Origin of the sequence: Sarcina ventriculi (assembly GCF_900456775.1) — a bacterium.
GTDB classification, from domain to species: domain Bacteria; phylum Bacillota; class Clostridia; order Clostridiales; family Clostridiaceae; genus Sarcina; species Sarcina ventriculi.
In genome coordinates this window covers 461,373-508,520 of the sequence record NZ_UAUL01000007.1, presented here as the reverse complement: position 1 = coordinate 508,520, position 47,148 = coordinate 461,373, and the positions used below count along the sequence as shown (strand labels likewise).

Below are 47,148 nucleotides of genomic sequence, written 5' to 3'. Positions count from 1 at the left end.
AAATTATTTCACTCATTAATTATATTAACTAACAAAACTATACACAGTGTAAAAGAAACATTATCCAATAAAAGACTTAATTAATTTGATTATAACTTTATATTATATAATTTTTAACACTTATTTTCATAAATATTTTTTTATAATATTAAAAGCATTACAATTTAAAACAAAGCATTATATAAGTTTAAACATTTAATTATAAAATAAATTAAAAATGAGCCTAATAATATATAAATTATTAAACTCATACTAAGAATTATATTTTATTTCTATACATAACTAATAACTAATTAATATTATCAGCTTCCAATAAAATTTTTAATAATATATTATTATTAAAGTTTTATCATTAATATTTTTATGATGATTTTCTATTGCATTTAAAAACTCATCATTATACAAATTGCTTGATAAATTTTTTTTTTGCTCCTTAGTAATATATTTTTCCCTTTTAATCCATGATTGTAATATACATCTACACTTTTGAAATTAGAAAAATTTTAAGAGCTCCTTTAGTAATCTTGTTTAAAATTACAATATTGATTTTTCAATTAAATTTAATCCATAATCAATTTACCTATATCATGTAATAAGCTAATTTAGCTAAAACTACTTCATCTATATTTAACTTATTTTTCAGAGTTTATTCTTAAACAATCATAACAAACCCTTATACAATGATATTTCTCAGAACGTTTTAACTTATTAAAAGTATAATTTCATTTTTATCTAAATATTTATTAATATAAGTATAATCAATTTCTTTAAAATTAGAACTTATTGCCCATATAGCTTGCTTAATTCTATATATCATTATTAACTCCTAAAATAAATATTGAATATAACTATTATTTTTATATAAAAAAGAACTACTTAAAGTAGTTCTTTTGGTGGAGGTAAAGAGATTCGAACTCTTGACCCCCTGCGTGCAAGGCAGGTGCTCTCCCAACTGAGCTATACCCCCCAAATATGGTGGACCTTCAGGGACTCGAACCCCCGGACCTACCGGTTATGAGCCGGTTGCTCTAACCAACTGAGCTAAAGATCCATGTAAACCTGGCAACCACTTACTCTCCCACACAGTCTCCCATGCAGTACCATCAGCCTCTAAAAGCTTAACCTTCGTGTTCGGAATGGAAACGGGTGTTACCTTAAAGAGCATTATCACCAGATAATCATGTTATTTATCTGAAAGATATATTCTCTCAAAATTACACTAAGTATTAACATAAAGTTAATTAGGTCAAGCCCTCGACCTATTAGTATCAGTCAGCTAAATATGTTACCATACTTGCACCTCTGACCTATCAACCTTGTGTTCTTCAAGGGGTCTTACTAGCTTATGCTATGGGAAATCTCATCTTGAGGTGGGCTTCACGCTTAGATGCTTTCAGCGTTTATCCCTTCCCGACTTAGCTACCCAGCTGTGCTCCTGGCGGAACAACTGGTACACCAGAGGTCAGTCCATCCCGGTCCTCTCGTACTAAGGACAGCTCCTCTCAAATTTCCTACGCCCGCGACGGATAGGGACCGAACTGTCTCACGACGTTCTGAACCCAGCTCGCGTGCCGCTTTAATGGCGAACAGCCCAACCCTTGGGACCTACTTCAGCCCCAGGATGCGACGAGCCGACATCGAGGTGCCAAACCTCCCCGTCGATGTGGACTCTTGGGGGAGATCAGCCTGTTATCCCCGAGGTAGCTTTTATCCGTTGAGCGATGGCCCTCCCACGAGGTACCACCGGATCACTAAGCCCGACTTTCGTCCCTGCTCCACTTGTGGGTGTCGCAGTCAGGCTCCCTTCTGCCTTTGCACTCTTCGAACGATTTCCGACCGTTCTGAGGGAACCTTTGGGCGCCTCCGTTACTTTTTAGGAGGCGACCGCCCCAGTCAAACTGCCCACCTAACAATGTCCTGTGACCAGATTCATGGCCGCCAGTTAGAACTTCAGTACTATCAGGGTGGTATCCCAACGTCGACTCCACTAAGGCTGACGCCCTAGTCTCTCAGTCTCCCACCTATCCTGTACAGACAATACCGAAATTCAATGCTAAGCTACAGTAAAGCTCTACGGGGTCTTTCCGTCCAATCGCGGGTAACCAGCATCTTCACTGGTACTACAACTTCGCCGGATTTGCAGTTGAGACAGTGCTCAAGTCATTACGCCATTCGTGCGGGTCAGAACTTACCTGACAAGGAATTTCGCTACCTTAGGACCGTTATAGTTACGGCCGCCGTTTACTGGGGCTTAAGTTCACACCTTCGCTTACGCTAAGTGTTCCCCTTAACCTTCCAGCACCGGGCAGGCGTCAGCCCCTATACATCAGCTTACGCTTTAGCAGAGACCTGTGTTTTTGCTAAACAGTTGCTTGAGCCTATTCTCTGCGGCCTACTCTCATAGGCATCCCTTATTGCTAACTTACGGGATCAATTTGCCGAGTTCCTTAACTGCAATTCTTCCGCCGGCCTTAGGATTCTCTCCTCACCTACCTGTGTCGGTTTGCGGTACGGGCACTACTTCTCTCTCTAGACGCTTTTCTTGGCAGCGTGGAATCATGTACTTCGGTTCCGTAGAACCTTCCCCATAACATCTCATCATTATTACAACGGATTTGCCTATTGTAACTGACTAAATGCTTAGACTAGCATCCAATAGCTAGCACACACTATCCTCCTGCGTCACGCCATCGATAATAACGATGGTAGTGGTACTGGAATATCAACCAGTTGTCCATCACCTACGCCTTTCGGCCTCGGCTTAGGTCCCGACTAACCCTCAGCGGACGAGCCTTCCTGAGGAAACCTTAGGTATTCGGCCTGTAGGATTCTCACCTACATCTCGCTACTAATGCCAACATTCTCACTCGTAATCAGTCCACCACTCCTTACGGTATGACTTCAGCCCGATTACGACGCTCCTCTACCGCTTGAATAAATTCAAGCCCGTAGCTTCGGTGGTAAGTTTTAGCCCCGAACATCTTCGGCGCAGGATCTCTCGACTAGTGAGCTATTACGCACTCTTTTAATGAGTGGCTGCTTCTAAGCCAACATCCTAGTTGTCTTAGAAATCCCACATCCTTTTCCACTTAACTTACACTTTGGGACCTTAGCTGACGATCTGGGCTGTTTCCCTTTTGACCACGGATCTTATCATTCGTAGTCTGACTGCCGAACTTATAGTATATGGCATTCGGAGTTTGATAAGGTTCGGTAAGCGCTATGCCCCCTAGCCCATTCAGTGCTCTACCTCCATTACTCATATTCGACGCTAGCCCTAAAGCTATTTCGAGGAGAACCAGCTATCTCCGAGTTCGATTGGAATTTCTCCGCTATCCACAGCTCATCCCATGCTTTTTCAACAGCAACGTGGTTCGGTCCTCCACGAGGTTTTACCCTCGCTTCAACCTGGCCATGGATAGGTCACCCGGTTTCGGGTCTACGACATGCAACTAGTTGCCCTATTAAGACTTGGTTTCCCTTCGGCTCCGTACCTTAAGTACTTAACCTTGCTACATATCGTAACTCGTTGGCTCGTTCTACAAAAAGCACATCATCGCACACATAAGGTGCTTTGATCGGTTGTAGACATATGGTTTCAGGTTCTATTTCACTCCCCTCCCGGGGTTCTTTTCACCTTTCCCTCACGGTACTGCTTCACTATCGGTCATCAGGTAGTATTTAGCCTTGGGAGGTGGTCCTCCCTGCTTCCCACAAGGTTTCACGTGTCTCGTGGTACTCTGGATTAGAACTTGATTACTCTAACTTTCATTTACAGGACTATTACCTTCTACGGTAGAGCTTTCCAACTCTCTTCAATTAGTTATAGTTTCTCGTTATGTTCTATCCACAACCCCGGAAACAAGTTTCCGGTTTGGGCTCTTTCCCTTTCGCTCGCCGCTACTTAGAAAATCGATTTTTCTTTCTCTTCCTCTAGGTACTTAGATGTTTCAGTTCCCTAGGTTTACCCTCGTTAACCTATTTATTCAGTTAACGATACATGGGGTTTCCCATGTGAGTTTCCTCATTCGGAAATCTTTGGATCTCAGACTATGTGCGTCTACCCAAAGCTTATCGCAGCTTATCACGTCCTTCGTCGGCTCCTGATGCCAAGGCATTCACCATACGCCCTTTGTAGCTTGACCTTTGTTTCTATCTTTTAGATAGTTGCAATCAATTTTACAAAGAATAGTAAATTTAATTGGCTTTACTCTATTTATTAATACTTATGTGTAATTTTCAAAGAACATAATTTTGAAAGAACTTAGTCTTTCAAAATTAAACAGATATTTAAGAAGCATTCTTTATTATCATCTTAGTTTTCCTAAGATGTTCTTCCTTAGAAAGGAGGTGATCCAGCCGCAGGTTCTCCTACGGCTACCTTGTTACGACTTCACCCCAATCGCTGACCCTACCTTCGGCCGCTGCCTCCTTACGGTTAGCTTACGGACTTCGGGTATTGCCAACTCTCATGGTGTGACGGGCGGTGTGTACAAGACCCGGGAACGTATTCACCGCGACATTCTGATTCGCGATTACTAGCAACTCCAGCTTCATGTAGGCGAGTTTCAGCCTACAATCCGAACTGAGACAAGTTTTTGAGTTTTGCTCCACTTCACAGTATTGCTTCTCTTTGTACTTGCCATTGTAGCACGTGTGTAGCCCTAGACATAAGGGGCATGATGATTTGACGTCATCCCCACCTTCCTCCCGGTTAACCCGGGCAGTCTCGCTAGAGTGGTCAACTTAATGGTACCAACTAACAATAAGGGTTGCGCTCGTTGCGGGACTTAACCCAACATCTCACGACACGAGCTGACGACAACCATGCACCACCTGTGTTCCTGTTCCCGAAGGAACTTCCCACATTACTGGTAATTCAGGACATGTCAAATCTAGGTAAGGTTCTTCGCGTTGCTTCGAATTAAACCACATGCTCCGCTGCTTGTGCGGGTCCCCGTCAATTCCTTTGAGTTTTAATCTTGCGACCGTACTCCCCAGGCGGAATACTTAATGCGTTAGCGGCGGCACAGAGGCTTGGGGCCCCTACACCTAGTATTCATCGTTTACGGCGTGGACTACCAGGGTATCTAATCCTGTTTGCTCCCCACGCTTTCGAGCCTCAGCGTCAGTTACAGTCCAGAGAATCGCCTTCGCCACTGGTGTTCTTCCTAATCTCTACGCATTTCACCGCTACACTAGGAATTCCATTCTCCTCTCCTGCACTCTAGATATCCAGTTTGGAATGCAGCTCCCAAGTTAAGCTCGGGTATTTCACATCCCACTTAAATATCCGCCTACGCTCCCTTTACGCCCAGTAAATCCGGATAACGCTTGCCACCTACGTATTACCGCGGCTGCTGGCACGTAGTTAGCCGTGGCTTCCTCCTTAGGTACCGTCATTATCGTCCCTAAAGACAGAGCTTTACAATCCGAAGACCTTCATCACTCACGCGGCGTTGCTGCATCAGGGTTTCCCCCATTGTGCAATATTCCCCACTGCTGCCTCCCGTAGGAGTCTGGACCGTGTCTCAGTTCCAATGTGGCCGATCACCCTCTCAGGTCGGCTACGCATCGTCGCCTTGGTGAGCCGTTACCTCACCAACTAGCTAATGCGCCGCGGGCCCATCTCATAGCGGATTGCTCCTTTGATTGTTAAAAGATGCCTTTCAACAATGTTATGCGGTATTAATCTTCCTTTCGGAAGGCTATTCCCCTCTATGAGGCAGGTTGCCCACGTGTTACTCACCCGTCCGCCGCTAGAAAAGCTCCGAAGAACTTTTCTCGCTCGACTTGCATGTGTTAAGCACGCCGCCAGCGTTCATCCTGAGCCAGGATCAAACTCTCAAATTAAAATATACTAATTTCTTAGTTATTATTTGAGTTTAATCTACTCATATTACTTATAAAAGGATTGCTGGTTTACTTAAATTATCTGTTTAATTTTCAAAGACCATTGTTTTTCTTTTTTCTTTGTCGCCCTCAAGCGACTTCTTTATCTTATCACTTTACTTAATCTTTGTCAACAACTTTTTTTATTTTTATTTTTACGTTGTTTAACTTATTTTATTAAAGCGATATATTATCACATTAAGATTCTCACTAATACACTTATTTTTTACTAAATAAATTATTATATCTCTCTGCGACGAAACTTATGATAACATAATTTTTGTTTTATTAATAATATTTATATATCGTATTTTATTCAATTAACTTTTATTTTCTTATTTTTCCTCATTTTTTCTATTGTTTTTATAATATGATACACTTGGTTATGTTTATATTATATTTATATAAATTTCAAAAACTCTATTTTAAAAAAATAAAAAACCTTGCTAAATGCAAGGTTTTTTATTTACTCACTAGCCACTTCATTATTACTTAATGTAGTTTCATTTTCAACATCTTTATCTGCACCAGATATTTTGGCTATTGCAACAACTGACTCGTTTTCTAATGTTCTCATAACTTTAACTCCCATCGTTGCTCTACTTGTTATAGATATATCGGCTACATTAACCCTTATAGCAACTCCATTGCTATTTATAAGCATAATTTCATCATCATCCTTACATATAGTAGCTCCTACAACTTTTCCAGTCTTTTCTGTTAATTTATAAGTTATTAATCCCATACCGCCTCTATTTTGAAGCTTATATTCCTCTATATTGGTTCTCTTACCATATCCATTTTCACTAATTACAAGAACCTTCTCACCCTTTACAACTATATCCATACAAACCGCTATATCATTCTCTCTTAAAGTTATAGCCTTAACACCAGCTGCATTTCTACCCATTGCTCTAACGTCTTTTTCGTTAAATCTTATAGAATAACCTTTTTCAGTTACTATCATAATATCAGCATCACCATAAGTTACCTTAACTTTTAAAAGTTCATCACCATCTTTTAAACTAAGAGCAATTAGACCTTTTCTTCTTAAATTCTTAAATTCACTTAAACATGTTTTCTTAACAATTCCTTGTTTTGTACACATAAATAAATAACCATCTTGTTCTAACTCTTTTAAAGCAAGCACTGCTTGAATAACTTCATCAGTTTCTAATGGTAATAAATTTATTAAATTCATTCCTTTAGCTGTTCTACCTGCATCAGGTATTTCATATGCTTTAAGCTTATAAGCCTTACCTTTGTTAGTAAAGAATAATAAATTAGCATGGGTTGACGTTATAAAGATATTTTCAACAAAGTCATCTTCTTTGGTTGTCATAGCTTGAATTCCCTTACCCCCTCTTTTTTGAGCTGAGTAAACATCAGCAGATATTCTTTTTATATATCCTGCATGACTAAGAGTTATAACAACATCTTCTTCTTGTATTAAATCTTCTATATCTATTTCATTTTCTTGTTTTTCTATTCTAGTTCTTCTAACATCTGCATATTTTTCTTTTATCTCTAAAAGCTCTTCTTTTATAACTTCTAAAAGCTTATTCTCATCTTCTAATATTCCAGTTAAATATTCCATTAATTCACTAAGAACCTTTAACTCTTCTTCAATTTTATCTCTTTCTAAGCCAGTAAGTCTTCTAAGCTTCATTTCTAATATTGCAGATGATTGTTTATCACTTAAAGCAAATTTTTCTATAAGAATATTTTTAGCTATTTCTGAAGTTGCAGAATTTCTTATAATTCGTATAACTTCATCTATGTTATCTAAAGCTATTTTAAGCCCTTCTAGTATATGAGCTCTATCTTTTGCTTTATTTAATTCAAATATACTTCTTCTTGTTATAACATTCTTTTGAAAATCTATATAATTAACTAATATATCTTTTAAATTAAGTACTTGAGGCTGATTATCAACAAGTGCAAGCATTATAACTCCAAACGTATCTTGCATTTTTGTATGCTTATATAAAAGATTTAACGTTACATTTGGATTAGCATCTCTTCTTAATTCTATAACTATTCTCATACCTTCTCTATCTGACTCATCTCTTAAATCTGATATTCCTGGTATCTTTTTTTCCTTAACAAGATCTGCAATGTTTTCTATAAGTCTTGCTTTGTTAACTTGATAAGGTAATTCTGTAACTATTATTCTATGTTTATTGTTTTCTTCCTCAATTTCAGCCTTAGCTCTAATTACAATTCTACCTCTTCCTGTTTCATAAGCAGCTCTAATTCCTGATTGCCCCATTATTGTTCCTGCTGTTGGAAAATCAGGCCCCTTTATATAAGTCATTAAATCTAATACAGTAGCTTCAGGATTTTCAATAAGCATTACTGTTCCATCTATAATTTCCCCTAAGTTATGTGGTGGGATATTAGTCGCCATACCTACAGCTATACCAGAAGATCCATTAACAAGTAAGTTCGGATATCTAGATGGAAGTACACTTGGTTCTTGCTCTTCTCCATCAAAATTTGGAACAAAATCTACGGTATTTTTATTTATATCCCTAAGCATTTCAATCGAAATTTTATTCATCTTTGCTTCTGTATATCTCATAGCAGCCGCGCTATCTCCATCAACAGAACCAAAATTTCCATGACCATCAACAAGCATATATCTCATTGAAAAATCTTGGGCCATTCTAACTAATGCATCGTAAACTGAAGTATCTCCATGCGGATGATATTTACCTAAAACTTCTCCGACTATTCTCGCACATTTTCTATAGCCCTTATCAGGAGTGATTCCTAGTTCTTGCATAGAATACAGTATTCTTCTATGAACTGGTTTTAATCCATCACGCACATCAGGTAAAGCTCTTCCAACTATAACACTCATAGCATAATCTATATAGCATTTTTTCATTTCATTGTTTATATCAATGGGTATAATCTTTCCCTCATTAAAACTCATGTATTTCACCTCATATTTAGCATTATATATCTAAATTACTAACCTTTTTAGCATTTTTTTGTATAAATTCTCTTCTAGGCTCTACTTTATCACCCATAAGAATAGTAAATACCTCGTCTGCTAAAATGGCATCTTCGATATCTGCTCTTAATAAAATTCTAGTTTCTGGATCCATTGTTGTATCCCATAACTGAGTTGCATTCATTTCTCCAAGACCTTTATATCTTTGTATATTAACGCTACTATCTTTTCCACCAAATTCTTCCAAAATAATCTCTGATTCTTTATCTGAATAAGCATATTGTTCTTTTTTACCTTTGCTTATTTTATACAATGGTGGCTGTGCTATATAAACATGCCCCTTTTCAACCAATTCTCTCATATATCTATAGAAAAATGTTAATAAAAGAGTTCTTATATGAGCTCCATCAACATCAGCATCTGTCATTATTATAATTCTGTTATATCTTATTTTTTCTATATCAAATTCAGGTCCTATTCCAGCTCCTATCGCAGTTACCAAAGATCTTATTGTATCTGAACCTAAAATTTTATCTAATCTTTGTTTTTCAACATTCATTATCTTACCTCTTAAAGGCAAAATTGCTTGGAATCTTCTATCCCTACCTTGCTTAGCTGATCCACCTGCACTATCTCCCTCAACAATATATATTTCACATTCTTTTGGATCTTTAGATGAACAATCTGCAAGTTTTCCAGGCAATGAATTTCTTTCAAGAACAGATTTTCTTGTAAGTTCTCTAGCTTTTCTTGCAGCATCTCTTGCTCTAGATGCTAATAAAGCTTTTTCAACTATTATTTTACCTACTGCTGGATTTTCCTCTAAAAATATAGCTATCCCTTCTCCAGCTATTGATTCTACAACGCCTCTAACCTCAGTATTTCCAAGTTTAGTTTTAGTTTGTCCTTCGAACTGTGGTTCTGATATTTTCACTGATACAACAGCAGTCAAGCCTTCTCTTATATCATCACCAGATAAATTTTTATCACTTTCTTTTAAATGACCAAACTTTTTAGCATAATCATTTATTACCCTAGTTAAAGCTGTTTTAAATCCTACTAAATGAGTTCCACCCTCAACAGTATCTATGTTATTAGCGAAGGTAAATATATTTTCATTGTATCCATCATGATATTGAAGGGCTACCTCTACTGATATTCCATCTTTAATACCTTCTACATAAACAGGTTCTTCATGTAAAGACTCTTTATTCCTGTTAAGGTAAGATACAAAAGACTTTATTCCCCCTTCATAGTGATAACTTTCACTAACATCATTTCTTTCATCAACTAAAGTTATATTTATACCTTTATTCAAAAATGCAAGTTCTCTAAGCCTTTGAGAAAGCGTGTCAAAATCATAAACTGTATCCTCGAATATTGTGGCATCTGGTTTAAAGTGAACTGTAGTTCCACTCTCATTATTTGTTCCTATTTTTACAAGTTCACTAGTTACATTTCCTCTTGAATAAGTTTGTCTCCATACTTCTCCATCTCTAGTTACAGTAACGTCACATTCTTCTGATAATGCATTAACAACTGATGCACCAACTCCATGTAGTCCGCCAGATACTTTATATCCTCCTCCACCAAATTTTCCACCTGCATGTAATACAGTCATTATTACTTCAACTGTTGATTTTTTCATCTTTGGATGAATACCAACTGGCATTCCTCTACCGTCATCTTTTACAGTTATTGAATTGTCTTTATGGATATAAATCTTTATATTTTTACAATATCCCGCTAAGGCTTCATCTATACTATTATCAACTATTTCATAAACTAAATGATGAAGACCTCTTAAACTAGTACTTCCAATGTACATTCCAGGTCTTTTTCTTACAGCCTCAAGCCCTTCAAGAACTTGAATTTGATTTTCATCATAAGTTATCTTGTTTTCTTCTAACATAAAATTTCCTCCATATTTCTTGATGTAATCCTATGTCTAAAAAAGATTAATCATTTTTTAAGGATTATAATTAACATCCGTACGTTTTGTTAATGTTGATGATGAGATTGGTGAATAATATATCTTACTCATTTTATTAACCTCTGCAATGACGAAAGATTTTGGTTCCTCGTCTGTTACTCTTTCAACAAATCCATCATCCTCCGCCATTCTTAAAAATTGCATTGTATCTGCACTATATCTAGCAACATCAATATCAAAAATTCCAATTACGTCTTTAACTGGAACAACTATATTTTCACCTAAATGTAAAAACACAAACATTCCTCCTTTTATTCTTTAACAATTCCATCTTTTACTATAAATATTTTAGAATGCTCGTCTAGATATCTTGTTAAATCCTCTATCCCTGTACAAGTTATTATAGTTTGTATGCTATTAATAGATTTTAAAATATAACTTTTTCTACTAAAATCCAACTCTGATAGTACATCATCTAATAATAAGACAGGATATTCCCCTGCGACTTCTTTAATTATTTTTAAAGACGCAAATTTTATAGTAAGTACTGAGGTTCTTTGTTGCCCTTGAGAACCAAAAGCTTTTGCATCTACACCATTTAAAAGTATACTGAAATCATCTTTATGAGGGCCTATTGATGTAATTCGTTTTTCAATATCCTTTTTTCTACTTTTTCTTAATAAATTCAGCAAAGACTCTTTAATATTATCTAAATTTTTTACATTTGAAATATACTCAAAGTTTATTTCCTCTTTTCCTGACGTTATATCACTATGAATTTGCTTAGAATATTTATTTAAACTATTTAAATATTCTAACCTAGCTTTTATTATGTATTCACCATATTGAGCTAATTGCATATCATAAATATCTAACATGGATTCGTCTATTTTAGCGCACTTTAATACTGAATTTCTCTCACTTAAAATTTTATTATAATTCACTAAGTTATTATAATATTTTACATTTAACTGACTAATCTCCATATCCATAAACTTTCGTCTTATGCCTGGAGATTCTTTAACTATCTTTAAATCTTCTGGAGAAAATATAACAACATTAAATGTACCTATAAGCTCTCCGATTTTATTTACTTTTATTGAATTTATTTTTACAGCCTTTTTTCCATCTTTTAATATCTTTATATCAATTATTTTATCTAGTCTTTTTTTATGAACATCTAATCTTATAAATGTTTCCTCACAATTCCATTTTATTATATCTTTATCTTTATTAGTTCTGTGAGATTTGGCAAAACCACAATAGTATATAAGCTCTAAAATATTAGTTTTTCCTTGAGCATTATCCCCTATAAAGACATTAACATTAGGACATAAATTTAAACTTAGATTATCATAATTTCTAAAATTTAAAGTTTGTAAGCTTTTAATATACATAAAAACACCTATTATTTAAATTATAACATATTTTAACCTAGTTTAGGTTATGTATTGATTATATTAATTTATAAATTTTACCATCAAATTCTACTAAATCATTTACTTTTAATTTTTTACCTCTTTGAAGACAAACTTCACCATTTACTTTTACTTCTCCATTTTGAATAAACATTTTAGCATATGAACCTAAATCTGCTGCTCCACACCACTTTAAAAATGAATCTAATTTTATAAACTCAGTATTTATCTTTATATTTTCCATTAATTAATTAACAAGCTTAGGCTTGCTCCTTTCTACAATAAAAATCTATATATTTTATATTTTAATTAATATCCACTAAAGTTTCTTAGTGGATATTAAAAACTATCTTGCTACTCTAACTGGTAAAACTAAATATTCACAAGAATTATTATTTTTATTTTTTATAATACAAGGTGAGACACTACTTGTAAACTTTAGTTCTATTTTATCCCCTTCCATATTTTTTAAAACATCAATTAAATATTTTGAATTAAAAGCTATTTGTAAATCTTCTCCTTGAAGATCTATGGATACTTCCTCCCTAACTTTTCCTAGTTGAGAGTTTGATGTTATAACTATAGAATCATCTTTTATGTCGAATTTAACTAAATTACTGTTTCCTTCTTTAGCTACAAGGGAAGCTCTTTCTATACAACTTTGAAAATCTTGCTTATTTACTGTTACTAATACTTTATGGTCTTTAGGTAATAGAGTATCGTATTTTATAAACTCTCCTTCTAAAAGCCTAGAGATAACTTTTGTATTACCCATATTAAATAGTATATGATTAGGTGTAAACGTAATGTTTACAAGGTTATTTGAGTCTTCTAATATTTTAGCAACCTCATTTAAAGTTTTTCCTGGAATAACAGCATTTATTGTATTTTCACTATTTATAAATTCACTTCTAAGCGCTAATCGATAACCGTCTAATGCTACTAAATTTAAATTAGAATCTTTGATTTCAAAAAGTATTCCTTGAAGTATTGGTCTTGTTTCATCTTGAGCAATAGCAAATGATGTTCCCTTTATCATGTTTTTTAATAATCCTTGAGGTATTGTAAATATCATGTTTTCATTTATTTTAGCTAAATTAGGAAAATCATCTGCATTCATATGAACTAAGTCAAATATTGATTTTTGGCAAATAATTTGTAATGTTTGATTTTCTAAAGTTGATATTTTTACCTCATCATTTGGTAATTTTCTTATTATCTCACCAAATATTTTAGCATCAACAACAGCATTTCCTGGTTCTATAATTTTAGCATCTAATCGAGTTTCTATACTTACATCTTTATCAGAACCTATTAATATTAGTGTATTATCTTTAGCTTCTATATATAGCCCATCTAATATAGGCATGGTTGATTTACCTGTTATAGCTTTTTGAGCTATCGTAATTGCTTCTTGAAATTTTATTTTATCGCATATAAATATCAAAATTAATACCTCCTGTGTATAAAGTTATTCACAATCAATTAGTCCTTATATATAGATAAATATATAGATAAATATATAGTAGTAATAGTAGTAGGGCCTGTGGATATGTGGATAAGTATGTGTATACATTGATATATCTATATTTTCTATGTTGATAACATGTGAATAACTCTGTTGAAAAATATATAATTTATTAACATGGTAATGTGGATAACTTAAGTTAAAATAGATATCCACAAATTATTAACAGAATTATTGACAAAATGTTGATAACTTTGTTAATAATTTTGGTTTAGTAGATTATAGATGTCATTAATTGTAGTTTGAAGTACTTCATCAGTCTTTAAATTTTCTGAAATCTTTTCATATGCATGAATTACAGTAGTATGATCTCTGCCACCGAATTCTTCTCCTATTTTAGGTAGAGACATATCTGTTAATTTTCTACTAAGATACATTGCAATTTGTCTAGGATATGCAATATTTCTAGTTCTTCTTTGAGATTTTAAATCTTCAACTCTTAAATTAAAGTAATTTGCTACTGATTCTTGAATAATTTTTGTATTTAATGGTAAATCTTCTTTATTAGAAATTATATCTTTAAGAGCTTCAGAAGCTAAATTAACTGAAATAGCTTTAGTTGTTAATGATGAATAAGCAACTATTCGTATTAAAGCTCCTTCAAGTTCTCTGATATTAGATTTAATTTTTGTAGCTATATAAACCATAACATCATTTGCTACATTTAAACCTTCTACGTCTGCCTTTTTCTTAAGTATTGCCATTCTTGTTTCAAAATCAGGTGGTTGAATATCAGCAATAAGGCCCCATTCAAATCTAGAACGAAGTCTATCTTCTAATGTGTGAATTTCTTTAGGTGGTCTATCAGAAGATAAAATTATTTGTTTAGAATCTTCGTGAAGGGCATTAAACGTATGGAAGAATTCTTCTTGAGTTCTTTCTTTTCCGGCTATAAATTGTATATCATCTATCAAAAGAACATCCACTTTTCTATATTTGTTTCTAAATTCTTCAGTTTTATCATCTTTAATTGCATTTATAAGTTCATTTGTAAATTTTTCAGAAGACACATAAACTACTTTAGCTTTAGGATTTTGTTCTAATATGTAATGGCCTATAGCGTGCATTAAATGAGTCTTTCCAAGACCGACACCACCATAAATAAATAGTGGATTATAAGCTTTAGCTGGAGATTCTGCTACAGCTAAAGATGCGGCGTGAGCAAATCTATTACTATTTCCAATTACAAATGAGTGAAATGTATATTTTGGGTTTAAAGATGTTGCTATTTCATCATTTATAATTGATAAACTTTTATTTATGTTTAAAGGTGATTTTTTTTCTTTAGTTTCATCTATGGTAGGCAAGGTTTCTAAATCAGATTCTAATAAAAACTCTATTTCATAGTTTTTAGAAGTTACTATTTTTAAGCCTTTTATTAAAAAAGATTTATAGCGTTTATCAAGAATTCCTTTTGTAAAACTATTAGGAACTTTAAGTTTTAATAAATTATCAGACAAAGAGATTGGTTCACAGCCTTTTATCCAAGTGTTAAAACTAATTTCGGACATTTCACCTTTAACTATATTAAGTGCCTGCTCCCATAAATTTTTAAATTGGGCATTCATTTTATATCCTCCAATTAATAATAGTACTAAAAATAAGTTATCCACAAGTTATCCACAAGTTATCCACAAAAAATGAATTTAAATTTGATTGTTGATAAAGTTATCCACATATCAACAAAAAATGTGGATAAAATTTTAATGAAAAAATGTTCAATGATATATGGAAAAAATGAAAAAACTTATTTGTGGCTTAAAATCTAGATTTTTTCATAGTTATATTCTTTAAAAGAATAAAATATACAAGTTATCAACAAGGTTGTTAACATTTGTGGATAACTTGTATATTTCATTAATTATTAACAATTCATCAACATGATAGCATAAAAACATATACTATTTCAATAAGTTATCCACAAAAAATGAAATTGTGGATAAGTAAAATTGTTTATAACTTTTATTATTATTTATTAATTTTTGAATAATTGCAAGAAAATAATATAAAAAAATAGAATATTTTTTTAAACTATTGATTTTCTTGACAGTTAGTGATTTCAAATATATAATTAAAAAGTAATACCTAAATGCATAGCATGAAATCAGGCTATAATTAATTAAAAATAAATATTTTATTTAAGGGGGTGTATATTAATGTTTATGACATACCAACCTAAGAAAAGACAAAGAAGTAAAGAACATGGATTTAGAAAAAGAATGAAAACTAAATCAGGAAGAAATGTTCTTAAAGCAAGAAGACAAAAAGGTAGAAAAAGATTAACAGCATAAGGGCCGCATTTGTGGCCTTTTTCTGCACAATAAGCAGAAAAAAGGAGAACAATTTCAATTATGTTGGAAAAGATAAGAAAGAATAATGAATTTAGACTTGTTTATAGAAGAGGAAAATCTATTTCTAATGAATTGTTAGTTTTATATTTATTTAAAAACAATAAAAATAGATATGAGGATAAGAATCTATTTAATAGAATAGGTATTTCTGTTAGTAAAAAAGTAGGAAATAGTGTTGTTAGAAGTAGATCTAAGAGATTGATTCTTGAAAGTTATAGATTAAATTGTAATGACTTGATAAAAGGATATGATTTGGTTTTTATAGCTAGAGGAAAAATTAAGGATAGACCTTATAAAGATGTAGAGAAATCTTTAATTAATTTACTAAAGAGAGCTGGTCTTAAAAATGAAAAAAGTATTTCTAATAATGATAAAGTTTTATAGAAAATATATTTCTCCCTTAAAGAGACCATGTTGTATTTATTATCCAACTTGTTCTCAATATGCAATCGATGCAATTCAAAAATATGGTGCATTTAAAGGGGGATTTATGAGTATAAAGAGAATATTAAGATGCCATCCATTCCACGAGGGAGGATATGATCCTGTGGAATAATATTTACGACTATATTTGTATACAGGAGGTTACGAGTTGAGCACAATATTAAGTCCAATTACGACTGTATTTACAGCAATATTTAATGTTATTCACAATTGCGTTGTATCAACTGGATTATTTAGTGTTGGTGCAGGTTATGTGATGGCTGTATTAATTTTAACTATTTTGGTTAGGCTTTTAATATTGCCACTTAACATTAAACAGATGAAATCTCAACAAGCTATGGCAGAAATTCAACCAGAAATTGCTAAGCTTCAAAAAAAATATAAAGGCAATCCAGAAAAAGCAAATCAAGAAATGATGAGGCTTTATAAAGAAAATAAGATTAATCCTATGAGTGGATGTTTACCTTTATTGATTCAAATGCCAATATTATTTGCACTTTATTATGTATTCTTCAATTTAAAAGCGTTAGATGGTGTTAGTTTCTTATGGATAAACAATTTAGCCGGGCATGACCCATATTATATTTTACCTATATTAGCAGCACTTACAACTTATTTGTCATCTTATGTGATAACTAAAACTAGTGCAGCAGCAGCTCCTACAGCTGGTGGTAAAGGTATGAATATGAGCACTATGAATGTTGTTATGGCTGGGGTAATGGGCTTTATGTCACTTCAATTTCCAGCAATGTTGGTGTTATATTGGATAATAAGTAACGTAATACAATTTATACAGTCATATTTTTTAATAATACTTCCTAAAAAAAGGAAAGAACGATTAGCAGAAGATGCTTAAAATATAATAAAAGATAAAATAGTAAAAAATCGCCTTAAACTAGTTAGTTTAAGGCGATTTTTTACTATTTAAATTCATGTTTAATGGTAATAATAAATATATATTAAAATTTTGACTTATTGTTTATACTTATGTAAAATCAATATTATTGTGTATTATACATATTTAAAGAAGGGAGAGAGCTTTATGAAAGAGTTTGATACAATTTCTGCAATAGCTACGGCAATTGGAGAAGGTGGGATTTCGATTATAAGAGTATCAGGTGGCAAAGCTCTAGAAGTAGTTAATAAAATTTTTAAAGGAAAAAATATTAATGATATTTATGATATGAAGCCTTATACGATGAAATATGGGAATATAGTTTCTAATAATGAGATTATAGATGAGGTTATTATAAGTTATTTTAAAGGACCTAAAAGTTTTACGGCAGAAGATACTGTTGAAATAAATTGTCATGGGGGAGTTATTGCCACAAATAGAATACTTCAAGAAACTATAAAGGCAGGAGCTAGACTTGCCGAGCCTGGTGAATTTACAAAAAGAGCTTTTTTAAATGGTAGAATTGATTTAAGTCAAGCTGAAGCAGTTATGGATATTATTACTGCAAAAACAGAACTTTCTATGAAGTCTGCAATGGCTCAAAGTCAAGGGGTTTTATCAAAAGAAATAAATAGATTAAGAGAACAGGCTTTAAATGCTTTAACTTTAATTGAATATGCTGTGGATTTTACTGAGGATGATGAAGAACCAGATGAACAAATACCAATTAATGTAAAAAAACAAGTTGAAGATTTAATTATTGAAATAGAAAATTTATTAAGTACGGCAGATGAAGGTAAAATAATAAAAGATGGACTTAGTATGGTTATAGTTGGAAAACCAAACGTGGGAAAATCATCATTATTAAATGTTCTTTTAAGGCAGAAGAGAGCGATAGTTACTGAAATAGCAGGAACAACAAGAGATGTTATAGAGGAATATATAAATTTAGATGGAGTGCCTATCAGAATTGTTGATACAGCTGGAATAAGAGAGACGGAAGATGTAGTAGAAAAAATAGGTGTAGAAAAATCTAAGGAAAAAATAAATGAAGCCGATTTAATAGTGTTTATGTTAGATACTAGCAGAGAACTAGATGAAGAGGATAAGGAGATAATAAATTATATAAAAAATAAAAAACATATAGTTATATTAAACAAAATTGATTTAGATAGAAAATTGGATTTAAAGTTTGTTGATAGTTTAAATAATATAATAGAAATTTCAGCAAAGACTGGATTTGGAATAGAGGAATTGAAGAATAAAATAATAAATATGTTCTTTAATGGTGAGATAGATACTGAAAGTGTTATAATTACTAATACAAGACATAAACAAGCACTTTATAGAGCAGTAGAAAATTTAAACTTAGCATTAGAAGGATTAAAAAATGGAGAATTTTTAGATTTAGTATCAATATATGTAACATCTTCTTTGAGAGCTTTAGGGGAAATAACTGGAAATGAACTTGAAGAAGATTTAGTTAATAAGATATTCGCTGAGTTTTGTTGTGGAAAATAGGAGTATGATGAAAGATGAAATATATTGAAAAAGAGTATGATGTAATTGTTATAGGAGCAGGTCATGCAGGATGTGAGGCGGCTTTAGCTTCAGCTAGAATAGGATGTAAAACTTTAGTTTGTACATTATCTTTAGATGCAATAGCTATGATGCCTTGTAATCCTAATATAGGGGGAACTGCTAAGGGACATTTAGTTAGAGAAATAGATGCTTTAGGTGGGGAAATGGGTGTTAATATTGATAATACTTTTATCCAATCAAGAATGCTTAATACGTCTAAAGGACCAGCAGTACATTCTTTAAGAGCGCAAGCAGATAAAAAAAGATATCAAGAAAGAATGAAAAGTGTTTTAGAACAAGAAGAAAATTTAACAGTAAGACAATTAGAGGTTGTTTCTGTTGATATAAAAGATAATAAGGTTAAAGGTGTATTGACTAGAAATGGAGCTTACTTTCCATGTAAAGCAGTAGTTATGACTAGTGGTACTTACTTAAAGAGTAGGATTATAATAGGTGATGTAAGTTATAATCAAGGACCAAATGGATTATCACCAGCTAATGAACTTTCACAAAGTCTTTTAGAGAATGGAATTTCTTTAAGAAGATTTAAGACAGGAACTCCTGCTAGAATAAATAGAAAAACTGTTGATTTTTCCAAAATGATAGAACAACCAGGTGATGAAAGAATAGTTCCATTTTCATTTATAAGCGACGACTTAGATCGAAATCAAATTTCATGTTTTTTAACTTATACAAATGAAAAAACTCATGAAGTAATAAGAGAAAATATAGAAAGATCTCCTATGTATAATGGAAGTATAAAGGGAGTTGGTCCAAGGTATTGTCCTTCAATAGAAGATAAGGTTATGAGATTCCCAGATAAAGAAAGACATCAACTATTTATCGAACCAGAAGGGGAAAATACTCAAGAACTTTATGTAGGTGGTATGTCATCATCACTTCCTGAAGATGTTCAAATAAAAATGTTAAGGACAATAGATGGGCTTGAAAATGCTGAAATAATGAGAACAGCTTATGCAATAGAATATGATTGCATAGATCCAACACAATTAAAACCATCATTAGAATTTAAAAATATAGAAGGCTTTTTTAGTGGTGGACAAATAAATGGTAGTTCCGGTTATGAAGAAGCGGGTGCACAAGGATTAGTTGCAGGAATAAACGCTGCTTTAAAGATTAAAGGAAAAGCTCCAATGATACTTACAAGATCTGACGCATACATAGGGGTTTTAATAGATGATTTGGTTACAAAGGGTACTAATGAGCCATATAGAATGATGACCTCAAGAGCTGAATATAGACTTATATTAAGACAAGATAATGCTGATTTAAGATTAACTCACATAGGTCATGATATAGGATTGGTTACAGAAAAGAGATGGGAGATTTTTAATAAGAGAAAAGCTAGTATTGAAAATGAATTGGAAAGAATTAAAAATCTTCAAGTAACTAATAAAAAAGAAAATAATGAAATAATAGTTTCACTAGGTTCAGCAGACTTAAAAAAACCAATAAGTCTTTATGAACTTATAAAAAGACCTGAACTTGATTATTTTAGTGTGATTGAGTTAGATACAGAAAGACCAAATTATTCAGTAGATATTGGAGAGCAAGTTAATATAATTGCTAAATATGAAGGATATATAGAGAAGCAATTAGAGCAAGTTGAGCAATTTAAAAAGTTTGAGAAAAGGTTACTTCCAGAGGATATTGATTATAATGATGTAAAAGGTCTTAGAATAGAAGCTATCCAAAAACTTAGTAAAATAAGACCTATAAATTTAGGTCAAGCGTCAAGAATATCTGGGGTATCTCCAGCAGATATGTCTGTTTTAATGATATACTTAGAACTTAAAAAGAATAAAGTTAATTAGCTTAAAGGGAGAAAGAGAGTTTTAATGAAGTATTTTGAATTAATGAAAAATGCGTGTGATAGTGTGGGAATGAATTTTGATGAAGATAAGTACAATAAATTTATAACTTACAAGAATCTATTGCAAGAATGGAATGAAAAAATAAATTTAACAGCAATAACTGAAGATGAAGAAGTAATAAAGAAACATTTTATAGACTGTATAAAGGCTTTTTCTGAAAATCAATTTAAAGAAGCTAAAACTTTAATTGATGTAGGAACTGGGGCGGGCTTTCCAGGTCTTCCCATAGCTATTATGAGAGAAGATTTAAATATAACTTTATTAGATTCGTTAAATAAAAGAGTTAATTTTTTGAATATAGTAAAGAATTCTTTAAATTTAACTAATGTAACTACTATTCATTCAAGAGCAGAAGATGGTGCTAGAAATAAAGAATTAAGAGAAAAATTCGATATAGCAACGTCAAGAGCTGTGGCTAACATGGCTGTACTTTCAGAATTTTGTCTTCCTTATGTTAAGGTTGGTGGATACTTTATAGCCTTAAAGGGACCAGCAATAACAGATGAACTTAATGATGCTAAAAATGCTATAGGAACTTTAGGCGGAAAATTAATTGAAGTAATAGAGGTTTCAGTAGAGGGAACTGACCTTAAACACAACTTAGTTGTTATAAAAAAAGTAAAAGAAACACCAAAGACTTATCCAAGAAAAGCAGGCTCTATAACTAAAAAGCCTATAAAATAATTATAAGTTTTAGTTAGTGATTAAATAAAAGTACAATGTTCCACGTGGAACATTGTACTTTTATTTTAATGTATGAATATAAAAAAGTGTTCCACGTGGAACATTTAAAAAGAATAATTGATTGTAAATATTATAGTATCTTTTATTGTTTAAAATAAACATATATAATATTTATTGTGAAGAGGGAGGTGAAGAGTCGAGAGTTTTTAATTCTTGATGTAATTATGAAAACTATATGTGTTTTTAATCAAAAGGGTGGAGTTGGTAAGACAACAACAAATATAAATATATGCTCATATCTTGCTATGGCTGGTTATAAGGTTTTAGCAATAGACATAGATCCTCAAGGGAATACTACAAGTGGTCTTGGAATAAATAAAATGAAGTTAGAGAAGAGCATGTACAACTTACTTACTGAAAATCAAGATATAGAGTCAATAATAGTAAAAAGTGAATTGGTTGATAATCTTTATATTGTACCTGCTATGATGAATTTAGCTGGAGCTGAAATTGATCTTATAGGGTTAGAAGATAGGGAATCAATCCTTAAGAATCAATTAGATAAAGTAAAAGATAAGTATGATTATATATTGATAGATTGTCCTCCTTCATTAGGAATGCTAACTATAAATGCATTGGTAAGTTCAGATACTGTTCTTATACCTATGCAATCAGAATTTTATGCACTAGAGGGAGTAGGACAACTTATAGATACGATAAATAGAATAAAGAAATCTCTTAATAAATGTTTGGAAATTGAAGGTGTCATAATGACTATGTATGATACTAGAACTAATTTAAGCAATGAGGTTTATAAGGAAGTAGAAAATTATTTTAAGGACAAGCTATATAAAACAACAATTCCAAGAAATATAAGATTGGCAGAAGCACCGAGCTTTGGGCTTCCTATTGTTTTATATGATGATAAGTGTAAAGGAGCAGAAGCTTATGAAAATTTAACTAATGAGTTCCTTAAAAGGCAGGGGGTATAGGTTAAATGGTTAAAAAATTTGGACTAGGAAAAGGTCTTGATGCATTAATTCCTGTGAGCGACAATAGTATAAAAAAAGAATCGTTTAATGACGAAAAAAATACTATATTAGATTTAGATATAAAAATGGTACAGGCAAATAAAGAACAACCAAGAAAATTTTTTGATGAGAGTAAGCTTATAGAATTATCAGAATCATTAAAAGAACATGGTATTATTCAACCTCTAATTGTGAGAAAAATAGGGGATGGATATTCTATAATTGCAGGAGAAAGAAGATATAGGGCAGCAAAGCTTGCAGGTTTTAAAAAGATTCCTGCTATAATTATGGATATAAGTGATGCTAAACTTTTGCAGGTCTCTTTAATTGAAAATATTCAAAGAGAGGATTTAAACCCTATAGAACAAGCTTTTGCTTATGAAAAATTATTAAATGAATACAATCTAACTCAAGAGGAGTTATCATCAAAAATAGGTAAATCAAGAAGTTCTATATCTAATAGCATGAGATTATTAAATTTAGATGAAAGAGTTAAAGATTTTATAATTCAAGGAGTAATATCAGAAGGACATGGAAAAGTTTTATTATCTTTAGATAGAGAGAAACAGTATGAAGTAGCACAAAAAATTATAGATGACTGCTTATCAGTAAGAGATGCTGAAAAATTAGTAAAGATATATGTAAATAGTGATAATGATAAGGATACGGAGAAAAATAAAAAGGTTCTGAATCCTTATTATAAAAATATAAGAGATAGACTTCAAGATTATTTTGGAACCAAAGTTAATATAAATTCAAACAAGAATAAGGGAAAAATTGAAATAGAGTATTATTCTGAAGAAGATTTACAAAGAATATTAGATATAATAAATTTAGAGTAATGTTCCACGTGGAACATTACTTTTTTTATTTAAAATAAAATATTTATAAAATATTTTCTAATATAGAATTTATAGAAGGATTTTTACTACCCAATGATTTTAATGCATAGTGATGGATTCCTCTATATATTGTATTTGCTATCGTCATAACTGTATATAATCTAGTATTTTGTAATACCATAAATTCTAAATTGCCAGAAACATTTACAACCCCCATAATACTTAAATCTCCAACGGGAGGTAAATCTTTATTAACTGCCATTCCAGGATATATTGGTTTTTTTTCAATAATTATTTTACCTACATTATCTAATGAGCCTAAACAAGCATCGATAGCTATTATATATGGACATTTAAATCTTTTTTTAATATCTTTTAATGTATCTTTTATATTTTTTGCATGGACGGGATTTTCTAAATTTCCATACACATATATATTACTCTTAGGGGAAAATTTTAATTTTTCACCAACTAAGGGTCCTAGAGAATCTCCAGTGGATCTATCAGTACCAATACATACAAATATTATTGGTCTGTTTTCTTTTAAAATTGGGCTTAATTCATCATATAAATAATCTCTTATAATAAACGGAGATTTACTGTTTAATGCATCAATATATAAATTATTTTTCAAAATAACACCTCCCTTATTAAGTGATTATTTACCTCAAAATGTAAATTTATACTACAGAACATTAAATTTATTGAGCATGTTATAAAAAACTATCATAAATATAAAAAATATTACCCCTAAAAAGCCATAGACTTGAAGTCCTATAAAAATAGCTATAAGCGAGCCTAATGGACTTATTCCTAAGGTACTAGAGATAAGTTTAGGTTCTAAAAGTTGTCTAGTTATCATTATTAATATATATAAAGCTAAAAGTGAAAATGCTACAATATATTCACCCTTTAGTATTTTAATTATTATCAAAGGAGCATAAACTAAAATTGTACCAACTACGGGAAGCAAATCTAATATTCCTGATAACAAGCTTAGAACTAAGGAATAATTTATTCCCAGTAAATAAAATCCTATAAATGTTAGTGATGTTGAGATTAATATTAGAAGTCCAGTAGATAGAATGTAGTTTAATATCATTCTTTGGCTATACTTAATCATATTTAGTATTTGGGGATATTTACATAAGGTAGTTGATTCTAAGAATTTATTATAAGAGTTTATAGAAATTTCTTTAGTAAGTAAATATGTTGATATTAGAGTAAAAAAAATAGTCATAATCCAATATGGAACAAATTTTATCATGTTAAGTACTTGTTGAAATAGATATACTGTAGAATTAATACCACTATTTATGAAGTAATGAATAGTGGTATTTAATTTTTCTAAAATAGATTCGTCTAAATAAGCACTTAAGCTATAAGTTGATTTTTGTAAGTCTTTAAGATACAAGAAGATATTTTCTCTATTATTCATAAAAATTCCTTCTATATGTTTAGTTAAATTTATACTTTCTGATATAAAGACTATAGATATTAAAATAAATATAAATAGTATTGCTAAAAATAAAAAAGTTGTTGTAATTAAAGAGGATAACCATGGTTTTAATTTGAATTTTTTTATTAAATATCTAGAAGGGTTTTTTAAAAAAAAAGCGAAAATTAAAGCTAGAACAAATGGTAGAGTATATTTTAGTGTTTTAAAAAATGCAATAAATAAAACTGTATAAATTACAATGAATAAAGTTATTGATTTAAACCTTTTAATTAAAAGATTATTGTCCAAAAATTACCTCCTGTTTTTTATAGTGTTTATGGCATTTAGGAATATGTCTATTTCCTTTTCTGTATTAAAATAACCAAGACTTATTCTGATAGAACCGTTTGGATAAGACCCTACAGTTTTGTGTGCAAGCGGAGCACAGTGAAGACCAGTTCTAGAACTTATGTTAAATTCACTATCTAGCATATATCCTACAAGAGAAGGATCCATATCGTTAATATTAAATGAAATAACAGAAGTTTTTTTCTTCATATCTAAAGAGCCGTAAATTTTTATATCTTTTATATTTAATAAACCATTTATGGCTTTTTGGCATAGAAAATCTTCTTTTTCTTTTATTGTGCTTATTCCTTCTTTGTTAATATAATTTATGCCATGAAGTAGACCAACTATTCCTGGGATATTTAAAGTTCCACACTCAAATTTATCGGGAAGAAAATCTGGTTGAGTTAAAAGAGAAGAATTACTTCCAGTTCCACCTACAAAAACAGATTTAGCTTCAGCGTTTAATTTATCATCTATTATAAAGCCACCAATTCCTTGAGGACCTAGAAGAGATTTATGTCCAGTAAATGTTAAAGCACTTAAAGATAAATCTTGCATATCAATAGGGATAATTCCTGCACTTTGAGCACTATCTAAAATTAAAAATATATTTTTTTCCTTACATATGTTACTGATTTCTTTTAATGGTTGAATTGAGCCAACAAGATTTGAGCTGTGGGATAAAATTATAAGTTTAGTGTTTTGTTTTATACTATCTTTTAAATTATCAATATTTAAAAAACCAAATTTATCACAGTTAATAACATCAACTTCAACTCCATCTAATTCTTCCTTTAATTTAAATAAAGGTCTTAAAACCGAATTGTGATCCATAGATGTAGTTATAATATGCCAATTGGGTTTTACAACAGCATTAAGTAAAATATTTATCGAAGATGTTATGTTGTTTGTAAAAACTACATTCTCACTTTTATCATAGTTAAAAAATTCCTTGATAGCCTCTCTACACTCGTAAACGACTCTACTGCTTTGAAGTACGGTTTTTGATGAGCCACGATTAGCACTTCCACCAAAATTAATCATTTGTTCCATTATTGCATCTAAAACTTCTTTAGGTTTAGGAAAAGAAGTTGCAGCATTATCAAAATATATGTTATTCAATTAAAATCACTCCAAATCTTATTTATATTTTTATCTTTAATTTATATAAAGTAAGTGTAATGTTTTTTATATAAAATTCCAATGGTATTTTACATTTATAATATATAATATATACTATATAAGTTAACAAAATATATGGAGGAATTTTTATGAAATACTTTATAATGGTTTTTAATAATACCAATGACGCTATGAATGGAGAAAGGATTTTTAAAGATAATAATATAGAATTTGTTATAATGCCAACTCCAACATATATAACTCAAAGTTGTGGTATATGCATAAGATTCAATGAAAATATCATAGAAAAAGTTAATTCTATAATAGAAAAAGATAGTTTAAAATATAAAAATATTTATTTAAATGATGGTAAACAGTTTGTAATGTATAAATAAATTGAGGTATAGGCGTGGAAAATGAAATAAAAAGTCTTACAGGACAAAGTGGTATAAATTTTTTTGGGATAACCATAAGTGCAGAAACAATAGCGAGTGTAATATTTAAAATAATTATGATTGTTATTATATTTATTTTAATGATGATTGCCATAAGGATTGCAAATAAATTTATAGATAGAATGGTAAAAAATCAAATAGAGAGTAACCATAAGTTTAGCATGGATGAGAAAAAAGCAAAAACTATAGGTATTCTTTTGAAGAGTTTGGTTAAGTATAGTGTTTATTTTTTAGGAATAACAAGTATGTTATCTATTGTGTTTGGAGCAATATCGTGGGCTTTTGCATCTGTCGGAGGTGTTGCCGTAGGTCTTGGGGCGCAAAGTTTTATTAAAGATATGATAAATGGAATATTTATTTTGTTTGAAGAGCAATACTCTGTTGGTGATTATGTAACAATTGATAATAGTAAGGGAATAGTAAAAGCCATAGGACTTAGAACTACTGAACTTAGAGATTTTAATGGAGATATATATATAATTCCAAATGGCTCAATACAAGTTATAGTCAATCATTCAAAAGGAGATATGAGAGTTTTGGTGGATATTGGAATAGCATATGAAGCTGATATAGAATTAGCTATAAGTGTAATAAATGAAGTATGTTCTAAATATAATCAAGAAAATCCTAATATAACAACTCCAATAGAAGTATTAGGGGTTACGGCTTTAAATGATTCTAATGTAAATATAAGAGTGATTGGTGAAACTAAGCCAATGAAGCAATGGGAAGCTGAACGAGAACTTATGAAAAGAATAAAACTTGAGTTTGATAAAAGAGGAATAGAAATTCCATATAATAAAGTTCAAGTGATAAATGATAACTAATTAAGGAGGAATAGATTTTGGTAGATAAATTTTACTTAGGTGATATAGTTCAAATGAAAAAACAACATCCATGTGGAAGTTATGAATGGGAAGTGTTAAGACTTGGTGCTGATATAAAGATAAAATGTGTTGGATGTGGCAGACTTGTTATGCTTCCTAGAAGTAAATTTCAAAAGGGTGTAAAAAAAATAATAAAGAGTAATGCACCTGAAGAACAAGATGTATAAAATGATTAAAATAGGTAAATTAATTAAATAATGATACTAAAACAAAGCTTGCATTAAGGGTGTTTTAGTGTTAAAATACTTAATTGTAATCCCTGCTGTACAAAGTACAGCCGTAGTCCATGGGGAGGAGGTGTAATTGATGAGAAAATACGAAAACATATTTGTAGCACATCCATCATTAGACGAGGAAGCTGTTAAAGCTTTAATCGAAAAATTCAAGGGTGTTATAGAAAATGGTGGCGGAACTGTTGATAACGTAGATTTCTGGGGTAAGAGAAAATTAGCTTACGAAATCGCAAAAGTTAACGAAGGTTACTACACTTTAATAAACTTTACTGCAAGTCCAGAATTACCAAAAGAATTAGACAGAGTTTTAAGAATCACTGATGGTATCATAAGACATATGATTGTTAAAGAAGAAAAATAAGAGGTGAATATACATGAACAAAGTTGTTCTTATAGGTAGACTAACTAAGGATCCTGATTTAAGATTTGCAGCAGGTAGTGGCACAGCTGTTACAAGACTAACTTTAGCAGTAAATAGACCATTCAAAAAAGATGAGGCTGACTTTATTAGCTGTATTGCATTTGGAAAAACTGGAGAAATAATAGCTCAATATCTAACTAAAGGTAGACAGCTTGCAATATCTGGAAGTATCCAAACTGGTAGCTATGAAGCTAAAGATGGAACTAGAAGATATACTACTGACGTAATTATTGATAGTTTTGATTTCATAGATTCAAATTCTAGTAATGGCAATGCAAGAAGTAACTCAAACTTTAACGCTGAAAATAATAATTTTAATGCAGGATTTGGTTCACAAAATAATTCATTTAATGAATCTTCGTTTAATAATGACGACATGATGCCGATAGATGATGGAGATATTCCATTCTAATTCAAAAAATTAAGGTAAGGAGGAAGTAGCAATGAGTAGAGAAAGAGACGCAAGAAAAGGCGGAAAAATGAGAAGAGCAAGAAAAAAAGTTTGTATCTTCTGTGTTGATAAAGCTGAATCTATAGATTATAAGGATGTACCAAAATTAAAGAAGTACATCACTGAAAGAGGTAAAATATTACCAAGAAGAATTTCAGGAACTTGCGCTAAGCATCAAAGACAATTAACTGAAGCTATAAAGAGATCAAGAAATATAGCATTACTACCATTTACAACTGAGTAGTAGTTTATTGCCCCTGACATATGTCAGGGGTTTTTATTTTTACTAAAAGAAAATTTAATACGTAAATATTTACAATAAGAAATAATGTTTTTTATTGCATAAAAATAGAAAAATAAATACAATAATATTATGGTAAAAAGGCATATTTGTAGAATATTATGAAAATAAGAATTTAAATATTAATTGGAGGATAATATGGAGAATAAGTCCCAAAGCAGGTGGTTGGTAGAAGCAAGTTTCATGGCGGCTATAACATTTGTTCTTATGATGCTTACCACTACTACAATGTTGGATGTAATAGGAGCTTTCATAGTGCCAATCCCTATGACAATTCTTTATTTAAGACATGGAAAAAAAGCAGCTTGGCTATGTGCAATTGCAAGTGGAATTCTCTCGGCATTATTTTATGACCCTTTATGGATAGTAAAGTCTATTATATTATATGGTGCTATGGGGATTGCTTTAGGATATTGTATAAAAAAGGAGCAATCTGTTGCAAAAACAATAGGATTTTTAGCCATAATTAATGGTATTGGTAATATAATAAATTACATCTTAATATTTACAGTATTTAGTGATATAAGTTTTACACAATATTTACAACAAATTGTAAATGTATTTCATCAGTCGGCTGATATGGCATCTTCAATGACAGGAAACTCTGCATCTATGCAACAAGTAGTAGAACTTTATAAATCAGTGGATATAAACTATCTTTTAATGATTTTACCTATAATATTTATAGTATCTATAATAATATCAGCTTTTTTTAATTTTATAATAGCTAGGTGGATATTAAGAAAATTAGGGTTTAAAGTTAAATCTTTGCCTCCATTTTCAAGATGGTATTTAGATAGCAAAATATCAATAGTATTAATAATTTTATTTTTATTATCTTATATAATGAAAGTAAACAATATAGCATATAGCAATTCTTTTTTTGTTACTATGCTTTGTCTATTAATCGTTGTGTTTATGATACAAAGTTTATCTATAGTTGCGTATTTCTTAAAGAATAAATTGAAATTAAGTAATCCTATAATAATTTTTATTGAATTTATTATAATTATGTCACCTTTATCTCTTTATTTTGTAGCTCTTGGAATAGCGGATTTAATAATGGATATAAGGGATGTAGATCCTAATAGTTTAAAAAATATTATTAAAGGTAATATAAAAAATAAGTTTAAACATTAATAGAATTTAAATAGGAGAATGTTTTAAATGAAATTAAAATTTTTAAATAAAGGTTCTAAAGTTACTAGTTATTTAATTATAGTATTAATCATATCAGTGATATTAGCTTTTTTTAGATTACCTTTTATATTACTTGCATTTTTAGGACTAAATTCTATATATTTAGGACGCTTAATTAATGGTTTAATAGATGAGAAAAATTTGAATGAAAATAATATAGAAAACTTATCAATAAATATAAACAATAATATAAGAGATAATTTATTTAATCTTATTTATCCTGTATGTATGTTAAATCTAAATGGGGATATAATTTGGTATAATAAAAGTTTTGAAAAATTATTTGCTGTTAATGATGCAAATGGAAGTAATTTAGTTTCAGTAGTTAGAGGAATAGCACTAGATAAAGTGTTAAAATGTGATAAAAAGTATTATCAAAGAATAAAGGTAAAAAAATTAATTTATGAAGTTTATGGGAAAATGGTAATTCAAGATAGTAAGACTCATTTTTGTATGGTATATTTTAATGATGTAACTTATTTGAGTGAAAAAACTAAAGAAAGTATAATTTTAATAGAAGTTGATAATTTAAATGAAGCTGTAAAAAGTACTGATGAAAATATAAGACCATTATTAGCAGCAGAAATAGAAAGGGCATTAAATCAATATGCTAATTCTATGGATGCTATGATAAAAAGATATGATTATGGGAAATATATACTATCGGTAGATGATAATGTTATTGAAGCTCAAATAAAGAAAAAGTTTGATATATTAGATAAAATAAGAGATATAGATTTTGGAAATGAGATAGATGTTACTTTAAGTATTGGTGTTGGAAGAGGAAGAAATACTCCAGCTAAAAATTATGATGATGCAGCACGTGCGAAGGAATTAGCCCTTGGTAGGGGTGGAGATCAAGCTGTTGTGAAAAATGATAAAGAAATTTCATTCTTTGGTGGAAATACAAAAGAGTTAGAGAAAAGAACAAAGGTTAGAGCAAGGGTTGTTGCAAGAGCTTTAAAAGAACTTGTTTATGAAAGTAATCAAGTTTATATAATGGGGCATAAAAATCCTGATATGGATTGTTTTGGAGCAGCACTTGGAATAGCTTCGGTAGTCAAAGGACTTGGAAAGAATGTAAAAATAGTCTTAGATGACAATATTAATGCTATAGATATTTTCCTAGAGAAGATTAGTAATAAAAGAGAATATAGTGATTTGTTTATTTCTCCTAAAGATGCTAAAATCACAATAGATAGTAATACTTTATTAATATTAGTTGACGTTCATAACAAAGGATATGTTATGGATAGTGAATTAGTAGAAATGTCTAATAAAGTAGTTATAATAGATCACCATAGGAGAAGCCCTGACATAATAAATGGTGCTATATTAACATACTTAGAAGTTTATGCATCATCTACTTCTGAACTTGTAACAGAGATAGTTCAATATATGCTTGATAAACCTAAGATAACTAAATTAGAAGCAGAAGGCTTACTTGCAGGTATATATATGGATACCAAAAACTTTACATTTAAAACAGGAGTAAGAACATTTGAAGCTGCATCATATTTAAGAAAGTTAGGTGCGGACACAATAGATATCAAAAAAATATTTAGTAATGATTTAGAAAACTACATAACTAAGGCAGAGATAATAAAGTCAGCTAAAGTTGAAGATAATATAGCTATTGCTATATGTCCACCAAACGTTAAGGATACAGTTACTGCTGCTCAAGCAGCTGATGAGCTGTTAAATATTACAGGTATTAAAGCATCTTTTGTATTTGTTATAATAGATGATAATATATATATAAGTGGTAGATCCTTTGGAGATATCAACGTGCAGGTAATATTAGAAGCATTAGACGGTGGTGGACACATGACTATGGCAGGAACAAGATTAAAAGGTGTTTCCTTAGAAGAAGCCTTAACTATGTTGAAGAAATCAATAAAAGAAAATTTAGGGGAAGGTGAGTAATAATGAAGGTAATATTACTTCAAGACGTTAAAAAATTAGGAAAAAAAGGTGATGTTGTTAGTACATCAGATGGATATGCAAGGAACTTTTTGTTTCCAAGAAATTTAGCACAAGAAGCAACAGATTCTAATTTACATGTTTTAAATGCTAAGAAAGATGTGGAAAGAAGAAAGAAAACTGCTGAAATAGAAGCAGCACAAAAACTTGCAGATGATCTTAGAGATAAAGTTGTTAAAATAGATGCTAAAGCTGGAGATAGTGGAAAATTATTTGGTGCTATAACAAGTAAAGATATTGCAGATAAGATAAATGATCAATTTAATGTAAAAGTTGATAAAAAGAAAATAGTAATGGATACAATAAAAATTGCGGGGACATATAATATAGAAGTTAAACTATATCCTGAAGTTTCAACAAAAATGAAGGTGATGGTGTCTCCTATTAGCTAAGGGGGATTTGAATTGAAATCTTTAGATGAAATAAATGCATTATATGATGCGTTAAACAGTGAGTTAAGTGTAGAGGCGCAAGTAAATGTGCTTTATGAAGTAACGAAAAATATATTAGATGAAGGTGCTATAAGAGCTAGAACTATTAGATTTAAATTAAAAAAAATGGTTGAATCTAATAATTATTGCGAAAGATTATATGCTTTAAGTAATATAATTTTAGAAGGCAATGGGTTAAAAGAAGTTCCAACTGAAGAAAATGTAGAGGAATGTTTAAAAAATGTTTGTTCTAGTTTATCAGATGTTATAGCAAAAAGATATGTTCAAACTGAAATTGAGAAAAAAGTTGAACAATTTTTAATAGAAAAACAAGATAAATATGTTGATGAAATAAGGCTTAATATAATGAAAAAGCAAAAAGGTAACGAAAATGCTAAAACATTAAAAAAGCTAGAAGAGTTAGAAAAGTTAGATAAGAGAGAACATAGTAAAAATATAATGTCTCTTTTAAGACCAGAAGATTTTGAAGAAATAGTAGGTCAAGAAAGGGCAATAAAATCTTTATTATCAAAGCTTGTATCACCATATCCTCAACATGTTATCCTTTATGGACCTCCAGGGGTTGGAAAAACAACTGCAGCAAGAATTGCATTAGAAATGGCTAAAGAGTTTAAAGCAACACCTTTTGATGCAGATTCTAAATTTATAGAGGTTAATGGAACAACTCTAAGATGGGATCCAAGAGAAATAACTAATCCTCTTTTAGGTTCAGTTCATGATCCAATATATCAAGGAAGTAAGAGAGATTTGGCTGAAATTGGTGTTCCAGAACCAAAACCAGGTTTAGTTACAGATGCACATGGTGGTGTGTTATTTATTGATGAAATTGGAGAATTAGATGAAATTCTTCAAAATAAACTATTAAAAGTTTTAGAAGATAAGAGAGTTGAGTTTTCATCATCTTATTATGATCCAGATGATGAAAATGTTCCTAAATATATAAAATATTTATTTGATAAAGGAGCACCAGCAGATTTTGTTTTAATAGGTGCAACAACTAGAGAACCAGGGCAAATAAATCCAGCTCTTCGTTCTAGATGTACAGAGGTTTATTTTGAGCCTTTAGCTTCAGATGATATTGAAAAAATAGTTAAAAATGCAGCTAAGAAGCTTAATGTATCTTTAGAAGATGGTGTAGAAAAATTAATAGCATCTTATACAATAGAGGGAAGAAAGGCTGTAAATATTTTAGCTGATGCATATGGAAATGCTATATATAGAAACGATGGAGTTTTAGGAGAAAATGAAAAGATACTTTTAAAAGATGTAGAAGAAGTTTTAAGTATAGGTAGATTTATTCCTTATGAGAGAATTAAAAAGCTAGATAATAGAGAAGTAGGTCATATATATGGCTTAGGAGTTTCTGGATTTTTAGGCTCAACTCTTGAAATTGAAGCAGCAGTATTTAAAGCTAATAAAGAAGGACAAGGTCATATAAGATTTAATGATACAGCAGGTTCAATGGCTAAGGATTCAGTATTTAATGCAGCTTCAGTAATAAGAACGGTTACTGGAAAAGATATTAAGGATTATGATGTACATGTTAATGTAATTGGTGGAGGAAATATTGATGGGCCTTCAGCTGGTGCAGCAATAACTGTATGTATAATTAGTGCTCTTTTAAATAAGCCAATAAGACAAGATTTAGCTGTAACTGGTGAAATATCATTAAGAGGTCATATAAAACCTGTTAGTGGAATATTTGAAAAAATTTATGGAGCAAGAAGAAAAGGAATAAAACTTGTAACTGTTCCAAAAGATAATGAGAAACAAATACCTACAGGACTTAAGGATATAGAAGTTAAAGCTATAAGCAATATTGAAGAATTAATACAAATAGCTTTAGAACAATAAATTTAAGACTATCTAAAAAAAATATTTTAGATAGTCTTTTTTAAATTAAGTATTATTAGGTATTGAAATAGTGAAAATATACATATAAATTTTATTATACTCTTTACAACAAACGTTTTTAAAAAGGCTTTTATAGTATAATAAGAAAAAAAAGTTAGGAAATTTAAGATAGAAGAATTTGTTTCTATTGAAAGATAGTAAATAAGACATATAGTATTTTTATTAGAAACAGGAAAGGTATATAATTAATTTATAATTTAATTTAAACGTTTAAATAATGATTATTATTAAATATATTTAGGGAAGTGTAATTTTTATGGAAATAAAAAAAAGCAATAGTAAATTAGCACCTATATTAATTTCATTACCTGCTATTGGTTTAGGACTTGCTTGGAATATGAATAGCACAGTAGTGCCTTTGTTGGTAGCACTTGTAACTAAATCATCTTTTTTATTAGGAATTTTGGTTGCTATGGCATCGGTTACAGGGATTTTTGCACCATACGTATCTGGAATTTTAAGTGATAGAGTAGGTAAGAGAAAACCATTTGTTTTGATAGGGTCTTTAGCAGGAGCTATTTTCTTGTTTTTATTGGGTTTTTCTTCTTTTTATTTTGAAATGTTTATTTTTGCATTTTTATTTTATTTATCAATGAATTTTTATCAAGGAGCTTATTATGCATGGGTGCCAGAAGCTGTTGAAAAAAATGAAATTGGACTTGCAACAGGATTTAGAAATGCTTTTAGTGGTATTGGTGGAATTATAGTATTTGGAATTGGCGTTATTTTATTTAATATGAATCCGGCGTTGCCTCTTATTGTGTCAGCTGTTGTAGTAATAGTAACTAATATAATAACAGTCGTTAATGTAAAAGAAGATAGTAGCCGTTTAGTAAAATCCACATCAAAATTGAGTTTTGATTTTATAAAGAATAAGTCTGCAATGAAAGTATTTATGACAGCATTCTTTTTATACTTATCTTGTGGATTTATAATGCCATATTGGATAAGATATTATGAAAAAATGAATGGATTTACAAGTAATGAAATTAGTACTGCATTGATTGGTATGACATTAATGAGTCTTATTTTTTCAATATTTATAGGAAAATTATGTGATAGATATAATAAACAATTAATTTTGTTTTTATCTTGTACAGTTTGGCTTATAGGATTTATTGTAGGGGCGTTTGTTATGAACATAAGTATGTTATGGGCATTTACATTAATTTATGGATTAGCTTCCGCTATGTTTAGTGTAGTGTTTTTTGCATTGATTCCAGCTGTTGCTCCTAAAGAGAGATTAGGTGAATATATGGGGATAAATAATATATTTTTGTGCATACCACAAATTATAGGAAATCTTGTAGCTGGTGAATTGATAAGCAATAACGCATTTTTAATATTTCCTTGCTGTATTGTATTCATAATTATAGCAATGTTAATTTGTGTTATAGGTAAAATGAAACTCAATGATGATAGTAGTGTAATTGAATCTAAGCCAGACAAAGCTAAAGTAGCTTAAAATAAATATTATTATAATAAAAAATAACTAATATCTAACGGGGGGGAGTTGTATATTATGAAATATTTAGTACTAGATGTTGGAGGAACAGCAATTAAATATGCTTTAATGACAGAGAAATTAGAATTTTTAGAAAAGGGTAAAATAAAGACACCTAGGGATTCTATAGAAAATTTTATAGATAATATAGGTAATATTTATGATAAGTATAAAAATGATATAGAGGGTATGGCTTTAAGTATTCCAGGAATTTTAGATAGTGATACAGGATATATGTACACAGGAGGATCATTAGAATATAATACAGATAAAAATATGCTTAGGGTGTTAGGTGAAAGATGCAAAACAAAGATAGCAATTGAAAACGATGGTAAATGTGCAGCTTTAGCAGAGTTGTGGAAAGGAAACTTACAAGAGTGTGAAAATGGAGTTGTTATTCTTTTAGGAACTGGTGTTGGAGGAGGAATAATTAAGGATAAAAAACTTTACAAGGGAAAGCATTTTTTTGCAGGTGAGTTTAGCTTTATAGCAGGTAATATAAATGTTATGAGTAATAATGATAAAGAGTGGTGGGGAAGTTTAAATGGCTTAGATGGTCTTTTGGATGATTTTGCGAAAGTTAAAAATTTAAATAGAAATGAAATTGATGGAATTAAATTTTTTGAATATGCTAATAATGATGATAAAGATGCTTTAGAGATTTTAAATAAATTCACTTACAAAACAGCTTTAGCAATAATAAATCTTCAATGTATATTAGATGCTGATAAATATTTAATTGGTGGGGGTATAAGTGAACAAGATATTTTAATAAAGTATATTAAAAAAAATATTGACGATTATCATAGTCAGTTTGAATATTTTGTTCCTAAACCTGTTGTAGACAGATGTAAATTTAGAAATGATTCTAATCTTATAGGAGCATTATATAATTTTTTAATTAAAAAATGATTTAAATATAATAAATAAGTCTTATCAGATTTTTAACTTTAACCTGTTGTAGACAGATGTAAATTTAGAAATGATTCTAATCTTATAGGAGCATTATATAATTTTTTAATTAAAAAATGATTTAAATATAATAAATAAGTCTTATCAGATTTTTAACTTTTTATTTATCTGATAAGGCTTATTTTTATTTATTTCTTGCACTAAGAATGGTTCACAATTAAAAGTATATATATTATAATTAAATTTTAAGATAATTATATTTTAATTTTAGATAAATTGACTTATAGAAGGGAGGGGTTTATCCATTGGAGGGACCAGGAATTAAAAGTTCTCCTCAAAGTATAGAGGCTGAGAAATCTGTTCTAGGCTCTATGATGATAGACAAGAACGTTATAGCACAGGCGGTAGAAATATTAAGTGCTGAAGATTTTTATAGGGATGCACATAAATATATATTTAAAAGCATTGTTGAAATGTATCAAAGAGATGAACCTATAGATGAAATTACTCTTTTAGAACATTTAAAATCTACAGATAGATTAGAGAAATCTGGTGGAATAAGTTATATAACAGAAATAGGTTCTTCAGTTTTAACAACAGCAAATGTTAAATCTTATATAAAAATAGTTGAGGATAAAGCAACGTTAAGAAAACTTATTGATTCATCAACTAAAATAATAGAAAGTTGCTATAATAATCAAGATGATGTAGAAAAAGTTATAGATGTAGCAGAACAGAAAATATTTGATTTAGCAGAAAAGAAGAGTAGTAGTGATTTTGAGCCTTTGAGTGATATTTTAGAGAGAGGCTTTGAGCAAATAGAAACTCTTTTTAATAATAAAGGTGAGGTTACAGGTGTTGGTTCTGGATTTAAGGATTTAGATGATTTAACATCTGGTTTTCAAAAAGGGGATATGATATTAATTGCTGCGAGACCTTCTATGGGTAAAACCACTTTTGCTTTAAATATAGCAGAGCATGCGGCACTTAGGGAAGGAAAAAGTGTTGTTATATTTTCTCTAGAAATGTCTAAAGAACAATTAGCTTATAAACTTTTATGTTCTGAGGCTAATGTTGATATGTTAAAACTTAGAACAGGAAATTTAGAAGATAAGGATTGGGAAAATATCGCAAGAGCATCAGGACCATTATCATCAGCTAAAATATATATAGATGATACTGCTGGTGTTTCTATAATGGAAATGAGGTCTAAATGTAGAAGACTTAAGATAGAGTATGGAATAGATTTAATACTTATTGATTATTTACAGCTTATGAGCGGTAGTGGGGAAGAAAGTAGACAACAAGAAGTTTCAGAAATATCAAGAAATATTAAAGCGATTGCTAAGGAAATGCAATGCCCTGTTATAGCACTTTCACAGCTATCTCGTGCTCCAGAACAAAGGGCTGATCATAGACCAATGCTTTCAGATTTAAGAGAATCAGGTTCAATAGAACAAGATGCTGACCTTGTTATGTTTTTATATAGGGATGAGTATTATAATAAGGAAACAGAAGAAAAAAATGTTGCAGAATGTATTATAGCAAAGCAAAGGAATGGTCCTGTTGGCAATGTTAAATTAGCTTGGATTGGACAATTTAGTAAATTTGGAAATTTAGAACACAATTATAGAGAATAAATAATAGGCTATGTTTTTAATATATAATGTTGTTGGTATATTAAGGCATAGTCTAAATTAATACATATAAAAATAGAAAGGTAATGAGTTATATGAATAAAAAAATTGGTTTTGTGGGTTGTGGCAATATGGGAAGTGCCATGGTTGGAGGAATTTTAAATTCTGGTCTTGTGGAGTGTGAAAATATAATAGTATCATGTAAAAGAGAGTCTAGCATTAAGAATTTAGAAGAAAAGTTTAACATAAAAGCTACTTTAAATAATATTGAGGTTTGTAAAAATAGTGAGATAATTTTTTTAGCGGTTAAACCTTATATGTATAAAGAGATTATAGAAGAAATAAGAAATTATATAGATGATAAAAAAATAATAGTTACGATAGCGGCAGGAGTGACTTTAACTGATGTAGAAGAATGGTTTAATAAAGATGTTAAAATTGTTAAAACCATGCCAAATACACCAGCTTTGGTTGGAGAAGCAATGACTGCTATTTGTGCAAATAAAAATGTAACTAAGGATGAATTAAATATAATTACAAGTATATTTAATTCTTTTGGTAAAAGTGAAATTTTAGAAGAAAAATATTTTCATGCTTTTACTGCCCTTTGTGGTTCTTCACCAGCTTATGTTTATATGTTTATAGAGGCTATGGCAGATGCTGCTGTAAAACAAGGATTACCTAGAGATAAAGCTTATAAAATGGCATCTCAAGCTGTTTTAGGTTCCGCGAAAATGGTTTTAGAAACTAAAGAAAACCCAGGAAAACTAAAAGATAATGTTTGTTCGCCAGGTGGTACAACAATAGAAGCTATTATAGAACTTGAAAGACAAGGATTTAGAAACGCAGTAATAAGTGCAATAGAAAAGTGTGAAGAAAAGTCTAGAAATATGTAATATAGAAATTTTTTAATAGTGTTGGTTTTATTAAGATTTTTCATCTTAGTTAAAACCAACGCTTATTTTAAGTTTTACTTTTTATCCCCAAAAACTTTTTTATTAAGTTCAAGACCAGTTTTGGTTATTGCAAGACCACCCATTGCAGTTTCTCGTAAAGAAGCAGGCATATCACGTCCAACCCTATACATAGCTTCAACAGTATCATCAAAAGGAATTTTGCTAGTGATACCAGCCATGACTAAATCTGCAGTAGTAAGTGCACTTACAGCACCTGCAAAGTTTCTTTTAGCACAAGGAACTTCTACAAGACCAGCTATTGGATCGCACACTAAGCCTAATATGTTTTTAAATACAATTGCAGCAGCATTTAATGCCATTTCAGGTGTTCCGCCCATCATTTCTACAGTAGCAGCAGAAGCCATAGCAGCGCCTGATCCACATTCAGCTTGGCATCCACCTTCAGCACCAGCTAGGGTTGCATTTTGAGCTATAATCATTCCGACGGCAGAGGCTGTTAAAAGACCTTTTATCATTTCATCATCAGAAAGATTTAATTTTTCACCAACAGTTAATATAACAGCTGGCAAGATTCCACAGGAACCAGCAGTAGGACATGCTACGATTCTTCCCATAGAAGCGTTAATCTCAGAGCAGGATAGGGCTTTAGCCATAGCACTAACCATTGTTTCACCAGTTAATGTATTGCCTTTTTCAAGGTATTTTTTTAGTTTATAAGCATCTCCCCCAATAAGACCACTAACGGAAAAAATTTCAGATTCTTGTCCTTTACTAGTAGAATCTTTCATAACATTTAAAACAAGTTTCATATTTTCTATAATTTTTTCTCTAGTTGAACCTTTATTTTCAATTTCATGTAAAATAGCGTATTCACAAAGAGAAATATTGTTTTCTTTACAAATACGTATAAGTTCTTCACCATTTCTTGCAAACATTAAGAGATACCTCCTTCAACAGGGTTTAAAACAATAATTTTATTCACGTAATCTACTTTCTTAATATCTTCAATAATGTGTTCATCAAGAGTGTTATCAAGTTCAAATATCATAACAGCAGATTTGCCCTTTTCAATTCTAAATACTTTCATAAAAGCTATATTAACATTGTATTTATACACAATTTCAGATACTTTACAAACAACACCAGGTACATCTTTTTGAGATATTATAAGAGTTGGGTATTCACCGCTAAAATCTAAGCTATTTCCATTAACTTCTGTAATTCTAATGTTTCCACCGCCTATGGACGAACCCATAACTTCACAATAAGTATTATCAACAGTAGTCATTAAAAATTTAACTGTGTTTGGGTGTTCATTACCTAAATCACATTCTTTAAACTCAATTTCTAGAGATTGCTCTTTAGCTATATCTAATGAATTTCTAAGTCTTACATCAGATGGTTCCATTCCTAAGATACCAGCAACTAATGCTTTGTCTGTTCCATGGCCTTTATAAGTTTTTGCAAAAGAACCGTGAAGTAAAAAAGTTACTTTTTTTAGCTTGTTATGACCACATATAGATTTAGCTACTTTTCCAAGTCTTGCGGCACCTGCTGTATGAGAACTAGATGGACCTATCATAATAGGACCTATTATATCAAAAATTCCAAAATTTTGCACAAAATCCCTCCTTTAAAAATAATAACATATATAATATCATTTTATGTCATAACTTATTTTTAATAAAGTAAATTAAAGTAGAAAATTAAGTTAATAATAAGTTAATTGCTTATTAAAAATAAAATTGGAAATTATAAAAATAATCACGAATTATATTTTTGAGTAAGAAAAAAATATACGATATATTTTCATTGACCTAGGTAAAATACTTTGATAATATGGTAATGGAGTAATAAAAAATATAAAAAATACTAAAAAATACGAATATTACTCCTGTAAATAAATCCGAACAAACGGTGGTGTTTACATAATTAAAGGAACGTGTTTCTTTTATTTTAAGGAGGAAATTTTTTATGTCAGCATTTATTGTATTAGGAGCTCAATGGGGCGATGAAGGAAAAGGAAAAATGACAGACTATTTAGCAGAAGAGGCTGATGTAGTTGTTAGATTCCAAGGAGGAAACAACGCTGGACATACAGTAGAAGTTGGTGATAAGCAATATAAGTTACACCTAATTCCTTCTGGTATATTACATGATGAAAAATTAAATGTTATAGGTAATGGTGTTGTTGTAGATCCAAAGGCTTTATTTGAGGAAATAGATTATTTAGAAGGTTTAGGTGTTAAGGTTACTCCAGAAAAGCTTGTAATTAGTGACAGAGCAAATGTGATAATGCCTTATCATAAAATACTAGATGTTTTAAAAGAAAAAGCTAGAGGGAAAAATGATATAGGGACAACAGGCAAAGGAATTGGACCTTGTTATACAGATAAAGTTGAAAGATCAGGAATAAGAATATCAGATCTTTTACATGAGAATGAATTTAAAGAAAAATTAGAAATTAACATAAAGATGAAAAATGATTATATTAAACTTTTAGGTGGAGAGCCATTAGATTTTAATGAAATATTTACTGAATATTTAGAATATGCTAAGAGATTAAAACCATTTGTTAAAGATACTTCAGTTAGAATTTATAATGAAATAAAAAATGATAAAAATGTTCTTTTTGAAGGTGCGCAAGGAATGCTTTTAGATATTGACTATGGAACTTATCCATATGTTACATCATCTAATACAACTTCAGGTGGAGTTGCTAGTGGAACAGGAATTGGCCCTAATATGATAACAAACGCTGTTGGAATAGTTAAAGCATATACTACAAGAGTTGGTAAAGGACCATTCCCAACAGAACTTTTAGATGAAACTGGTGAGTGGATAAGAGAAAAAGGACATGAATATGGAGTTACTACAGGAAGGTCTAGAAGATGTGGGTGGCTTGACCTTGTTATAGTAAAAACAGCAGCTAGAGTTTCAGGATTGACATCTTTAGTTGTAACTAAAATAGATACACTTGCAGGTCTTGAAAAACTTAAAGTTTGTACTGGATATAAATTAAATGGAGAAATAATAGATTATTTCCCAGCTAGCTTAGAGGATTTAGCTAAATGTGAACCTGTATATGAAGAGTTTGATGGATGGGGAGAAGATGTAGCAAATGCTAGAAGCTATGAAGAATTACCTGAAAACGCCAAAGTATATTTAAATAGAATAGCAGATATTACTGGTACTAAAATTTGTATAGTTGGTGTGGGTCCAAAGAGAAATCAAACTATAAGAATAACAAAGGAACTTTAATATATAGTATAAATGTGAAAAGAGTTGTATTAGGTATTTTAATACAACTCTTGTTTTTGTTTTATTGATTTTAGAAAAATTACTAAATCATAATCATATGAAAGATATGTTTAAATATCATAGTATAATTATTTTAGAGTATATTCTAAATCTAAATAGTATAAATAAAGAGAAAGTTGGTGATTATAGATATGGGATATATTTTAGAATTAAGAAAAGAGTTGAAAAATCCATCAAGACCTTTGATAATGACATCAGCAGGGACAATTATAGTAAATAATAAAGGTGAAATACTACTACAACAAAGAACAGATAACCTTAAATGGGGTTTCCCAGGGGGGAGTTTAGAGCTTGGTGAAAGTTTTGAGGAAGCTGCAATTAGAGAGGCAAAAGAAGAAGTTGGGTTAACACTAAAAACTTTAAAGCTTTTTAATGTTTATTCAGGTAAGGAGTGTTACAATAAGTATCCTAATGGTCATGAGATATATAATGCTTCAGCTATGTTTATATGTTTTGATTATGAAGGGGAGATTATTTTAGATGAAGACGAAACTAAAAATGCAGTATTTTTTAGTAAAGAAGCCTTTCCTAAGACTTTTGATATAAATCCTCCAGATAGAGTTGTTATAGAGGATATAGTAAAAAATTTTGATTTAAAAAATTATAAAAAAAATATTTAATTTCTATTATATATTGGTCAATAAAGTTTAACAAAATATATTTATATTAAATCAGAGTATTTTACTTGTATTTAAATAGATTTAGAGTTATAATAAATTTAAAGTTATTGTAAAACATTTAATAATAAAATATGAGGTGAGTATATAATGATAACAAAGGAAATGAGAATCGGAGAAATATTACAAGCTAAACCAGATGCTGCACAAATATTAATGAGCTTTGGAATGGGATGCATAGGATGCCCTTCATCACAAGCTGAAAGCTTAGAAGAAGCTGCTATGGTTCATGGATTAAATATAGAAGCTTTAATAGAAGCTTTAAATAAATAATATTATAAAATAAGAAAATGTCTTAGGCTTAGCCTAAGGCATTTTTTTATAATTCATTTTGTAATCATTATTTTAATATAGATGGATAAATGGAATTTATTTTTATTAAAGCTAAATAAAATAAAAAAAATAAAAAAATATTTAAAAAACTATTGTTATTTAATAATAATTATTATATAATAAATTCATAAGATAAGTGGAACAAAACAAACACTTACATAAGAGAAATGTTAAATGATGTATAAGTATAAAGAGATGTTAAGAAATTAGGAGGAATTATAGTTATGAAAAAATTTGTTTGTACAGTATGTGGATATGTTTATGAAGGAGAACAAGCTCCAGAAGTTTGTCCAATATGTAAAGTTGGAGCAGATAAATTTATGGAACAATCAGGAGATTTAGTATTTGCTGATGAACATAGAATAGGAATCGCAAAAGGCGTTGACCCAAGAATAATAGAAGGATTACAAGCTAACTTTGCAGGAGAATGTACAGAAGTTGGAATGTATTTAGCAATGTCAAGACAAGCAGATAGAGAAGGATTCCCAGAAGTTGCAGAAGCTTATAAGAGATATGCATTTGAAGAAGCAGAACATGCTGCAAAATTTGCTGAATTATTAGGAGAAGTTGTAACAAACAGCACTAAAGAAAATTTACAATTAAGAGTTAATGCAGAACACGGAGCAACTCAAGGTAAAAAAGATTTAGCAACATTAGCAAAAGAATTAGGATTAGACGCAATTCATGATACAGTTCATGAAATGGCTAAAGATGAAGCTAGACACGGAAGAGGATTTGAAGGTCTATTAAATAGATATTTCAAATAAAATTTGTAAATTAAATTAATTAAAATAAAGTATCAATAAAACATATATTCTAAATTATTAAGCCAACTTTTAAATATTGAAAGTTGGCTTTTTATTTGATATAGTCTTTTATATAAATTTTAAAGGGGTGATTAGATGAATAATTTTTACGAAAAAGAGTATGAAATAGCTTATTGGAATACTAATTCAAGGTTGGAGAGTAACATAACGTCCATATTGCATTTTTTTTCGGATATAGCAATAAAGCAAGAAGAATCTCTAGGATTTTCTATGGGTGATATGCTTGAAAGTAGAGAAGCATGGGTTCTTTTTGATTATGATATAAACATTATAAGATACCCTAAATATAGAGATAAGATAAGGGTGAGAACTTTTGTTGAAACTATTCGTAGATTTTATGGATTAAGAGGATTTGAAATATATAGTGAGGATGGAGAGTTACTGGTTAAATGTGATTCAATATGGTTTTTAATTGATCTTGAAAAAAGAAGGTTAAAAAGTGCGGATGATAAGTATTATATTGCACATAAATTAGATAAGGGTAATTTAAAGAATTTGAGAAGTAAATTACACATAGACGAATTAGATAAAATTGATATAAATAAAATTTACAATATAGAGCATACACATATAGATAGTAATAAACATGTTAACAATGTTAAATATATGGAGTGGGTAATAGACAGTATGCCATTAGAAATTATAGAAAATTACAAAATTAATAAGTTGAAAGTAAAGTTTGAAAAGGAAGTTCAATATGGTCATAATGTTTTAGTTCAAGGAGAATTGAAAAAAATTGATGACAATACAGTAAAATCAATACATATAATAAAATCAGATTCAGGAGAAAAGTTAACATCTGTTGAAAGCTTTTGGTTTAAGATAAATTAATATGTATTTTATAAATAAGTGTTGATTTTAGAAAAGATAATTTCCTTTCAAAATCAGCACTTAATGAAGTAGGAATCAGTTAAGAGAAGCACTTTTGCCAGCTAAAAATCCAGAACTCCAAGCCCATTGTAAATTAAATCCACCACAATCGCCATCAACATCTAATATCTCACCACAAAAATAAAGATTTTTTACTAAATTAGATTCTAAAGTAGTATTATTTATATCTTTTGTATCAATTCCTCCAGCTGTAACTTGAGCAGAAGAAAAACCATTAGTTTCCAAACATTTAAATTTCCAACATTTCATAAGAGAAAATAGTTTCTTTTTTTCTTGCCAAGTAAGTTCAGAACAAGGTTTATGAAGTTCTGTAATTCCAGTCTCTTTTAAAATTATTGGAATAAGTTTTTTGTTTATTATACCTATCAAGGAATCTATTACAGCTCTATGAGAAAATATAGCAAAATGCCCTTCAAGAAAATTTTCTATATCATTTATAGATTTTTCAGGCATCATATCAACTGTTATGTAAACATCTTTTCCTTTTGATAAAAGCCTTGAGGCAGTCCCTGATATTTGAAGGATAGGAGGGCCAGAAATACCATAGTCAGTAAATAATATCTCCCCAAATTCTTTTCTAAAAGATTTTTCATTAGAAATAACTTCAGCATAACCATTGAATTTAATTCCAGATAAAGCTTTTAAGCTTTTATGTTGAAGTTTAAGTTGAACAATAGATGGAATAGGGGTGATTATTTTATGCCCAAGATTTTTTACAATATTATAAGCACTTCCATCAGAACCTGTTTTAATTGCTGATTTTCCTCCACAGGAAATGATAAGTTTTCCACAGGATATGCTATCATACTCATTATTTTTTGTGGATAATTTAAATTTATTTTTTTTATTAATTATAGAATTTACTTTAAAATTATTATAAATAGGGATATTTCTATCCTCTAATGCCAATCTAAAAATATCTATAACAGATGAGGCTTGTAAAGATTGTGGATAAATTTTTTTATTTTCAAGTTCTATTAAAGGTAAACCTAAATTTAGAAAGAATATTTTTGTATCTTCAACAGTCATAGAATTTAATGCAAAATCAAAAAAGTTATTATTATTGCTATGAAAATTTATAAATGGTGGTTTTATAGAAGAATTGCTTATGTTACATCTTCCATTACCAGTTGTCAAAAGTTTTTTACCAATCCTATCAGTACCTTCAACAATAGCTACATCCATGCCAAGATCTTTTGCAGTTATTGCAGCGATAAGTCCAGAGGCACCACCGCCTAAAACTATTAAATCATGATAAATCATAAAAATTCTCCTTAAAATATTTTAGTAACACTATTATAAACAAAAGTTAATAAATTTCATATAAGTATTTAAAAAATAAAAAAACAATCAAAATAAAATAGTTTTATATCATATATTGTGTTTTCTCATGGAATAATAAAAATAATATTAAATTTTTTAGAGGATTAATCAAAAAAGGAGAAACGTATTTATGAAAATAAAA

Annotated in this window: 42 protein-coding genes, 2 tRNA genes and 3 rRNA genes (1 of these 47 cut by a window edge); 29 read left to right on the top strand and 18 right to left on the bottom strand. The window is 30.2% G+C overall.

Translation table 11 applies throughout. The annotated features are described in order from the left end of the window. Positions 1-891: 891 nt before the first annotated feature. From DR020_RS06640 to dnaA, 12 genes are all read right to left on the bottom strand, one after another. A tRNA-Ala gene (locus DR020_RS06640) sits at positions 892-967 on the bottom strand. Positions 968-973: 6 nt separating this feature from the next. Next, a tRNA-Ile gene (locus DR020_RS06635) sits at positions 974-1,051 on the bottom strand. Positions 1,052-1,057: 6 nt separating this feature from the next. Next, a 5S ribosomal RNA gene (gene rrf / locus DR020_RS06630) occupies positions 1,058-1,175 on the bottom strand. Between the two features lie 67 nt (positions 1,176-1,242). After that, a 23S ribosomal RNA gene (locus tag DR020_RS06625) occupies positions 1,243-4,145 on the bottom strand. Positions 4,146-4,343: 198 nt separating this feature from the next. Beyond that, a 16S ribosomal RNA gene (locus tag DR020_RS06620) occupies positions 4,344-5,853 on the bottom strand. The 16S, 23S and 5S rRNA genes sit together here with 2 tRNA genes alongside, the layout of an rRNA operon. A 505-nt stretch (positions 5,854-6,358) precedes the next feature. Next, positions 6,359-8,833, bottom strand: a complete 2,475-nt coding sequence (gene gyrA / locus DR020_RS06615; RefSeq protein ID WP_112365552.1) for a DNA gyrase subunit A — start codon at positions 8,831-8,833, stop codon at positions 6,359-6,361. Between the two features lie 22 nt (positions 8,834-8,855). Next, complete coding sequence (gene gyrB / locus DR020_RS06610) at positions 8,856-10,766, bottom strand: DNA topoisomerase (ATP-hydrolyzing) subunit B (protein ID WP_055259162.1); 1,911 nt, start codon at positions 10,764-10,766, stop codon at positions 8,856-8,858. 57 nt (positions 10,767-10,823) lie between these two features. Continuing rightward, complete coding sequence (gene remB, locus DR020_RS06605; protein WP_055259160.1) at positions 10,824-11,084, bottom strand: extracellular matrix regulator RemB; 261 nt, start codon at positions 11,082-11,084, stop codon at positions 10,824-10,826. Positions 11,085-11,098: 14 nt separating this feature from the next. Beyond that, complete coding sequence (gene recF / locus DR020_RS06600; RefSeq protein WP_058993723.1) at positions 11,099-12,184, bottom strand: DNA replication/repair protein RecF; 1,086 nt, start codon at positions 12,182-12,184, stop codon at positions 11,099-11,101. Between the two features lie 58 nt (positions 12,185-12,242). After that, positions 12,243-12,449, bottom strand: a complete 207-nt coding sequence (gene yaaA, locus DR020_RS06595) for a S4 domain-containing protein YaaA (protein WP_055259157.1) — start codon at positions 12,447-12,449, stop codon at positions 12,243-12,245. Positions 12,450-12,551: 102 nt separating this feature from the next. Then, the gene (dnaN, locus tag DR020_RS06590; protein ID WP_055259155.1) at positions 12,552-13,652 is read right to left on the bottom strand and encodes a DNA polymerase III subunit beta; all 1,101 of its coding nucleotides are present in this window, start codon (positions 13,650-13,652) and stop codon (positions 12,552-12,554) included. A 278-nt stretch (positions 13,653-13,930) separates the two neighbouring features. After that, positions 13,931-15,301, bottom strand: coding sequence for a chromosomal replication initiator protein DnaA (gene dnaA / locus DR020_RS06585; RefSeq protein ID WP_055259154.1), 1,371 nt, complete (start codon positions 15,299-15,301; stop codon positions 13,931-13,933). A gap of 588 nt (positions 15,302-15,889) precedes the next feature. On the opposite strand from dnaA, the gene rpmH reads away from it, so the two are divergent. The 9 genes from rpmH to DR020_RS06540 all read left to right on the top strand — a co-directional run bounded on the left by rpmH (position 15,890) and on the right by DR020_RS06540 (position 23,456). Continuing rightward, a complete protein-coding gene (gene rpmH / locus DR020_RS06580; RefSeq protein ID WP_055259152.1) occupies positions 15,890-16,024 on the top strand; it encodes a 50S ribosomal protein L34 in 135 nt (44 codons plus the stop codon). 60 nt (positions 16,025-16,084) lie between these two features. After that, positions 16,085-16,468, top strand: coding sequence for a ribonuclease P protein component (rnpA, locus tag DR020_RS06575; RefSeq protein WP_055259150.1), 384 nt, complete (start codon positions 16,085-16,087; stop codon positions 16,466-16,468). Next, positions 16,431-16,640 carry a membrane protein insertion efficiency factor YidD gene (yidD, locus tag DR020_RS06570; RefSeq protein ID WP_055259149.1) on the top strand — a complete coding sequence of 70 codons (210 nt, stop codon included), beginning with the start codon at positions 16,431-16,433 and terminating at the stop codon, positions 16,638-16,640. The genes rnpA and yidD overlap by 38 nt, the downstream gene beginning before the upstream one ends. Positions 16,641-16,676: 36 nt before the next feature. Beyond that, positions 16,677-17,384 (top strand): membrane protein insertase YidC, encoded by a 708-nt coding sequence (gene yidC / locus DR020_RS06565; RefSeq protein WP_055259148.1) that lies wholly within the window; start codon positions 16,677-16,679, stop codon positions 17,382-17,384. A 186-nt stretch (positions 17,385-17,570) separates the two neighbouring features. After that, on the top strand, positions 17,571-18,944 hold the full coding sequence (gene mnmE, locus DR020_RS06560; RefSeq protein WP_055259147.1) for a tRNA uridine-5-carboxymethylaminomethyl(34) synthesis GTPase MnmE: 1,374 nt from the start codon (positions 17,571-17,573) through the stop codon (positions 18,942-18,944). Positions 18,945-18,958: 14 nt separating this feature from the next. Beyond that, positions 18,959-20,839 (top strand): tRNA uridine-5-carboxymethylaminomethyl(34) synthesis enzyme MnmG, encoded by a 1,881-nt coding sequence (mnmG, locus tag DR020_RS06555; protein ID WP_058993719.1) that lies wholly within the window; start codon positions 18,959-18,961, stop codon positions 20,837-20,839. Positions 20,840-20,863: 24 nt separating this feature from the next. Beyond that, positions 20,864-21,583 carry a 16S rRNA (guanine(527)-N(7))-methyltransferase RsmG gene (gene rsmG / locus DR020_RS06550; RefSeq protein ID WP_055259144.1) on the top strand — a complete coding sequence of 240 codons (720 nt, stop codon included), beginning with the start codon at positions 20,864-20,866 and terminating at the stop codon, positions 21,581-21,583. Positions 21,584-21,807: 224 nt separating this feature from the next. Continuing rightward, a complete protein-coding gene (locus DR020_RS06545) occupies positions 21,808-22,575 on the top strand; it encodes a ParA family protein (RefSeq protein WP_055259143.1) in 768 nt (255 codons plus the stop codon). 5 nt (positions 22,576-22,580) lie between these two features. Then, positions 22,581-23,456, top strand: coding sequence for a ParB/RepB/Spo0J family partition protein (locus DR020_RS06540; protein WP_055259141.1), 876 nt, complete (start codon positions 22,581-22,583; stop codon positions 23,454-23,456). Between the two features lie 43 nt (positions 23,457-23,499). On the opposite strand, the gene yyaC is transcribed toward DR020_RS06540, so the two are convergent. From yyaC to DR020_RS06525, 3 genes are read right to left on the bottom strand one after another with little or no spacing between them, the layout of a single operon-like run. Continuing rightward, positions 23,500-24,090 carry a spore protease YyaC gene (gene yyaC / locus DR020_RS06535; RefSeq protein ID WP_055259140.1) on the bottom strand — a complete coding sequence of 197 codons (591 nt, stop codon included), beginning with the start codon at positions 24,088-24,090 and terminating at the stop codon, positions 23,500-23,502. 51 nt (positions 24,091-24,141) lie between these two features. After that, entirely contained in the window at positions 24,142-25,203 is a 1,062-nt protein-coding gene (gene ytvI, locus DR020_RS06530; RefSeq protein ID WP_112365551.1) for a sporulation integral membrane protein YtvI, read from the bottom strand. A gap of 3 nt (positions 25,204-25,206) precedes the next feature. Continuing rightward, positions 25,207-26,367, bottom strand: a complete 1,161-nt coding sequence (locus tag DR020_RS06525; RefSeq protein ID WP_112365550.1) for an aminotransferase class V-fold PLP-dependent enzyme — start codon at positions 26,365-26,367, stop codon at positions 25,207-25,209. Between the two features lie 149 nt (positions 26,368-26,516). Here DR020_RS06525 and DR020_RS06520 point away from each other — a divergent pair, with 149 nt between their 5' ends. The 14 genes from DR020_RS06520 (at position 26,517) to proC (ending at position 39,613) form a co-directional block, all read left to right on the top strand. Then, positions 26,517-26,762 carry a DUF3343 domain-containing protein gene (locus tag DR020_RS06520; RefSeq protein WP_055259135.1) on the top strand — a complete coding sequence of 82 codons (246 nt, stop codon included), beginning with the start codon at positions 26,517-26,519 and terminating at the stop codon, positions 26,760-26,762. Positions 26,763-26,776: 14 nt separating this feature from the next. Next, the gene (locus DR020_RS06515) at positions 26,777-27,649 is read left to right on the top strand and encodes a mechanosensitive ion channel family protein (protein ID WP_055259134.1); all 873 of its coding nucleotides are present in this window, start codon (positions 26,777-26,779) and stop codon (positions 27,647-27,649) included. 17 nt (positions 27,650-27,666) lie between these two features. Then, the gene (locus DR020_RS06510) at positions 27,667-27,876 is read left to right on the top strand and encodes a DUF951 domain-containing protein (protein ID WP_055259133.1); all 210 of its coding nucleotides are present in this window, start codon (positions 27,667-27,669) and stop codon (positions 27,874-27,876) included. 139 nt (positions 27,877-28,015) lie between these two features. Beyond that, positions 28,016-28,303 carry a 30S ribosomal protein S6 gene (gene rpsF / locus DR020_RS06505; RefSeq protein ID WP_055259131.1) on the top strand — a complete coding sequence of 96 codons (288 nt, stop codon included), beginning with the start codon at positions 28,016-28,018 and terminating at the stop codon, positions 28,301-28,303. Positions 28,304-28,316: 13 nt separating this feature from the next. Then, positions 28,317-28,775: a single-stranded DNA-binding protein gene (locus DR020_RS06500; RefSeq protein ID WP_055259130.1), complete on the top strand. Its 459-nt coding sequence runs from the start codon at positions 28,317-28,319 to the stop codon at positions 28,773-28,775. A gap of 31 nt (positions 28,776-28,806) precedes the next feature. Then, positions 28,807-29,058: a 30S ribosomal protein S18 gene (gene rpsR, locus DR020_RS06495; protein WP_055259129.1), complete on the top strand. Its 252-nt coding sequence runs from the start codon at positions 28,807-28,809 to the stop codon at positions 29,056-29,058. A gap of 195 nt (positions 29,059-29,253) precedes the next feature. Beyond that, positions 29,254-30,255: a DUF2232 domain-containing protein gene (locus DR020_RS06490; RefSeq protein WP_112365549.1), complete on the top strand. Its 1,002-nt coding sequence runs from the start codon at positions 29,254-29,256 to the stop codon at positions 30,253-30,255. Positions 30,256-30,282: 27 nt separating this feature from the next. Continuing rightward, on the top strand, positions 30,283-32,241 hold the full coding sequence (locus tag DR020_RS06485) for a DHH family phosphoesterase (protein ID WP_112365548.1): 1,959 nt from the start codon (positions 30,283-30,285) through the stop codon (positions 32,239-32,241). Positions 32,242-32,243: 2 nt separating this feature from the next. Continuing rightward, on the top strand, positions 32,244-32,690 hold the full coding sequence (rplI, locus tag DR020_RS06480) for a 50S ribosomal protein L9 (RefSeq protein ID WP_055259124.1): 447 nt from the start codon (positions 32,244-32,246) through the stop codon (positions 32,688-32,690). A gap of 12 nt (positions 32,691-32,702) precedes the next feature. Next, positions 32,703-34,604: a Lon family ATP-dependent protease gene (lonC, locus tag DR020_RS06475; protein ID WP_112365547.1), complete on the top strand. Its 1,902-nt coding sequence runs from the start codon at positions 32,703-32,705 to the stop codon at positions 34,602-34,604. A 316-nt stretch (positions 34,605-34,920) separates the two neighbouring features. Then, positions 34,921-36,129 (top strand): MFS transporter, encoded by a 1,209-nt coding sequence (locus tag DR020_RS06470; protein WP_235865671.1) that lies wholly within the window; start codon positions 34,921-34,923, stop codon positions 36,127-36,129. A 57-nt stretch (positions 36,130-36,186) separates the two neighbouring features. Then, positions 36,187-37,080: an ROK family protein gene (locus DR020_RS06465; protein WP_112365546.1), complete on the top strand. Its 894-nt coding sequence runs from the start codon at positions 36,187-36,189 to the stop codon at positions 37,078-37,080. A gap of 305 nt (positions 37,081-37,385) precedes the next feature. After that, positions 37,386-38,720 (top strand): replicative DNA helicase, encoded by a 1,335-nt coding sequence (locus DR020_RS06460; protein ID WP_055259116.1) that lies wholly within the window; start codon positions 37,386-37,388, stop codon positions 38,718-38,720. A 92-nt stretch (positions 38,721-38,812) separates the two neighbouring features. Beyond that, a complete protein-coding gene (proC, locus tag DR020_RS06455; RefSeq protein ID WP_112365545.1) occupies positions 38,813-39,613 on the top strand; it encodes a pyrroline-5-carboxylate reductase in 801 nt (266 codons plus the stop codon). 74 nt (positions 39,614-39,687) lie between these two features. Here proC and sdaAA read toward each other — a convergent pair whose 3' ends face one another. Both sdaAA and sdaAB read right to left on the bottom strand, forming a co-directional pair. Continuing rightward, positions 39,688-40,569, bottom strand: a complete 882-nt coding sequence (gene sdaAA, locus DR020_RS06450) for an L-serine ammonia-lyase, iron-sulfur-dependent, subunit alpha (protein WP_055259112.1) — start codon at positions 40,567-40,569, stop codon at positions 39,688-39,690. Then, positions 40,569-41,255 (bottom strand): L-serine ammonia-lyase, iron-sulfur-dependent subunit beta, encoded by a 687-nt coding sequence (gene sdaAB, locus DR020_RS06445; protein WP_058993692.1) that lies wholly within the window; start codon positions 41,253-41,255, stop codon positions 40,569-40,571. The genes sdaAA and sdaAB overlap by 1 nt, the downstream gene beginning before the upstream one ends. Positions 41,256-41,608: 353 nt before the next feature. Between sdaAB and DR020_RS06440 the strand changes: the two genes are divergently transcribed. The 5 genes from DR020_RS06440 to DR020_RS06420 all read left to right on the top strand — a co-directional run bounded on the left by DR020_RS06440 (position 41,609) and on the right by DR020_RS06420 (position 45,623). Beyond that, positions 41,609-42,895, top strand: coding sequence for an adenylosuccinate synthase (locus DR020_RS06440; protein ID WP_055259108.1), 1,287 nt, complete (start codon positions 41,609-41,611; stop codon positions 42,893-42,895). Positions 42,896-43,074: 179 nt separating this feature from the next. Then, a complete protein-coding gene (locus tag DR020_RS06435) occupies positions 43,075-43,575 on the top strand; it encodes an NUDIX hydrolase (RefSeq protein ID WP_305792274.1) in 501 nt (166 codons plus the stop codon). A gap of 147 nt (positions 43,576-43,722) precedes the next feature. Continuing rightward, the gene (locus DR020_RS06430) at positions 43,723-43,905 is read left to right on the top strand and encodes a DUF1858 domain-containing protein (RefSeq protein WP_055259107.1); all 183 of its coding nucleotides are present in this window, start codon (positions 43,723-43,725) and stop codon (positions 43,903-43,905) included. 284 nt (positions 43,906-44,189) lie between these two features. Then, entirely contained in the window at positions 44,190-44,732 is a 543-nt protein-coding gene (locus DR020_RS06425) for a ferritin family protein (RefSeq protein WP_058993685.1), read from the top strand. Between the two features lie 135 nt (positions 44,733-44,867). After that, entirely contained in the window at positions 44,868-45,623 is a 756-nt protein-coding gene (locus DR020_RS06420; RefSeq protein ID WP_058993683.1) for an acyl-[acyl-carrier-protein] thioesterase, read from the top strand. Positions 45,624-45,698: 75 nt separating this feature from the next. Here DR020_RS06420 and DR020_RS06415 read toward each other — a convergent pair whose 3' ends face one another. Then, a complete protein-coding gene (locus DR020_RS06415; protein ID WP_112365544.1) occupies positions 45,699-46,946 on the bottom strand; it encodes a BaiN/RdsA family NAD(P)/FAD-dependent oxidoreductase in 1,248 nt (415 codons plus the stop codon). A gap of 190 nt (positions 46,947-47,136) precedes the next feature. On the opposite strand from DR020_RS06415, the gene DR020_RS06410 reads away from it, so the two are divergent. Then, positions 47,137-47,148 carry the beginning of a hypothetical protein gene (locus tag DR020_RS06410; RefSeq protein WP_112365543.1) on the top strand. Its footprint extends 552 nt past the window's final position, so the window shows 12 of its 564 coding nt (coding positions 1-12); the start codon lies at positions 47,137-47,139; the stop codon falls past the right edge of the window.

Excerpts from the sequence above, each read along its gene's own strand:
- gyrA (WP_112365552.1), bottom strand. The coding sequence starts at position 8,833 with ATGAGTTTTAATGAGGGAAAGATTATACCCATTGATATAAACAATGAA.
- gyrB (WP_055259162.1), bottom strand. The coding sequence starts at position 10,766 with ATGTTAGAAGAAAACAAGATAACTTATGATGAAAATCAAATTCAAGTT.
- recF (WP_058993723.1), bottom strand. The coding sequence starts at position 12,184 with ATGTATATTAAAAGCTTACAAACTTTAAATTTTAGAAATTATGATAAT.
- yaaA (WP_055259157.1), bottom strand. The coding sequence starts at position 12,449 with ATGGAAAATATAAAGATAAATACTGAGTTTATAAAATTAGATTCATTT.
- dnaA (WP_055259154.1), bottom strand. The coding sequence starts at position 15,301 with ATGAATGCCCAATTTAAAAATTTATGGGAGCAGGCACTTAATATAGTT.
- rpmH (WP_055259152.1), top strand. The coding sequence starts at position 15,890 with ATGTTTATGACATACCAACCTAAGAAAAGACAAAGAAGTAAAGAACAT.
- rnpA (WP_055259150.1), top strand. The coding sequence starts at position 16,085 with ATGTTGGAAAAGATAAGAAAGAATAATGAATTTAGACTTGTTTATAGA.
- yidD (WP_055259149.1), top strand. The coding sequence starts at position 16,431 with ATGAAAAAAGTATTTCTAATAATGATAAAGTTTTATAGAAAATATATT.
- mnmE (WP_055259147.1), top strand. The coding sequence starts at position 17,571 with ATGAAAGAGTTTGATACAATTTCTGCAATAGCTACGGCAATTGGAGAA.
- mnmG (WP_058993719.1), top strand. The coding sequence starts at position 18,959 with ATGAAATATATTGAAAAAGAGTATGATGTAATTGTTATAGGAGCAGGT.
- rsmG (WP_055259144.1), top strand. The coding sequence starts at position 20,864 with ATGAAGTATTTTGAATTAATGAAAAATGCGTGTGATAGTGTGGGAATG.
- DR020_RS06545 (WP_055259143.1), top strand. The coding sequence starts at position 21,808 with ATGAAAACTATATGTGTTTTTAATCAAAAGGGTGGAGTTGGTAAGACA.
- DR020_RS06540 (WP_055259141.1), top strand. The coding sequence starts at position 22,581 with ATGGTTAAAAAATTTGGACTAGGAAAAGGTCTTGATGCATTAATTCCT.
- DR020_RS06520 (WP_055259135.1), top strand. The coding sequence starts at position 26,517 with ATGAAATACTTTATAATGGTTTTTAATAATACCAATGACGCTATGAAT.
- rpsF (WP_055259131.1), top strand. The coding sequence starts at position 28,016 with ATGAGAAAATACGAAAACATATTTGTAGCACATCCATCATTAGACGAG.
- DR020_RS06500 (WP_055259130.1), top strand. The coding sequence starts at position 28,317 with ATGAACAAAGTTGTTCTTATAGGTAGACTAACTAAGGATCCTGATTTA.
- rpsR (WP_055259129.1), top strand. The coding sequence starts at position 28,807 with ATGAGTAGAGAAAGAGACGCAAGAAAAGGCGGAAAAATGAGAAGAGCA.
- DR020_RS06490 (WP_112365549.1), top strand. The coding sequence starts at position 29,254 with ATGGAGAATAAGTCCCAAAGCAGGTGGTTGGTAGAAGCAAGTTTCATG.
- DR020_RS06485 (WP_112365548.1), top strand. The coding sequence starts at position 30,283 with ATGAAATTAAAATTTTTAAATAAAGGTTCTAAAGTTACTAGTTATTTA.
- rplI (WP_055259124.1), top strand. The coding sequence starts at position 32,244 with ATGAAGGTAATATTACTTCAAGACGTTAAAAAATTAGGAAAAAAAGGT.
- DR020_RS06470 (WP_235865671.1), top strand. The coding sequence starts at position 34,921 with ATGGAAATAAAAAAAAGCAATAGTAAATTAGCACCTATATTAATTTCA.
- DR020_RS06465 (WP_112365546.1), top strand. The coding sequence starts at position 36,187 with ATGAAATATTTAGTACTAGATGTTGGAGGAACAGCAATTAAATATGCT.
- proC (WP_112365545.1), top strand. The coding sequence starts at position 38,813 with ATGAATAAAAAAATTGGTTTTGTGGGTTGTGGCAATATGGGAAGTGCC.
- sdaAA (WP_055259112.1), bottom strand. The coding sequence starts at position 40,569 with ATGTTTGCAAGAAATGGTGAAGAACTTATACGTATTTGTAAAGAAAAC.
- DR020_RS06440 (WP_055259108.1), top strand. The coding sequence starts at position 41,609 with ATGTCAGCATTTATTGTATTAGGAGCTCAATGGGGCGATGAAGGAAAA.
- DR020_RS06430 (WP_055259107.1), top strand. The coding sequence starts at position 43,723 with ATGATAACAAAGGAAATGAGAATCGGAGAAATATTACAAGCTAAACCA.
- DR020_RS06425 (WP_058993685.1), top strand. The coding sequence starts at position 44,190 with ATGAAAAAATTTGTTTGTACAGTATGTGGATATGTTTATGAAGGAGAA.
- DR020_RS06420 (WP_058993683.1), top strand. The coding sequence starts at position 44,868 with ATGAATAATTTTTACGAAAAAGAGTATGAAATAGCTTATTGGAATACT.
- DR020_RS06415 (WP_112365544.1), bottom strand. The coding sequence starts at position 46,946 with ATGATTTATCATGATTTAATAGTTTTAGGCGGTGGTGCCTCTGGACTT.